Raw genomic sequence first — 56,343 nt, forward strand, 5'->3', positions numbered from 1 at the left:
CGCGCCGGCCGCCGATGAGGTTCAGCGGCAGCCAGGTCGCGCAGTAAGCGGGGTGCCCATCACGGCAGTTGTGACAGCCGCCGCAGGAGGTGAAGGACAGTACGACATGGTCGCCGGGTGCGACACCGGTGACTTCAGGGCCGACTGCCTCGACGACGCCCGCTCCCTCGTGACCGAGGACGCCGGGGAGCGGGAAGGGCAGACCGCCGCTCGCCACGCCGAGATCGGTGTGGCACAGGCCGGTTGCCACCATACGGACAAGGGCTTCGCCGGGACCGGGCTCGTCCAGCTCGACATCGGCGAGCGTGAAGGGCGCTCCCCCGGACTCGACCACGGCCGCGCGAGTGGTGGTGGACATGGGACGAACTCCTTTGTGCACGCGCTCAGTCGAGCGAGACGACGACGGACTTGACCTTGGTGTAGGCGGCGAGCGCCTCGGGCCCGTACTCCCGGCCGAAGCCGGAGTCCTTGACCCCGCCGAACGGGACCGCGGGGTCGAGCATCGCCCAGTCGTTGATCCATACGATGCCCGCCTGGAGCCGGTCGGCGACGCGGTGGGCGCGGGCGAGATCGGTGGTCTGGATACCCGAAGCCAGGCCGTACGGAGTGGAGTTGGCCAGCTCGACGGCCTCGTCCTCGGAGTCGAAGGGCTGCACCGTGAGGACCGGGCCGAAGATCTCCTCCTGGACGACACGGGAGTCGTTGGCGAGGCCCGCGACGACGGTGGGCTTGTAGTAGAAGCCGCCGTCCAGGTCGAGACGCTCGCCGCCGCAGACGATGCGGGCGCCCTCCTTGCGTGCCAGAGCGACGTACTCCTCGACCTTCTGGAGGTGCTTCTCCCCCGCCATGGGTCCGACGACGGTCTCGGGGTTCCGCGGGTCGCCGACCGGTACGCCGGGTACCGCGTCGGCGAGGATGCCGAGGACCGTGTCGTGCAGCGGGCGCGCGACCAGCAGCCGTGGGCCGCCCATGCAGAACTGCCCCGTGTTGAAGACGAAGCCCTTGATGACCGCGCCGATCGCCTTGTCCAGGTCGGCGTCCTCGAAGACGAGGTGTGCCGCGTTGCCGCCCAGCTCCATCGTGACGGGCTTGAGCGCCTCACCGGCGACACTCGCGGCGTACCGGCCGACGGCGGTGGACCCGGTGAAGGCGACCTTGTCGATCCCGGGGTTGCGCAGCAGCGCCTCGCCGGCGACGGGTCCGCTGCCGGTGACGACGTTCACGACGCCGTCCGGGACACCGGCCCGCTGGAGCAGGCGGGCCATGCACAGGGCGCTCAGCGGGGTCTCGTCGGCGGGCTTGTGCACCACGACGTTGCCGGCCGCGAGAGCCGGGGCGATCTTGGAGCTGGACAGGATCAGCGGGAAGTTGAAGGGCGTGATCGCCGCGACCACGCCGAGCGGGCCGCGGCGCGTGTAGGCGAAGGCGTTGAGCGGGGTGTCGCGGGTGGCGCCGTCCAGGGTCTGGGCGAGCGCGGCGCAGTACTCGTACTCGTCGGCTGCGGTGAGGACGTCGACGGGCCGGCACAGGGAGAGGGGCTTGCCGACGTCCAGGCTCTCCAGGGCCGCGAGCTCGTCGGCGTTCTCACGGATCAGCTCGGAGACGCGGTGCAGCACCCGGCCGCGCTCGCGACCGCTCAGGGCGGCCCAGGGCCCGTTGTCGAAGGCGTCCCGCGCCGCCCGTACGGCCGCGTCGACGTCGGCCGCGCCGGCCTCCGCGACGGTCGTGAACACCCCGCCCGTGGACGGATCGATCACGTCCGTACGCGCCCCGTCGGCCGCCTCGCGCCACTGGCCGCCGATGAACAGCAGCCCTGGCCCACTCTCGAAGGTGGTCGTCATTGCCCACTCCTCAGCCTTGATCGTCTCGGCGGCAGTCGCCCCAGCGCTGATCGCCAAGATTTCAACCAACAGGATTCCTGTTGGTTCACCGCCTGGTTCGCAGTCTCTTTACAGACAGGTTTCCTGTCAATGCCTTAGACTGAACCCATGGTCGTCACCCAGGCAACGAAGGCACCCCCGTCGCTGCTCTACATGGTCAAGCAGGTGGAGCTCGTCGTCCGCTCACACCTCGACGAGCTCGTGAAGCCGGCGGGGATCACGGCGTTGCAGTACACCTCGCTCACCGTCCTGGAGCGGCACGACGGGCTGTCGGCGGCGCAGCTCGCGCGGGACTCGTTCGTGACGGCCCAGTCCGTGGCCGATGTGGTGCGGTCGCTGGAGACCCGCGGGCTCGTGCGCCGCGAGCGGAACCCCGGCAACCGGCGCGAGCTCCTGATCCTGCTGACCGACCAGGGGCGCGACCTGCTCGCGCGGTACGCGGGACCCGTCCGGGAGCTGGAAGAACGCATGGTCCGGGACCTCACATCCCACCAGACCGACCAGTTCCGCCAGGCGCTGTCCAAGGCCTGGCACGCGCTGTCGTAACTCCGGCACCGCAAATTGGGGACCCCGGCACTCAACCGGTAGGGCGACGCGCCGCGCAAATCGAAGACATATGTCAATCGAACATGCTGAAATTCACTCCATCGAGGGTAACTTGCAGGGCAAGGAACGGTTTTGCAACCACCAGTACCCCGGTGTCGCGTCTAGGATCACGGGCGCCGTCACCCCGGCCCCTGGTGACTCCCGAACCTTCGACGAGGAGTGGTTCTGCAGCCGGTTGGAGGTGATGCCGTCGTGGTGTACGACCCCGAGCCACCCACCAGGCATCTGCATGTCCACCGGCACCGGGGCCACACGGTGCTGGAACTGCACGGGGAGATCGACATCCTCGCGGCGGTGGAGATCACCCCGCTCCTGGACTCCGCGACGAGCGGCCCGGCACCGCAGATCGTGATCGACCTGCGGCCGGTCGAGTTCTTCGACTGCTCCGGGCTGCGCCTGTTGTACCGGGCCAGGCGCCGCGTGCTGGCCCGGGACGGCCGACTGCACCTCGTCTGCACCCAGCCGCTGATCCTGCGGATCCTCAAGGTGACCGGCCTCGTGCACCTGCTGCCCCCGTCCGCGTCCCTGGACGAGGCACTCGGCCAGCCCGAGGCTACTTCCGGATCTTGGTGACCTGCCCGGCACCCACGGTCCTGCCGCCCTCACGGATGGCGAACTTGAGCCCCTCCTCCATGGCGATGGGCTGGATCAGCTGGACGTGCATGGTGGTGTTGTCGCCCGGCATGACCATCTCGTTGCCCTTGGGGAGCGTCACGACACCGGTCACGTCCGTCGTGCGGAAGTAGAACTGCGGGCGGTAGTTGTCGAAGAACGGTGTGTGCCTGCCACCCTCGTCCTTGGACAGGATGTACGCCCGTGCCTCGAAGTCCAGGTGCGGGGTCACCGATCCGGGCTTGATGACGACCTGCCCGCGCTCGACGTCCTCGCGCTTCACGCCTCGCAGCAGCAGCCCGACGTTCTCGCCGGCCCTGCCCTCGTCGAGCAGTTTGCGGAACATCTCGATGCCGGTGACGGTGGTCTTCGTCTTCTGCTCGTGGATGCCGATGATCTCGACCTCGTTGTTGACCTTGAGGATCCCGCGCTCGATGCGGCCGGTGACGACCGTGCCGCGACCGGTGATGGTGAAGACGTCCTCGATGGGCATCAGGAACGGCCGGTCGACATCCCGTACGGGCTCGGGCACGAACTCGTCGACGGCCGCGAGGAGTTCGAGGACCGACGCGCCCCACCGGGCGTCGCCCTCAAGCGCCTTGAGCGCGGAGACCCGTACGACCGGGACGTCGTCGCCGGGGAACTCGTACTCGGTGAGCAGTTCGCGCACTTCGAGCTCGACGAGTTCCAGGATCTCCTCGTCGTCCACCATGTCCGTCTTGTTGAGGGCGACGACGATGTACGGGACGCCGACCTGCCGGGCCAGCAGCACATGTTCCTTGGTCTGCGGCATCGGGCCGTCGGTCGCCGCGACGACCAGGATCGCGCCGTCCATCTGGGCGGCGCCGGTGATCATGTTCTTGATGTAGTCCGCGTGGCCGGGGCAGTCGACGTGGGCGTAGTGCCGGTGCTCGGTCTGGTACTCGACATGGGCGATCGAGATCGTGATCCCGCGCTGGCGTTCCTCGGGGGCCTTGTCGATCTGGTCGAAGGGTGTGTAGGGGTTCAGGTCGGGGAACTGGTCGTGCAACACCTTGGTCATGGCCGCCGTGAGCGTCGTCTTGCCATGGTCGATGTGACCGATGGTGCCGATGTTGACGTGCGGCTTGGTCCGCTCGAATTTCGCCTTCGCCACTGCAAGCCCTCCTGATCACCTGGGTGACGCCGAGCGTTGCTGCGCGCTGCTTCCCGACCGAGCGACGGCGGGAAGTCTCGCTCCTACTCCTGTCTATTCGTTCTCGGGCGTGTCGAACAGGGCGCTGACGGACTCACCGTTGTGAATGCGCCGCACGGCCTCGGCGAGCGCCGGAGCGATGGACAGGATCCGCAGCTTCTCGGTGTGCTCCTCCGCCGGGATCGGCACGGTGTTCGTGCAGACGATCTCCAGTACGTCGCTCTGGTCGCTGAGCCGCTTGAGCGCGCCCGCCGCGAACAGACCGTGGGTGCAGGCGACCCGGATGGAGCGCGGACCCAACTCCCGCAGCCGGTCCAGGAGTTCGAGGACGGTGCTGCCTTTGGCGATCTCGTCGTCCAGCACGATGACGTCCCGGCCGCTGACCTCACCGATGACGGAGCTGATGCTGACCCGGTCGTCGGCGAACCGCTGCTTGGCACCGGCGGCCACCTGGGCACCGATCAGCCGCGCGAAGTGGGCGGCCTCCTTGGCGTTGCCCAGGTCCGGCGAGACGACCGTCGTACGTGACAGGTCGTAGTCGCGGAAGTGCGCGGCCAGTTCCCGCAGCGCGTGCAGATGGTCGACCGGCACCGAGAAGAACCCGTGCACCTGCGGGGAGTGCAGCGTCATGGCCAGGACCCGGCTCGCCCCTGCGGCCACCAGCAGATCGGCGACCAGCCGGCCACCGAGTGAGATCCGCGGCATGTCCTTCTTGTCCGAGCGGGCGTACGAGTAGTGCGGCATGACCACGGTGATCCGCCCTGCGGACGCCCCGCGCGCCGCGTCGCACATCATCAGCAGCTCGACGAGATGCTCCTGCACCGGCTTGACCAGCGGCTGCACCAGGAAGACGTCGCGCTCGCGGCAGTTGGACTGGAGCTGCACTTCCAGACAGTCGTTCGCGAACCGGCTGGTCCGGCTCGGGCTGAGGGGCACACCGAGATGCGCACAGACCTCGGCGGCCAGTTCGGGATGGGCACTACCGCTGAACACGGCGATGTCACGCACGGACGCTCCTCGCATGATCGAACAGGATGCGCCGCCGGTCGGCATGATCGATCCGGGATGCGTGCCTCATGCTACTGGCCCGCGCCGCATGTCCCCACCGGTGGAAAACCGGTTGCGGAGGGTCACCGGGGACGCACCATGATGGCGGCGGCACCAACAGCTCTGCGAGTCCCCTCGAACACAGGAGAGACGGAATGCGCCGATTCCTCGGAACTTCTCAGCGCCCCTACCGGACGACTGTTCTCGAGGAATCGACCACGCATGCACACCCTGAACATCGGAATTCTGGCCCACGTCGACGCGGGTAAGACCAGCCTCACCGAGCGGCTGCTCTTCGACGGCGGCGCGATCGACCGGCTCGGCAGTGTGGACGCCGGTGACACCCGGACGGACGACGGGGAGATCGAGCGGCAGCGCGGGATCACCATCCGCTCGGCCGTCGCCGCGTTCACCGTCGGGGACGTACAGGTCAATCTGATCGACACCCCCGGGCACTCCGACTTCATCGCCGAGGTCGAGCGCGCCCTGGAGGTCCTGGACGGCGCCGTGCTGCTGCTCTCGGCCGTCGAGGGGGTCCAGGCGCAGACCCGGGTCCTGATGAGGACCCTGCGACGGCTGCGGCTGCCCACGCTCGTCTTCGTCAACAAGATCGACCGGTCGGGGGCGCGCGAGGAGGAGCTGCTCGCCGACATCCGGCGCCGCCTCACACCGTACGTCGTGCCCCTCACCGGCGTGCGGGACATCGGCACCGCCCGCGCCCGGGTAGTGCCGCGCCCGCTGGACGACACTGCGTCCGGCACGCTCGCCGAGGTCGACACGGGCGTGCTCGCCGCGGTCGTGGACGGGCCCGCGCCGACCGAGGACGAACTGCGCGCCGCACTCACCGACCGGACCGCCGACGGCTCCCTGCACCCCGTCTTCTTCGGCTCCGCGATGGGCGGGCAGGGAGTCGCCGAACTGGTCGAGGGTCTTGTCCGGCTGATTCCGCGACCGGTGTATCCCGGCGCCGGTGAACCGCGCGGCACGGTCTTCGCCGTACGGCCCGGACCCGGCGGCGAGCGCACGGCGTATCTCCGGTTGTACGAAGGCGAGGTGACGCGTCGTCAGCGGCTGACGTTTCTGCGCCGTGAGGCCGATGGGCGGACCGCCCAGGTGTCCGGACGGGCGCTGGGCCTGGAGGTGGTCGGTCGGCCCGGCGCGGTGCCGCTCACACCGGGCAACATCGCCGCGATCCGGGGCGTCGGAGGCATCCGCGTCGGCGACCGGCTCGGCGAAGTCACCGATCGTGCCCCGCAGTTCGCGGCCCCGACGCTGGAGACGACGGTGCGGGCGAGACACCCCGAACAGGCGGCCGCGTTGCGTTCCGCCCTCCTCGCCCTAGCCGATCAGGACCCGCTGACGCACGCGAGGCCTGCCGAGTCCGGCAGTACCGCGCTGCTGCTCTACGGCGAGGTGCAGAAGGAGGTGCTTTCGGCCACGCTCGCCCAGGACTTCGGCATCGAGGCCGAGTTCGAGCCGAGCCGGGTGCGGTTCCTGGAACGGCCGGCAGGCACCGGCGAGGCGTACGAGGAGATCCAGCGGCACGGCGACAACCGGTTCTGGGCGACGGTCGGGCTGCGCGTCGAGCCGGGACCGCACGGCTCCGGCGGCGTCTTCACGTACGAGACCGAACTCGGCGCCCTCCCCCGGGCCTTCCATCAGGCGATCGAGGACACGGTCCACGCGACCCTGCTCACCGGTCCGCGGGGCCGGCCGGTGACGGACTACCGGGTCACGCTGGTCCGTTCGGGATTCGCCGCGCCCATCAGCACGGCCGCCGACTTCCGCGGACTGACCCCCCTCGTACTGCGCCGTGCTCTGGAGCGGGCGGGGACCCGGGTGTACGAGCCCTACCACTCCTTCGAGGTGGAACTCCCGCTGGACGCGCTGGCCCCGGTGACAGCTCGACTGGCCGCACACGGAGCGGAGTTCAAGGAGACCACCGGCGGGCGTGCCGCCTGGCTGGTCACCGGTGAGCTGCCGGCCCGGCATGTGCGGGACATGGAGCTGCGGCTGCCGGGGCTGACGCGGGGCGAGGGCGTGTGGTGGTCGCGTGCTTCGGGGGACCGGGTGGCGCGCTGAGTCGAGGGCCGGTGGCGCGTGAGGGCGTCCAGGTGATCCGGTACGTGAGTAGACGCGTTGCGTCCTCGGTCTACGGCGAACCGCGGGACTGGCGGGGATGTCCCGTACCGGGGCACCTGGTCGTACCGGCCCGACGAGCCGGACCGTGATGCCGTGCTCCAGGGGCGCGCCGGGGTGCGGCCTGCCCGGGAATAGTCACCTGGCACAGGGCAAAGGGGCCGGTACGTGCCGCCCCTGACCATCCGGTTCCTGACGCGCCGGAGCGGACACCCCGCGCCGGACGGGCCGCGCACCCCCCTCGCCACCATCGGTCCGTCAACAGGTCGGCCTACCAAGGGATTTGAGGGGCATTCGGTTACCAGGGAAGGGAGGACCGTCGACATGACGACGTCCATCAAGCGCTTGCCCGGGTGGGCGAAAGTGCTCAGCGCCTTCGTGCTGGTGCTCGTGGTGCTGCTCGCCGGCCTGCGGCTCGCCGTACTGCCGGGGCTGCGCGATGTGTTCGGCACCGAGACCAACGACCGGACGGGCCCCGCGCTCCTCAAATCGATCCAGGACATGAGCCGCTACGACGCCGCGTCAGGCAACTTCCAGGTGGTGGTGGACCTGGAGAAGGACGCCAAATACCTGCCCGACGCGCTCCGCGGCACCCGCACGCTGTACGTGGGGGCGGGCACCGTCGACGCGTATGTCGACCTCGGCAAGCTCGCCGACAAGGACGTGACGGTCAACGAGGACCGCACAACGGCCACACTCCGGCTGCCGCACGCGGCGCTCGGCAAGCCCGCGCTCGATCCCGACCGTTCGTACGCCGTCTCCAAGCAACGTGGTCTGCTCGACCGGATCGGCGACATCTTCTCGGACAACCCGAACGGCGAGCAGGCCGTGCAGAAGCTCGCGGTCAAGCACATCAGCGACGCCGCGAAGGACAGCCGCCTCACCGCACGCGCCGAGGAGAACACCACCGGCATGCTCGAAGGCCTGCTGAACTCGCTCGGCTTCAAGGAGGTGAACGTCACGTACGGCACGTGAGCCGCGCCCTGGCGCAAAGCTCACCCGGCCGCCGTGCCGTTCCACATCGATTCCCCCAACACGGGTAGTCACCCTTATCCATCGGGAAGTTGAAAATTGGAGGACCGCATGCTCCGTACGGCGTTGCGCGCTCGTACCGCGAAGTCGGGTCGCAAGCCGTCGGCTCCGGCACAGGCACCGGAGAAGGGGCGGAAGCCCGGGCGGGAACGGAGGTCGCTCCCCCTTCCCGTGCGGCTGTTCTTCATGCTGCTGGCCCTCGGGGGCATGGTGGCCTTCGCAGTCGTACTGGCCCGGCTGACGCTGGAACCGTCCCCGGCCTCCGAGGCGCTGATCCACACCAATCTTCACCCCGGCCGTTCCCTGAAGGCGTACCTCAACCAGCCGGAAATGCGCGACGCCTTCAGGCAGATCGGCGGAAACATCCTGCTCGGGGTTCCGTTCGGCGTGCTGCTCCCCGTGCTGTGGCCGAGGGCACGGGGAGTTCTGCGGGTCCTCCTGCTGACCGCGGTGGTCATGCTGCTGGTCGAGCTGATCCAGGGAGCGGTCATCACCGGGCGAGCCTTCGACGTCGACGACGTCATCCTCAACACGAGCGGGGCGCTGCTGGGTTACCTGCTCCTCGGGCGCCGGCTCGGCAGGGCCGTGCACGGCGGTCGGCGCAAGCGAAACACTTCCACGAGCGACTGACGCGACACTGTGAATAATTGGTCCGGACCAGAACCTTGACACCCCCTTACCTCACTTCTTAAATCAAGAGGCAAAGCATGTACCCCCCACCTCAGTCGGCCCGCCCCTCTCCCCGGGTCGCAATACGGAAGGGAGAGTCGTGGCCTCCCCACGCCTGCTCCGAAGATGTCTCTTCGCCGCTCTGTCCTCCTTACTCGTCGCGTCCGCCGCCATCGCGCCGGCCCAGGCGGGTCCCGAAACGGCTGCCGCGGCCGACGACGTGTCCGCCGCGGCCGTGACCTTCCAGGACACGTTCGACGGCTCCGCCGGATGGGCCGTGGATCCCAACAAGTGGCAGATCGAGACCGGCGACAACGTCAACAACCACGAGCGGCAGATGTACACGTCCGGCGCCCAGAACGCCGCGCTGGACGGCCAGGGCCACCTGGTGATCACCGCTCGCAAGGAGAATCCGGCCAACTACCAGTGCTGGTACGGAACATGCCAGTACACCTCGGCCCGGCTGAACACCTCCGGCAAGTTCACCTCCCAGTACGGCCGCGTGGAGGCCACGCTGAAGGTTCCGCGCGGGCAGGGCATGTGGCCCGCGTTCTGGATGCTCGGCAACGACATCGGTTCGGTCGGCTGGCCCGCCTCGGGTGAGATCGACGTCATGGAGAACGTCGGCTACGAGCCGTCGACCATCCACGGCACGATCCACGGACCGGGTTACTCCGGCGCGACCGGCATCGGCGCCGGTTACACCCTGCCGAACGGGCAGCAGTTCGCGGACGGTTTCCACACCTTCGCGGTCGACTGGGCGCCCAACTCGATCAAGTGGTCGGTGGACGGCGTCGTCTACCAGACGCGCACGCCCGCCGATGTCGGCGGCAACGCGTGGGTGTTCAACAAGCCGTTCTTCCTGATCCTCAACCTCGCGGTCGGCGGCTACTGGCCCGGCGACCCGAACAGCTCCACGGTCTTCCCGCAGTACCTCGTCGTTGACGAGGTGAAGGTGACGACGAGCGACAGCTCGGGCACCGGGGTCCCGATCAGGGGCCTCGCGGGCAAGTGCGTGGACGTGGCCGGGGCGAGCTCGGCCAACGGCGCCGCCGTACAGCTCTACGACTGCAACGCGAGCGCCGCCCAGCAGTGGACGGTCGGCTCGGACGGCACGATCCGCGCGCTGGGCAAGTGCCTCGATGTCACGGGTGGCGGCACGGCGGACGGCACGACCGTCCAGCTCTACGACTGCAACGGGAGCGCCGCCCAGCAGTGGGCTCGCAGTGCGGCCAACGACATCGTGAACCCACAGGCCAACAAGTGCCTGGATGTCACGGGCAACAACTCGGCCAACGCCACACGTCTGCAGATCTGGACGTGCACCGGCGCAGCCAACCAGAAGTGGACGGTTGGCTGACAGACCGCCCCGGGCGGGCAGGCGGAGGGTCCGGCAGGGTTGTCCCTGCCGGACCTTCCGTGTTCATCCCTCGCTCAGCAGCTCATGGCCCATGTGTGCGAGTCGCCGCGGTCGTTGGCGACGCCGTTGTAGCCGACCTCCTCACCCGGGGTGAGGCAGATGGTCATGGCACCGCCCTGATAGGCGTCTTCGTAGACCTTGACGTGGTCCTTGACGCCCGGTCCCGAGACGCCGTGGTTGGCCCACGAGGAGTCGGTGTCGGCGATCCAGCTCTCCCACCAGCCGTCGTCCCCGGACCAGTTGGCTCGCTGACCGTCGAAGTTGGCGTTCTCCCAGGCGCAGAAGTTGCCGCTGGGACATTCCGCCGCGCCGGAGGGGGTGGCGAGGGCCAGTCCGCCCCCGAGGGCGAGGAGGGCGGCTGCTGCTGCGGTGGCGAGGCGCTTGGCGATCATGAAGAGGTGCTGCCTTTCTTTTCGGTTTCCCGGACGGTCCGCTCGGCGTACAGGGCCGCCGCGCGGTGCAGAGCGCGGGTGCGCAACTGCGTGTAGGTGGTCAACTGCTCGCGCCGTTCGGCGCGCACCTGGGCGAGAAGGGCCGGTTCCAGGCGGGCGCGGAGCCGGGCGAGGCCGCTCTGGCGGGCGCAGCGCGCGGAGACGGCGGGGTCGGGGCGTTCGGGCCGGGGCCCGTTCGCCGGGGTGACGCAGCGGGTCCAACGGGCCGACGCGGCACCGTAGTCGGGGTCGCGTTGCATACGCTGCTGGGCCTCGGCGCGCAGGTTGTTCACGACGACCCTGGTGCGGAACCAGCGGCGCTGGTCGCCGTACAGCTCGCGTTGCGCGGTGGCGAGGCAGCCGTCGGTGTGGGCGGTGACGGTGTAGCCGGTGGCGAGGGTGACGGAGAGTTCGGGGCGGCCGCGGCCGAAGAGGGCGCCCTGGAGTCGGCGGTCCTCCTCGTCGGAGGGGCGCTCGTGGGCCGAGGCGTGCCGTACGGACAGCCCTTGGCGGGCCAGACACTCGTCCACGAGCACCTGTTGGGCCGTGTCGATGAGGTCGTCCTGGGCGCGTTCGGTCGTGGGCAGCGCTGGCGTGCCTCGCTCGGCGGCCGGTGTGGCGCACCCGGCGAGCGCCAGTGTCGCGGCCACCGCGAGTGCGGTGGCGCGCAGCGCGCGATGCGGTCGCACGGGTCAGCCGACCTCGCAGTTCATGGTGGTGTCGGCGACGCCGTCGAGCCGGGTGCCCCAGGGCCAGCTGTCGGCCAGGTCGTGGGCGCGGATCAGCCGGTGGTAACAGGTGCCGCGGCCCCAGTCGATGGCGTACACGGCGGTATCGGCGTTGGAGCGGAAGGAGGCTGCCTTGCCTTCGGCCTGCGGAGCGCCGAGTGCTGGCGCGGCGACGGCACCGGCGGCTGTCGCGGGGGCGGCGACGCCCTGCAGAGCGGTGGTGGCGAGGGCGGCGGCCGCGGGCATGGCGAAGCCACGGAACATGAAGACTCCTGGTGGGAGGGAGCGACGCCGGGACGGGTCCTGGTCACCGGCAAGATCAACGTGCCCTCGCGAGAACGGGCCCATGCGCGGTTCCCACCGAATGATGATCTTTGGTGGAGTGCGGGGTCATTCGCCCCACTCGCAGCTCACACCGGCGCGAAACCCGCAGGTCCGCGCGCTCCCCGGACGCCTGCCCCAGCCGCCCCGGCCGGTGCTAGTGCGGCAGCCAGGTCAGCTTGTCGCCGCCCACCCAGCGCACCACGTCCGGGTCGTCGAGATCGTGGACCGTGATGCCGTAGGCCGCGGCCGTTGTCAGTACGTCGGTGAGCGCCTTCGCCTGGCCGACCACTTCGCCGTCGATCTCCATGATCCGGAACGGCGGCGTTCCCGGCTGTACCCCGAGCACCATGATCCGCGGGTTGGACAGGTGTGGGCTCGCGATTTCGGTCATGAGTCGAGCGTAGAACGGTTCCCCCCGGTCAGCGGCTGCGCGCGCGGTGCAGCGTCGTCCCGGTGGCCCCTGGCCCGGCGGGACGGCGGGGAGCCGGCGGTTCGACCAGCCGGGTGAGCGTTCCCGCTTCCCGCACGGCGTCGCCCATCCGCCGTGCGGGGCGGCGGCGGCTGGGCAAGGCTTGGGGGAGGGAGGTGCCCATGGATCCCGTCGAGGCGCTGGACCGGATCGCGTTCCTGCTGGAGCGGGACCAGGCCCCCACCTATCGCGTACGTGCCTTCCGTACCGCTGAGGCCGTGCTGGCCGCGCTGCCCGAGGGCGAAGTGGCGGAGCGGGCGGCCGCCGGGTCGCTGGAGTCGCTCAAGGGTGTCGGACCCAAGACGGCGCAGGTCGTGCGGGAGGCCCTGGCCGGTCAGGTGCCCGGCTATCTGGAGAAGCTGGAGCAGACGGCCGGGGCGCCGCTCGCCCAGGGGGGTGAGCGGCTGCGGGCGCTGCTGCGCGGCGACTGCCATCTGCACTCCGACTGGTCGGACGGCGGCAGCCCGATCGAGGAGATGGGCCGGACAGCGGCGCGGCTCGGGCACGACTGGGCGGTCCTCACGGACCACTCGCCGCGGCTGACCGTGGCGCGCGGGCTGTCGCCGGAGCGCCTGCGCCAGCAGCTGGCGGTGGTCGCGGAACTCAATGAGCGGTGGGCGCCGTTCCGGCTGCTCACCGGCATCGAGTGCGACATCCTCGACGACGGGTCGCTCGATCAGGAGCCGGAGTTGCTGGAGCGGCTCGATGTCGTGGTGGTGTCCGTGCACTCCAAGCTGCGCATGGACGCGAGGCCGATGACCCGCCGGATGGTCGCCGCCGTACGCAATCCGCTGGCGGACGTGCTCGGGCACTGCACGGGCCGGCTGCTCACCGGGCGCGGCCGGCCCGAGTCGGATTTCGACGCGGACGCGGTGTTCGCGGCCTGCGCGGAGTCCGGCACCGCCGTGGAGATCAACAGCCGCCCCGAACGGCTCGACCCACCGCGCCGGCTGCTGCGCCGGGCGGTCGACGCGGGCGTGCTGTTCTCCGTGGACACCGACGCGCACGCTCCCGGCCAGCTCGACTGGCAGATCCACGGCTGCGCACGGGCCGAGGAGTGCGGGGTGCCGGCGGAGCGAGTGATCACCACGTGGACGGCGGACGAGCTGCTGTCCTGGACCGGGGACCGGACGACGCCTGCCCGCGTGAGCGGTGCCTGACGTCCGCCACCGCACACCCCCTCCCCGCATGACCACTGTGTACGCCTCGTGACACACGTCACCGGGCCCGCCCCCGTCCCGGGGAACACCTGCCGGTAGTTCCCCGTTGAACAAACTGTGGGTGCGGATGGAACAGTGTCCCCGGGCCTAACCCTTCGCCCACAGGGAAGATCGTTCGGCTGAAGCCCTGTGGAGCCCCCGCCGAGAGGCGACCGCCGTCCGTGCCCACCACAGACGACCCCGACCGCGATTCCCCCGTCCGGTCGGGGTCTTTCCCATGTTCCCGCCCCGATGCGGGCGTCCGCTTGACTTCGAGTGCTCTCCAATTCGTAGCGTTCCGGACATGACCACTGCACAGCACAAGATCGGTTCCGGTTTCGGTGCCCGGAGCACCGCCGACGACGTCCTTCAGGGCATCGACCTCTCCGGAAAGCTCGCGCTCGTCACGGGCGGGTACTCGGGCCTCGGCCTGGAGACGACGCGCGCGCTCACCAAGGCGGGGGCCCGTGTCGTCGTTCCCGCGCGGCGCCCGGCCGCCGCCGCTACGGCGGTGGACGGCATCGAGGGTGTCGAGGTGGACGAGCTCGACCTCGGCGACCTCGACAGCGTCCGCGCCTTCGCCGAGCGGTTCCTCGCCTCGGGCCGCACCGTCGACATCGTCATCAACAACGCCGGGATCATGGCCTGCCCCGAGACCCGCGTCGGACCCGGCTGGGAAGCCCAGTTCGCCACCAACCACCTCGGCCACTACGCACTCGTCAACCGGCTCTGGCCGGCGATCGCACCCGGCGGGGCGCGCGTCGTCTCCGTGTCCTCGGGCGGCCACCACAACTCGGCGATGCGCTGGGACGACCCGCACTGGAGGACCGGCTACGACAAGTGGCAGGCGTACGGGCAGGCGAAGACGGCGAACGTGCTGTTCGCCGTGCAGCTCGACCGCCTCGGCCAGGAGTCCGGCGTACGGGCCTTCTCCCTGCATCCCGGCGGCATCCTCACGCCGCTCCAGCGTCACCTCGCCAAGGAGGAGATGGTGGAGCGCGGCTGGATCGACGAGGACGGCAAGCTGGTGAACCCCGACGCGTTCAAGACGCCGGAGCAGGGCGCGGCCACCCAGGTGTGGGCCGCGACCTCGTCTCAACTGGCCGGTATGGGCGGGGTGTACTGCGAGGACTGCGACATCGCCGAGCCCGCTCCGGCGGACGGCGAGCGGACCGGCGTACAGGCCTACGCGATCGACCCCGAGCAGGCCGCACGGCTGTGGGAGCTGTCGGCGGAGCTGACCGGGGTGAACGCGTTCGCCTGATGCCGTACGGCGTCAGGTGCGGGCCATGAACTCGCGCAGGTCCGCGGTCAGTTGCCCGGCGTGCGTGGCGAACAGGCCGTGGCCCGCGTTCTCGTAGACCTTGAGCGTGCTGTCGGGCAGCAGCTCCGCCGCCCGGCGGCCGGTCGCCTCCAGGGGCGCCGAGGTGTCGTGCGTGCCGTGCACGAGGAGGACGGGCAGTTCGAGCTTGGGCAGTTCGGAGGCCACGTCCAGAGTGGCCACCAGGTCGCCCAGGGCCGCGCAGGCGCGCGCGGTCGCTCCGAGGCAGCGGTCGACCATCGACCGCACGTACGCGGCGGAGAGTTCGTTGACGGGGAGGCCGAGGGCGAAGAAGGCGCGGGCGCCGTCCGCGAAGAAGGCGGCACGGTCGCGCCGGAAGGTCTCGTTGCCCGCGCTGATGAGGTCCGGGTCGACGCCGCCCGGGTGGTCCGCCGACCGGACGATCCCCGGCACCATGCCGGCGACCAGCGCCACCCCGGACACCCGCTCGACGCCGTGCCGGATCAGGCAGCGTACGACTTCGGCGGTGCCCAGCGAATGCCCGACCAGCGTCACATCGCGGAGGTCGAGGTGCCGGAGGAGCCCGTCGAGATCGTCGGCCAGGCTGTCGAGGCCGAAGCCGCTCCAGACGTCGTCGGACCGCCCGTGCCCCCGCCGGTCGAGCCCTACGCACCGGTACCCCGCCTCGGCGAGCGGCAGCATCTGGTACTCCCACATCTCCGTGCCGAAGTACGAGCTGTTGACGAACACGACCACCGGTCCCCCGGCCGGACCGTAGTCGACGAAGTGCAGCCGGGCGCCATCGACGGGGCTCTCGAAGTACGGCATGGGAAACCTCCCGGGATCCGGTGACGGGCGAGTCGAGCGGGTACGCCCTTCATGGTTCCGGGAGCTCGCGGCCGGGTCGATTACCTCACGGGTCATCCCGCCCGTGGGAGCTCCCCGTCGAGGTCGGCCCGAGGACTCACCGGGCTCGGGATCCTCGGGGTGGACGGTGTCCGAGCGCGGGGCGCCCTTTATGCCCGTGCCCGCCTCGTCCGTGCCCGCCTCGTCCGTGGCGGGCTCGCCCTCGCCGGGCCGTTGCCGACACGGCCCGCACCCACCGGCCGGGCCGTTTCCGGCCCGGCGCGAGTACCTCGGCGGTGTGTGGCGAAACTGTCCGCCGAGGATCAGTGCGGTGCCCGGTCCTCCAGTGCCGTGCGCCAGGCCGGAGAAGGGCCCTCGCCGACCGGTTCGGCCCGTCGGCCGCCTCGCGCGAAGAAGTCGGCGAGGGGCAGGATCGCGGCACCGACGGTGACCGCGTCCGGGCCCAGCTTGCCCAGGTCGATGGAGACGCGCTCGGCCGGGTAGCGCAGGGCGTACGCGGTCGCGTGCCGGCGTACGGCGGGCAGGAAGCGGGAGCCGAGCTGGAGGCCCGCCCAGCCGCCGATGAGAATGCGCTCGGGCTGGAAGAGGTTGATCAGGTCGGACAGGCCGGCGCCCAGGTACTCGGCGGTCTCCTCAAGGACGGCGAGCGCCACGGCGTCGGGCTCGGTGTGCCCGGCACCCTGGGCGTCCTCGGGCGGGTAGGCGGCCGCGAGCATCGCGGTCAGCGCCGTCTCCTCGTCGACGCCCTCGGGCGGGCGTCCGCCCTCCTCGCGCCAGCGTTCCAGGAGCGCCTCCGCTCCCGCGTAGGCCTCCAGGCAGCCGAGGGCGCCGCAACGGCAGCGACGTCCCCTGACCCGTACGGTCAGATGCCCCCATTCGACGGCACGGCCGTACTCCACGTCCTCCGTGACGAGGCACGCGCCGACGCCCGAGCCGAAGAGGACCACGACCGCGTTGCGGGCGCCGCGTCCGGCGCCGAACCACATCTCGGCCTGGCCGAGGGTGCGGGCACCGTTGTCGGCGAAGAACGGGACGGTGTCGGGAAGTTCGCAGGTCTGGCGGAGCAGGGATTCGAGCGGGACGGCGTCCCAGCCGATCGTCTGGCCGTGCACCACCGCGCCGAGCCCCGGGGTACGGGCCACTATGCCGGGGACGCCGATGCCGACGCCGAGGAGCTGTTCCGGGGTGATGTCCGTCTCCGCCAGGACCTCGGCGATGCCGTCGCGGATGTGGCCGACGATGACCTCGACGTCGTAGCCCTGCTGCTCCAACGGGCGTTCGGTGCGGGCGAGTTCGGTGAGTGTGAGGTCGAAGAGCTCGACGCGCACGCGGGTCTCACCGACGTCCACGCCGATCATGTGGCCGCTGGCGGGCGCGACGCGCAGCAGGGTGCGCGGGCGGCCGCCGTCGGAGTCGACGCTGCCGGCCTCCTCGACCAGCCCGTCGGCGACCAGTTCCGCGACCACATTGCTGATGGAACCGGAACTCAGCCCGGTGGCCGGACCCAGTTCGTAGCGGCTCATCGGCCCGTCGAAATACAACCGTTGCAGTACGGCGGTTCGATTGCCCCGCCGCAGGTCACGGACTGTCCGCCCGTTCCGCCCCGTCATGTGGCTCCCCTCCGGTTCGCCCGACTTGAAAGATACAGCTGTGCGATCCCTTGACGCGACTTTCTTCCGAGTCTTAACTCACATCCTAAATTAAGTCGTGAGGGGCGTTCGAGAAGTGAACACTCGCAAGGGACGTACGCGGGGTGCCTGTACATGCCGCGGACGCCGTCATGACTCTCCTTCGGAAAGGGACGCCTGAGCCATGCGCAGAATCCGAGCCGCGGCCGCCGGTGCGGTCACTGTCTCCATGCTGACCGCCGTGACCGCCTGTGGTGGCGGCTCGTCGACGGACGGCGGATCCAACGACTCGCCCAAGACCCTCACCTACTGGGCCTCCAACCAGGGCGCCAGCGTCGAGATCGACAAGAAGGTCCTCCAGCCCGAACTCGACAAGTTCGAGAAGTCCACCGGCATCAAGGTGGAACTGGAGGTCGTGCCCTGGTCGGATCTGCTCAACCGGATCCTCACCGCGACCACCTCTGGCCAGGGACCCGACGTCCTGAACATCGGAAACACCTGGAGCGCCTCCCTGCAGGCCACCGGGGCGCTGCTGCCCTGGGACGCGAAGAACTTCGACAAGATCGGCGGCAAGGACCGCTTCGTCGACTCGGCGCTCGGCTCCACCGGCGCGGCGGGCGAGGACCCGGCCGCGGTGCCGCTGTACTCGATGTCGTACGCGCTCTACTACAACAAGAAGATGTTCGCCGACGCCGGCATCGCGAAGCCGCCGACCACCTGGGACGAGTTCGTCGCCGACGGCAAGAAGCTTTCCAAGGGCGGCAAGTGGGGAACGGCCTTCGAAGGCTCGAACCCCGCGGAGAACATCCACCACGCCGTCGTCTTCGCCAAGCAGAACGGGGGCGACTTCTTCACCGCCGACGGCAAGGCGGACTTCACCAACGACGGCGCGGTCGCGGGGGTCAAGCAGTTCGTCGACCTGATGGCGACGGACAAGATCGTCGCGCCGGGCAACGCCGAGTACGCGCAGAACCAGTCGGTGAGCGACTTCGCCACGGGCAAGACGGGGATGCTGCTGTGGCAGTCCGCGTCCGCCAACCTCGAGTCGCAGGGCATGAGCGCGGACGACTTCGGGATCGCTCCGGTGCCCGTGAAGTCCGGCACCCCGGGGGCCGGCGAGAACGTCAACTCGATGGTCATGGGCATCAACATGTCCGTCTTCAAGAACAGCGACAACCTTGACGGCGCGACCGAGTTCGTGAAGTTCATGACCAGCGACGCCGAGCAGAAGATCCTCAACACGGCGTACAGCTCCATCCCGCCGGTCAAGGCCGCCCAGACGGACGCCGCCTTCAACACCCCGGCGACCGCCGTGCTGAAGGACACGCTCGCCAAGAGCGCCGTGGCGGCTCCGCAGGTCGCCGACGAGTCCCAGTTCGAGACGGCCGTCGGTACGGCGATCAAGAACCTGTTCGCCGACGCCGCGGCCGGAAAGCCGGTGACCACGGAGTCGGTGAAGGCCCAGCTCGAAAAGGCCCAGACGCAGATGCCGACGAAGTGAGCGCGAGCACAAACATGACCACCACGACCGCCTCCCAAGAGGCCGGCGATCGCACGGTGCGCAAGAACTCCCCCGGTGCGGCGCGTGGCCCGCGCCGCCCCGGGCGGATCAAACGCATCGGACTGCCCTACCTGCTGCTTCTGCCCGCCCTGCTTCTCGAACTCCTTGTGCACCTGGTGCCGATGGTGATCGGCATCGTGATGAGCTTCAAGGAGCTCACGCAGTTCTACATCCGCGACTGGGGCACCGCGCCCTGGTCCGGCCTGGACAACTACAAGGTGACGGTGGACTTCGCCGCACCCGTCGGCAAGGCGCTGCTCGACTCGTTCATCGCCACCGTCGGCTTCACCCTGCTGTCGGTCGGCCTGTGCTGGCTGATCGGCACGGCGGCCGCGATCTGCATGCAGGACGCCTTCCGCGGCCGCGGCCTGCTGCGCGCCCTGTTCCTGGTGCCGTACGCGCTGCCCGTCTACGCGGCCGTCATCACCTGGGTGTTCATGTTCCAGCACGACAACGGCCTGGTGAACCACGTCCTGCACGACCAGCTCGGCATCACCGACAAGCCGTCCTTCTGGCTCCTCGGCGACAACGCCTTCTACGCGCTGCTCACCGTGTCCGTGTGGAAGGGCTGGCCGTTCGCCTTCCTCATCGTCATGGCGGGCCTGCAGAACATCCCCAAGGACCTGTACGAGGCGGCCGCTCTCGACGGCGCCGGTGTGTGGCAGCAGATCCGCCGCATCACCCTGCCCTCGCTGCGGCCCGTCAACCAGGTACTGATCCTGGTCCTGTTCCTGTGGACGTTCAACGACTTCAACACGCCGTACGTCCTGTTCGGCAAGACCGCTCCACCGTCCGCGGACCTCATCTCGGTGCACATCTACCAGGCCTCGTTCGTCAACTGGAACTTCGGCTACGGCTCCGCCATGTCGGTCATGCTCCTGCTCTTCCTGCTCGCCGTGACGGGCGTCTACCTCCTGCTGACCTCCCGAGGAAGGAAGACGGCCGATGTCTAGTACCTCCACGAAGCTCCGCTCCCCGATGGCCCAGCCGCGGTCCTTCCTCTGGACCCGGCGGATCTTCCTCACCCTGCTCACCGGCTTCGTCCTGGTGCCCGTCTACGTCATGGTCTCCAGCTCGCTGAAGCCCCTGCAGGACGTCCAGACGAAGTTCCAGTGGGTGCCGAGCAGCCTGACCATCCGCCCGTACATCGACATCTGGACGACGATTCCGCTCGCCAGGTACTTCGTGAACTCGCTGATCGTGGCGGGCGCAGCGACGGCCTGCTCGGTGGTGATCGCGGTCTTCTCGGCATACGCCGTCAGCCGCTACAACTTCCGCGGCAAGCGGGTCTTCACGGTCACCGTGCTGTCCACCCAGATGTTCCCCGGCATCCTCTTCCTGCTGCCGCTGTTCCTTCTCTACGTCAACATCGGCAACGCCACCGGCATCGCCCTGTTCGGCTCGCGCGGCGGGCTGATCCTGACGTATCTCACCTTCTCCCTCCCGTTCTCGATCTGGATGCTGATCGGGTACTTCGACTCGGTGCCGCGCGACCTGGACGAGGCGGCACTGGTGGACGGCTGCGGGCCGCTCGGCGCGCTGTTCCGGGTCGTCGTGCCGGCCGCGATCCCCGGCATCATCGCGGTCGCCGTCTACGCCTTCATGACCGCCTGGGGCGAGGTGCTGTTCGCGTCGGTGATGACCAACGAGGAGACCCGCACACTCGCCGTCGGGCTCCAGGGCTACTCCACGCTCTACAACGTCTACTGGAACCAGATCATGGCCGCGTCGCTCGTCGTCAGCGTCCCCGTTGTCGCCGGCTTCCTGCTCCTCCAGCGCTTTCTGGTCACCGGGCTCACCGCGGGAGCCGTCAAGTGACCAACTCTCCTCCCCCCGAAAGGACTTCCGTGACCATCGACCTTGCCGCCCTCCCCGAGGACTTCCTGTGGGGCACGGCCACGTCGGCCTACCAGATCGAGGGCGCCGTCGCGGAGGACGGCCGCTCCCCCTCCATCTGGGACACCTTCTCGCACACCCCCGGCAAGATCGACAACGGCGACGACGGGGACCTCGCCTGCGATCACTACCACCGCTGGCGCGAGGACATCGGGGTCATGCGCCAACTGGGCACCAACGCCTACCGGTTGTCCATCGCCTGGCCACGCGTGATGCCGGGCGGCGACGGCCCGGTCAACGCCAAGGGTCTCGACTTCTACGACGGGCTGATCGACGCCCTCCTGGAGGCGGGCATCACGCCGTCCGTCACCCTCTACCACTGGGACCTGCCGCAGGTGCTCCAGGACCGGGGCGGCTGGCCCGTCCGCGACACGGCCCACCACTTCGCGTCGTACGCGGCGGTCGTCGCGGACCGCCTCGGTGACCGCGTCAAGCACTGGACCACGCTCAACGAGCCGCTGTGCTCGGCCTGGATCGGCCACCTGGAGGGCCTGATGGCCCCGGGCTGGACGGACCTCACGGCCGCTGTCCGGACGTCGTACCACCTCCTCCTCGGCCACGGCCTCGCCACCCAGGCGATCCGCGCGGCCGTCCCCGGCGCCCAGGTCGGCATCGTCAACAACCTCTCGTACATCGAGGCCGCCACCGACCGCCCCGAGGATGTGGCGGCGGCGCGGCGGCTCGACGGCCACACCAACCGCTGGTGGCTCGACCCGGTGCACGGCCGCGGCTTCCCGGCGGACATGCAGGAGGTCTACGGAGTCGAACTCCCGGAGCAGCCGGGCGACTTGGAGACCATCGCGGCGCCCCTCGACTGGCTGGGCCTCAACTACTACTTCCCGTCCACGGTCGCCGACGACCCCACCGGCCAGGCGCCCCGCGTCCGCACGGTCCGCCGTCTCGGCGTACCGCGCACCGCCATGGACTGGGAGGTCGACGCCGCCGGCATCGAGAACCTGCTGCTCCGCCTGACGAACGACTACGGCGCGCGCAAGATCTACGTCACCGAGAACGGCTCCGCCTATCCCGACATCGTGCGTCCCGACGGGACCGTCGACGACCCCGAGCGCACCGGGTACCTGGAGCAGCACCTCGCGGCCTGCGCCTCGGCGGCCCGCCAGGGCGTTCCGCTCGCCGGCTACTTCGCGTGGTCGCTGCTCGACAACTTCGAGTGGGCGTACGGCTACGACAAGCGCTTCGGGCTCGTGCACGTGGACTACAAGACGCAGCGGCGCACGGTGAAGGGCAGCGGGCACCGGTACGCGGACATCATCCGGGCACACGGGAGGAAGCGGCGGAACGCGGCCTGATTCCCAGCCGGTTCGGCTGCCGGTGGGCCCCCTGTCCCAGGTGGGCCCACCGGTCCGTACGGGCCTATCCGGCCGCGTACACGTCCTCGATGTAACGCCCGGACGCGATCAGGTCGTTCAGCCACCGCTCGGAGTCGCCGTCCGGGGTGCGGTCGGCGTGGAGCGTACGGAAGGCTTCGCGGACGCCGGGGGCCATCCGGGAGCCGTCTCCGCAGACGTGGACACGGGCTCCGGCGTTCAGCAGGTCCCAGATCTCGTCCGCCTCGGCGGCGATCCGGTGTTGTACGAAGGTGACTCCCCCGACGGGGGCCGCGCTGAAGGCCGGGCGCAGGGAGATCGCCCCGGCGGCCTCGGCGGCCCGGAGTTCATCGGCGTGGAGGAAGTCCGCGTCCGGGTCGTCGCAGCCGAAATAGCATATGGCTGGGGCGAGTTGCCCTCCGGCGTCGAGATCGGATCCGCTCGCGAGCCGCGCTCGGCGGTCCCCGATGGCTCCGCGGAAGGGGGCTAGTCCCGTGCCCGCCGCGACCATGATGACCGGAGCGGAGTCGTCGATCCGGAACGCCTCGCGGCAGGGCTGGATACGGGCAAGGACGGTCTCGCCGGGCTTGACCGTGTTCAGGTAGCGGGAGCCCACTCCCCTGTACGTCCCGTTGCCGGAGCGGGCCGGGGCCTCCAGGAGCGAGACCATCAGGTCGACGTGGTCCGGGTCGGTCGCCGGGGACGAGGAGACCGAGTAGTGACGCGGGCGCAGCGGTGTGAACAGGCCTTGGAGCAGGGTCGGCCAGTCGAGCGAGCCGCGCAGGGCCGGGTGCGCCTCGATGACTTCGACCAGGGTTCGCGGGTCGTCCGCGAGCGCCGCAAGTTCCCGGCGCTCGGGTGGGCACGGATTGGCCGCGGCGAGGACGGAGAGCTGGCCGGCTGTCGGACGCTCCTGCAATTCGACGTGGTGTGCCAGGAGTTGACGTACCGTCAGTGGCCGGTCGACCGCGATTCCGTCGCGGCGGGGACGTACCGCCCGGATGTCCAGAACCGTGTCCAGGTCGAGGCCGAGCGCGGTGGCGGTCCGCTCGACGAGGTCCGAGTCGTTGACGGGAAGCACTGTGAGGTGGTCGCCGGTGCGGTAGGTCGTGCCGTCCGGCAGGGCCAGGCGGAGGAAACGCTTGGTCCTCGGGTGGCCGGGCGCGGTGAGGTCGTAGGCCTCGGTGACGGTCAGGGGGACGAGGCCGTGCCGCTCGGCGAGCGCGTCGAGGGGACCTCCGGTCACCGTGCGGACCTCGTACGCGGCCGTCGGCTCCTCGGCGTGGTCCGTGGCGTCGGGGTCGCCGTACCGCTCGAGGAGAGCGGCGCGCAGTCGTGCCGTGAAGGCGCGGACCGTGCCGCCGAGGTCGCCCGAGGCGTCGGCCGCGGTGCGCTCCAGGAACCGCGTGCCGCCCAGTTCGGCGAGGCGCTCGTCGATGCGGGTCGGGAAGTGCTGGTAGGTGGCGGCCCAGTTGCGGTCGCCGACACCCAGGACGGCGTAGGTGAGGTCGTCGGTCCGCTCGGTCCCGTCGAGCCGGGCGGCGAAGGCGGTGGCGTCGTCCGTGGGTTGTCCGTTGTAGGAGGCGGCGGTGATGACGACGGGGCGGTCGGTGGGCACCCCGGCGGCGTAGGCGTCCAGGGGTGCCACTTCCGTCTCGCAGCCGATCGCCATGGCCTCGTCGGCGAGGGAGGCGGCGAACTCACGGCAGGTGCCGTAGTTGCTGCCGTGCAGGAAGAGGGCGCGGGTGCCGGGGCGTACCCGGGAGGGCAGGGCGGCCCGCGCGTCGGCCGGTGCCTCCGACGGGACCTGGACCGCGCCCGGCAGCGGGGCGTGGAGACGGTCGGCGGCCGTGCGCGGCGAGAGCGTGAGCGTGAACCCGTCGGGCTTGAGGGTGAGGGTCTCCTTGACCGTCAGCCGGTAGTCGGCGTGGTCGTGCAGCCGGTAGCGGTGGACGATCATCGCCAGGAGCATGGTCGCCTCGTGGAGCGCGAACTGCCGCCCGATGCAAGCACGTTCACCCGTCCCGAAGGGCTTGAAGGCGTGCGGTGAGCGCGCGGCCTCCGCCTCCGGCGTGAAGCGGGACGGGTCGAACAACTCGGGGTTGTCGCCCCAGACCGGCTGCCTGTGCAGCATCGGCCCGAGCACGGTGACCGTCTCCCCTGCGCGCAGCGGGATCCGGCCGCCGAGCACGGTGTCCTCGCGGGCGTGCCGGCTGAACGCGGCGGCCGTCGGATACAGCCGCAGCGCTTCGTTGAGCACCTGCCGGGTGTAGGTGAGCCGTCCGACCTCGTCGAACGTCGGCTCGGGGTCGGACGCACCGCCCCACAGCGCGTCGACCTCGCGCTGCACGAGCTGGAGTACGACGGGGTGCTTGGCCAGGTAGTACAGCGCGAACGACATCGCGCCGGACGTCGTTTCGTGGCCCGCGATCAGGAAGGTGATCACCTGGTTGCGAATGTTGGCGGTGTCCAGCGTGCTGCCGTCTGCGGGGTGCTCGGCGGTGAGCATGAGCCCGAGGAGGTCGTCGGCCTGGTCCTGTTCCTCGCCGACCCGGGCGGCGATCACGTCGTCGACGACCCGCACGAGATAGTCCGCGTCCGCCCGGAAGGCCGCGTCGGCCGCCGCGTGGTCGCTGCCGGGCGTGCGGGCGAGCCGCGTCATGCTCCACTCCAGGCAGCGGACCATGGCCTCGACGAAGGGATGTGGTTCGTCCCGCTCGAAGGAGCCGAAGTCGTAGCCGAATCCGGCGAGTCCGATGGTGTCGAGCGTCATCCGTGTCATGTCGTCGGGGACGTTGACGGGGTGCCCGTCGCGGGCGCCGCGGTCCCAGGACTCGATCAGCCGACGCGCGACGCGCAGCATCACGGGGTGGTACGTGCGCATAGAGCCCAGCGCGAACGCGGGCATCAGGATGTCGTGCGCCTTGGCCCAGTTGGGCTCGTCGTTGTACGCGGTGAACAGTCCGTCGGCGGCGAACTCACGGACGTTCTCCAGGGCGGGCCCGATCGCCTTCGCGAACCGGTTCTCGTCGGCCAGATCGGTGACCAGGTCCAAGTCGCCCACGAAGAGCGCGTCCCGGCCGTGCAACCGGCGTACGAGCGCGGGTCCGTGCTCGCGCATCAGTCCCATCACCTGCTGGAGCGGGGTGCGGCCGGGGCCGGTGGCGGAGATGTCGATCAGGGGGAGGCCGTGGGGGGTGTCCGAGGCTTGGGGGGTGCCTGCGGTCTGGGGGCGCGGCGCGGTGGGGGGCATGGCGCGACAACTGCCTTTCGCGGTACGGAAGTACTGCGATCCAGCTTGATCGCGGGGCGTCGGCCGCCCGCGCCGTGGCACTACATGATTGTGCAGTCGAAAGTGTCCGACAGGACTTGCGAACCGTCGTGGAGCTGCGGGGCCGCCCGTCAGGGAGCACGATCGAGTCGGCGGTACCGGCCGGGCAACAGGCAACACCGGCGGCGTCCCGGGCGGCCTGCACGGCGGCGACGAGGACGCGGAATCGGCCGCCCGATTCGGCCGCTTCAAGCTGTGCCGCGACGACCAGGGCTCGGCCTTCGGGCTGGATCAGCCGCCGAGCGGCCGGTGAGCCGCATCGCGATCTCGGTCGGGCGGTTTTGGCGGGTCTCCGGCGCCCGCACCCCGACACCGTGAATGACGCCCGTAGCGGAAGCGCCGCCGATACGCTGGAAGGCGGCCATGAACCGGGGGCGGGGCTGGGGGCGGGGGCATGGATCCGCGGATGCAGTTGTCGGTGGGCGGATACGTCTGCGAGCGCGAGCTCGGTCGGGGCGGGCAAGGTGTGGTGTGGCTCGCCCGGGACCGGACGGGGCACCAAGTAGTGGTGAAATTCCTGCTGCCGGGCAAGGAGTACGACGAGGTCGCGCTCGCCCGCGTACGCCGGGAGTTCGGCGCGGCGAGCCGGGTCGGTGAGCTGGCCACCGCACGGGTCCTCGACGCCGATCTGACCGGGCGACACCCGTACATCGTCAGCGAGTTCGTCCCGGGTCCCACGATCCAGCAGCATGTGGCCGACAACGGCCCGCTGTCCTCCGGGCGGCTCCAGTCCCTGGCGCTGGCCGTCGCGCACGCGTTGGCCCAGGTGCACCGGGCGGGTGTCGTACACCGGGACATCAAGCCGTCCAACATCCTGCTCTCCCCGGACGGACCGCGGATCATCGACTTCGGTATCGCCCGCGACGACCGGTTGCCCGAGTCGCCGCTCACCACACCGGGCAGTGTGCTCGGCTCGCCCGCGTACATGTCACCCGAGCAGGTCAAGTCGCTCCGGGTCACCAGCGCCTCCGATGTGTTCTCCCTCGGCAGCACGCTGTACTTCGCCGCCACCGGGCGGCATCCCTTTGACGCAGAGGCCGGTTACGAAGCGTTCGTCGCCGTCTGCGAGCGCGACGCGGATCTCACGGCAGTGCCGGAGCCGGTCCGTTCGGTCCTCGCCGACTGCCTGCACAAGGACCCGGCGGAACGCCCCACCGCTGCCCAGCTCGTCACTCGGCTCGCGGGGGTGGCGGAGGCAACTGCGAGCGCGCAGACGGAGTCGGGTACGCATCCGCAATCGCCGCCGCGCGGGAGCGGGGGCGGCGGCGCCGGCCACGGCATGGGCGCCAAGCAGCTGCGGCTGTGGGGGTTCGCGGCCGGCAGTGCCGCGGCGGCAGTGCTCCTTGCCATCGTGCTCAGCACCAACTCGGGGGGATCACCCACGGACGGCGACCCGCAGGCCAATGGCTCGACCTCCGCGCCGTCCGGGAGATCCACGAACCCCCAACCCCTCTCGTACACCGATGACTTGACCGACTCGGGCGACTGGTCGTACAAGGACCCGGCCCTGGGGAAGGTCACGCACGAGGGCGGGACGATGCTGGTGGATCCCAAAATCCAGCTGGAGGTGTGGCCGCAGGCACCCTTCGAGCCGTCCTCGTTCGCGGTACGGCTGAGCACCCAGACGACCTGGTACGGGGGCGACGGCGGGGTCGGGCTGTGGTGCAACGGCTCGGGGGACTACTGGAAGGGTTCCCGCTGGACGACCTACCTGACCACGGGTCAGGAAGCCCTGATCGTGCGCGAGTTCCGGTACAGGGGAACCTTCCAGCACGACCGGGTCGTCGAGGTCGACCTCGCGGACGTGGGCCTGAAGGTGGAGAGCCAGCAGGAGATCGACATGTCGATGACCTGTTCCTCGGCCGGCGAGGGCCGGATCAAGGTGGAGCTCGCCGTCGACGGCACCCGGGTGGCCTCGTACACCGGCGTCGCCTTCGCCGAGCGGGGCTGCGGTGTGGCCGCCTTCCACTACAACGCGACCGACCCGCAGGGCACGGCTTTCCACGCGGGTTTCGAGCGCTTCACGGCGTCCGAGCCGCTGGCAGGTTGACGACGCGAGCCGCTCGCCCAGGAAACAGCCGGACGCCGCCGGTCATCCCGGCTTGAGCACACCCCGGGCGATGACCGCCTCACGCAGACGCGCGGCCATTGGGGCCGCTTGCTCCGGCGACAGCGTCAGGACCCCGTTCTCGGTCATCAGAGCGTGGAACTGCTGCTCGGCATAGGGAACGCCAACCGGCAGGGCGGCGACGTGCCAGTGCAGATGCGCATTGCCCTGCTGGCTACCGAGCGAGTACAAGTACGTGCGCTCCGGCTCGCAGACGGCCTCGACGGCGAAGGCGATCTCCCGGACGAACAGCATGAGCCGGCTGTAGGCCGCCTCGTCCAGATCGCGCACGACGTGCTCGACGTGCACCTTCGGCGCGACCAGGACCTTGCCCGGCACCGTGGGCCACCTGTCCAGGAACGCCACGTGATCGGCATCCTCGAAAACCGTCGTATGCGGGTATTCCGGGTTCCCGGTCAGGAACGCACAGACAAAGCACGGGCCGATCCGGGTCCGCTCCACGTACACCTCGAGATCCATCGGCTGTCGATCCGTTGACACCTGCGAACCTCTCCGTAGGGGGTGCACCAGTCTGCCGCAGCCCTACGACCCGATCACGGCGAGGCAATGGCCATCGCCTCTTACGTCTCTGACGGACCCGGGCGGTTCCTCTACGCCGTTGCCAGGCTCGTCCTTGGCGACGCAGACACCGGCGCCGGCCTTCCAGTTCTGCCAGTTCTCAGGAAGTCCGCCCAGCGGAAGGAGCGCGTGTGCGACGGATGCGCCCTCCGACGAACCGTTGGAAACCTCCGCGACGAACGTACGGTAGCGCTCTGGTAGTTCGATGCCGTGAGCGGCTTCCCACTCCCGGACGCCTGCCCAGCCAAGGGGAGACCGTCGAACTTCTCCGGGGACAGCATTACTGAGGACGGCGATCGCACTTCTCAGGCGCTGCTGCTCTGAGCTACCTGTCATGTGCGTAGTGAACACCAGGCCGGACGATGAAGGTCAGGAAGCCCGGCCTCAGACTTCGCTGCCGATCGCCACCGACAGAGCCCAGGCTCGGAACGTGGTTCTCACGCGTCGGGGCCCGTGCCAACCATGTCATCGCCGAACGCGGCAGCGAGCGCCTTCGCGATCAGGTCGGGCAGTTCGGTCCGGCCGTCGTCCTCGGCCCAGCGCACCAGTGCCGTGTGCATGGCGGCGAGGCAGGCGCTGGCCGCCGCTTGGGCGTGGAACGCCGTGTCGGGATCGGTGGCATCGCCCTCGATGGCGCCGACGATCGCCTGCTGAAGGGCGTAGTTGTTGTCCAGGTGCCTGGCCCGCAAGGCCGGCGTCGAGATCATGAGCCGGAGGCGGGCAAGCAGGAACCGCTTGTTCGCCGTCAGGTCGTCTCCGTTGCCGCCACTGGTCAGCGTCGTGGCCGCGTCGATGAGCGCGCCGCTGATGCGGCGGACCAATGGCTGCGCGGTGGACGACGCGGCGATCCGCTCGGCGACGAGCGGACCGTTCTGGTCGACGAGCACGAGGTCTTCCTTCGTGGGGAAGTGCCGGTACACGGTCATGGGCGACACGCCCGCCGCTTCGGCGACGTCGGTCACGGTCGTGGCGTCGTATCCGCGCTCGGTGAACAGCCGCACCGCGTGCGCCTGAATCACGCGCTGCGTCTCGGATCGCCGTAGTGCTCGCAGTGTTGAGGGCTGGTCGGGCATGTGATAGACCCTACCGGAGTGGTAGTCACTACCAGATAGGTAGTCGCTAACAACTCGGGGTGGTGGACATGAGTGATCTGACCGGCAGGACGGCTCTCGTGACTGGAGCGTCGCGCGGCATCGGACAGGCGATCGCGGCCCGGCTGGCGGCGAAGGGGGCCATGGTCATCGTGCACTTCGGCACGGACGAGAAGGGTGCGAAGGCGACGGTCGACGAGATCGAACGTACCGGCGGTACCGCGCTCGCCGTCGGGGCGGAGCTGGGTGTGAACGACGATGTCGAGACACTCTTCGCGGGAGTCGAGGCCGGCCTGGCCGGGCGGCCGCTCGACATCCTCGTGAACAACGCGGCGGCTGCGCCGGCCGGCCCGCTCGGGGCCACGACGCGGGAGGAGTTCGACCACCTCTTCGCGGTGAACGTGCGGGCGCCGTACTTCATCATCCAGCGGGCGTTGCCACTGTTCCGCGACGGTGGCCGCATCATCACGATCTCGTCCGTGGCGACCCGGATGGCCAACCCCGCCCAGACGTCCTTCGCCATGACGAAGGGCGCGGTCGAGACGATGAGCATGACCTTGGCCAACGAGCTCGGGGTCCGGGGGATCACGGTGAACGCGGTTGCTCCCGGCGCCACCCGGACGGCGACCAACGGATCGTCCTTCGAAGCGCCGGGCCTGGCCGAATTCATCGCCGGATCGACGGCGCTCGACCGGCTGGGCGGGCCCGACGACATCGCCGACGTGGTCGCGTTCCTCGCCTCCGACGCGGCGCGCTGGATCACCGGCCAGGTCATCGACGCCAGTGGTGGCCTGTTCCTCGGTCCACGCGCCTGATCACCTCAAAGGGCCAGGCCACCCCGATCACCGTCAATACCACCGGGCACGTGGACAATGCCGAAAGCGCCGATCGACTGATCCCTCCTGGGAACGACCGACGGCAGGCCGGCCTGAGCCGATGCCGGTGAGGACGAGAGGTGGGACAAGAGGTGGACCTGACGCGGGCGGACGCCGTGGTGTGGCGCAACCGGGCCCTGCTGCTGTTCGACCGGATTCCGATGCCGGTCGCGGTGTGCGACGTGTACGGGGCGATCGTCCTGGCGAATCCGGCGATGGCGACGGAGTGGGGCGAGGCGCCCGGCAGGCTGCGGGGCCGGAACGTGCTGGACCTGTTCCGCCCGCAGGAGGCGACGCAGGTCGAGCGGATCGCGCAGGCGCTGCGGCTGCGGCACCGCTCCCGGTACCCGGTCTCGGTGCGCTGGGACGCGGCCGACGGCGTACGGCGCCACGGCGAGTTGACCGCTGACCCCGTCAGCGACAGCGCCGAGACATCCACGGCTCTGCTGGTCACGCTCCGGGTGCTCGGCGAATGCCCCGATCCCGACCCCGGACGCACCGAGCCGTCCGCCCCGCCCGCCGGCGCCACCGAGGCGCGCATTCTGGCGCTGCTCGCCGGGGGCGCGACCACGGCCCGGGCCGCGCGGGAGACGGGCCTGACCGCGGACGGCGTCAACTACCATCTGCGGCGCCTGTCCGAGCGCTGGGGCGCGGCCACCCGTACGGAACTGGTCGCCCGCGCCTACGCGCTGGGCGTACTGACTCCCGGGGTGTGGCCGCCCACGGCCGTACCCGCCGCGCCCGCCCCCTGAGGCGCACCGAAGCGTGCGAGGCATCGCCACACCTTCTTGAGGTCCTGCGCTTGGTGCCCGCCCGTGCGCGCGGCGTCCCCGATGATCCGTGGGTCGAGGTACCCGAACTCGGCGATCCGGACACCGAGTTCGACGAACTCCGGGCCGCGGAAGTCGTCGAGGGCGTCCCGGCCTGCGACGTGACGCACCGCCCGCCCCTGCGGTGTGCGGCCGTTCCGGAAATGCATTGGAATCTGTCCGGTGGGTCTATGTAGCTTAGCCAACAACCTAGTACCCCTAGGTTTCGTCTCGCCCGACCCCCAGGAGCACCCCCCATGAGATCACTCACCGAGCAGGACATCCGCAACTCATTCATCAACTGCTCCAAGGGCGAAGCCAAGCGCCTCCCGACACCTCGCGATCTCGCCGAACGCCCCTGGGACGACCTGGACTTCCTGGGCTGGCGGGATCCCGGAGCACCCGATCGCAGCTATCTGGTCACCGAGCGGTCCGGCGACGTCGTCGGCGTGACCCTGCGCTTCCCCTCCGCCCGGCGCGGGTTCCTGCACCGCAGCATGTGCTCACTGTGCTTGACGACCCACCCGGGCAACGGTGTCTCGCTGATGACGGCCCGCAAGACGGGGGCGGCCGGCCGCGAGGGCAATTCGGTCGGCATCTACATGTGCGCCGACCTCGCCTGCTCCCTGTACGTACGCGGCAAGAAGTCCCTCGAGTCCGGCAGCCGCTTCGAGGAGAGCCTCACGGTGGAGCAGCAGATCGCGCGGACGGTGGGCAACCTGTCGGCGTTCCTGGAGAGGCTCCGCGTCTGACACCGCCCTCGGGCGGACTTGTTAACGGCCGGGAAACCGGCGCACGGGTCCACGGGAAACATGAGTGCCGCATTTTTTCCTCTACGTACGTAGAAGAAAAACGTCGCGCCCTCACCCTGGAGATTCCATGAGCGCTCCGTCCCATCCGCTCGACCCGCTCACCCCCGCGGAGATCTCCGCCGCGCGCGAGATCCTCCTCGCGGCGGGCCTCGTGGCGGACACCACACGGTTCGCCTATCTCGGCCTCGACGAACCGTCCAAGCAGGAACTGCCCGGCCCTGCGCCGGACGCCTGGGCCGACCGCCGCGTGCGGGTCCTGCTGCAGGACACGGCCGGGGCAGCCGCCCATGACGTGGTCGTGTCGCTCTCCCGCGCGTCGGTGGACAGCGACCGCGTCCTGGACCCGGTCACCGATGGGCAACTCCCGGTCCTGGACGAGGAGTTCGGACTGGTCGAGGAGATCCTCGCCGGGGACGAGCGGTGGCTCGCCGCGCTCAAGGCCCGGGACCTGGACGTGGCCCGGGTGCGGGTCGCTCCGCTGTCCGCAGGGGTGTACGCGGAGGAGTACCCGCAGGAGTCCGGGCGCCGCATCCTGCGCGGGCTCGCCTTCGTCCAGGAACACGCCAAGGACCACGCCTGGGCCCACCCGGTAGACGGCCTCGTCGCCTACGTGGACGTCATCGGCCGCACCGTCGACCAGGTCATCGACCTCGGCCCTGTCGCCGTCCCCGCCGAATCCGGCAACTTCGACGACCCCGCCGTCACCGGGCCCTTCCGCACCACCCAGAAGCCCCTGGAGATCACCCAGCCCGAAGGCCCCAGCTTCACCCTGGACGGCAGTCTGCTGCGCTGGGAGAACTGGTCGCTGCGCATCGGCTTCGACGCCCGCGAGGGCCTGACCCTCCATCAGATCGCCTTCACCGACCGGGACAAGGGGCAGGAGCGCCCCCTCATCCACCGCGCGTCGATCGCCGAGATGGTCGTCCCGTACGCCGACCCCTCCCCCGTACGGTCCTGGCAGAACTACTTCGACACCGGCGAGTACTTGATCGGCCGCTACGCCAACTCCCTTGAACTGGGCTGCGACTGCCTCGGCGACATCACGTACGTGGACGCCGTCATCGCCGACGAGTCGGGTGCCCCGCAGACCCTCACCAACGCGATCTGCCTGCACGAGGAGGACTACGGCATCCTCTGGAAGCACACCGACCTGTGGGCAGGCTCCGCCGAGACGCGTCGCCAGCGCCGCATGGTGCTCTCGTTCTTCACCACCGTCGGCAACTACGACTACGGCTTCTACTGGTACCTCTACCTCGACGGCACCATCGAGTTCGAGGCCAAGGCCACCGGCGTCGTCTTCACCTCCGCCCACCCCGGCGGCGACCACCCCTACGCCACCGAGATCGCGCCGGGCCTCGGAGCGCCGTACCACCAGCACCTGTTCTGCGCGCGCCTTGACATGACGCTCGACGGGACCGCTAACCGCGTCGAGGAAGTGGACGCCGCCCGCGTGCCGATCGGCCCGGACAACCCGCGCGGCAACGCTTTCACCACCCGCCGCACCCCGCTGACCAGGGAGAGCGAGGCGCAGCGCACCGCGGACGCGTCCGTGGACCGGGTCTGGCACATCTCCAACCCCGACTCGCTCAACCGCCTTGGCCATCCGGTCGGTTACGCCCTGTTCCCCGAGGGCAAACCCGCCCTCCTCGCCGACCCGGCGTCCTCCATCGCCGCGCGCGCCGCCTTCGCGACCAAACACCTGTGGGTCACCCGATACGACCCCGCCGAGCGCTACCCGGCCGGTGACTTCGTCAACCAGCACCCGGGCGGCGCCGGGCTGCCCGCCTACACGGCCGCCGACCGTGACATCGACGGCCAGGACATCGTCGTCTGGCACACCTTCGGCCTCACCCACGCCCCGCGCCCGGAGGACTGGCCGATCATGCCGGTCGACTACACCGGGTTCAAGCTCAAGCCGGTCGGCTTCTTCGACCGCAACCCCACGCTCGACGTGCCGCCCAACGCCTCTGCCCACACCGCCTGTTCCACGGGAAGCTGCCATGACTGAGCAGACACGGCCGGCGCCCGCCGACGCCGCCGACATCGCTCCCCCGTCCGGTCTGCGCGGTTCGGTCGGGGTCGCCGGGATCGTCTTCCTCGTGGTCGCCGCGGCGGCCCCGCTCACCGCTATCGGCGGCGCGCTGCCGGTGATGTTCGCCATCGGCAACGGCCCCGGCGTGCCCGCCGCCTATCTGGTCGTCGCGGTCGTCCTGCTGCTGTTCAGTATCGGCTACGCGGCCATGAGCAGGCACGTCGTGGACACGGGGGCCTTCTACGCGTACGTCACCTCGGGCCTCGGCCGGATCACCGGTTCGGGCGCCGCGAGCCTGGCCCTGCTGACGTACACCGCGATCCAGGCCGGCATCTACGGGCTGGCCGGCGCCACCCTGAGCAGCCTGGTCACCGGCTACGGCGGGCCCGATGTGTCCTGGTGGCTCTGGAGCGGGCTGCTCCTGCTGCTCGTCGCGCTGCTCGGCTACCGCAACATCGACGTCGGCACGAAGGTGCTGGCGGTGCTGCTCGTCCTCGAAGTCGGCATCGTCGCCGTGGTCGTGGTGGCGATCCTGGCCCAGGGCGGCGCGGACGGCATCGACGTCACCTCCTTCACCCCGAGCGCCTTCACCTCGGGCTCCCCCGGCATCGGCGTGATGTTCGCCGTGGCCTCCTTCGTCGGCTTCGAGGCGACCGCCATCTACGGCGAGGAGGCCCGCGACCCGAAGCGCAGCGTGCCGCGCGCCACCTATCTCGCGGTCACCCTGATCGGCGTCTTCTACGCCCTCGCCAGTTGGGCGTTCGTGCTGGCCGTCGGCAGCGACAAGGTGCAGGAGGCGGCGGGCAAGGACCCGGCGGGGCTCGTCTTCGCGGTCGCGGACCAGTACGTCGGCGGTGCGGCCTCCGACCTGATGCAAATCCTGCTGGTGACCAGCCTGTTCGCGGCGCTGCTGGCCTTCCACAACGCCATCGCCCGCTATCTGCTCTCGCTGGGGCGGCAGAACAGCGCGCCCGCCGTGCTCGGACGCGTCCACGAACGGCACGGGTCGCCGCATGTGGGCTCGCTGGCACAGAGCGCCTCCGCCGTGGTGCTGGTCGCGGCCTTCGCCGTGGCCGGGGCCGACCCGGTTCTCGAGCTGTTCACGTGGATGAGCGGACTGGCCACACTCGGGGTGCTGGTCCTGATGATCCTGGTGGGCGTCGCCGTTGCGGCCTACTTCGCCCGTACCGGGGTCGACCGCCGGCTGTGGCACACCCGGGTCGCGCCGGTGCTCGGCACTGTCGGCCTGCTCGCCGTGCTGTGGCTGGTGCTGGACAACTTCACCACTCTGATCGGCGGTTCGGCCTGGCTGGCCCACGCCTTCGAGGCGCTGGTCGTGCTCGCCTTCGCGGCGGGCGCGGTGTCCGCGGTGCGCCGTCGTGCGTGAACTCCTGTGGGTGACCGGTCTGGCAGGCGCGGTGCTGTGCCTGGCCGGTCACCTGCCCGGCCCGGTACGGCGGTGGGGACCGCACGCGGTCGCGGCGGCCGCCATGACGGCGGCGGTCCCGGGTGCGGGTTCCCGGGAGCTGCTGCTCGCGTCGGCCGCCACCGCCGCGGCCTGCGCGTGGAACGCCCTCACCGGGTGCGCGAGGCGAAGCGCCGACCTCGCCGTGATGACCGTACTGACTGCGGCGATGGCGCCTTCCCACCTGCATGCCTCAGGTCCTTGGCTGCCCGTGTTCTTCCTGGCGTGCTGGGCCGTGGCCAGATCCGGAACCGCGCTGTTCAGACAGGTCTGGCTCAACTCCCCTGTGTCGCAAGGTCATTCGAGCACCCGGACCGTGCTGCTCGGCGAAACCGGCGGTCTGATGATGATCGCGGGTATGGCCGGGATGTTCGGCTGACTTCGGGCTTTGGCTAAGGTCGGTCTCGGCGGAGCACCAGCCCGTAGCGGCCGAGAACGAGGACAGGCATGCCGAAGATCGTCGACCATCAGGAGCGGCGTCGGCAGATCGTCGAAGCGGTGTGGGCCCTGATCGCGCGCCGTGGACTGGATGCCGTCACCATGCGGGACCTGGCCGCCGAGGCCGGGTACTCCAACGGCGCGCTCGCCCCCTACTTCCGCAACAAGGACGAGATCCTCCAGGCCGCGTTCACCTTCGCGTTCGAGAGCACCAACACCCGGGCCGAGGACGCCATCGCGGGCGCGAGCGGCCTGACGGCACTGCGCGGGCTCTGCCTGGAGATCATGCCGCTGGACGAGGTACGGGTCATGGAGGCCCGAGTGGTCATCGCCTTCTGGGACCGCGCGGTCCACGACGAGCGCATGACCGCCGTGCACGAGCACGCCATGGACCTGTGGCGCGAGCAGATGTACACCTACCTGCGGCAGGCTCGCGCGGCCGGCGAAGTCACCACCACGAACCCCGACGAACGCGTCGTCGACACCCTGCTCGCCGCCCTCATGGGTTTCCAGATCAACGCGCTGCTCGCACCGCACACCACCGGCGCCCAGCGCCAGGAAGCGGTCCTCGAAGGGCTCCTCGACTCGCTCCGGTGATCAGCTCTCCACCACCGCGAGCACGATCTTGCCCCGGTTGTCGCGCTGTTCCAGCCGCTCGTGCGCGGCGCGCGCCCGCTCCAGCGGGAACACGGTCTCCACGGGTACGCGGTACGTGCCCGCCGCGACCCGCTCGGCCAGCTCCCGCAGATCCGCGCGAGGGTCGTAGCCGTGGATCTGCAGGTTGGTGAGCTGGAAGCCGAGGACGGACGCGTTCTTCGGGTAGAAGTCGCGGGTGTCGACGGTGCTCGGCTCAAGCGCGACGTTGGCGAGGGCGACGACCCGCCCGCCGTGTCCGACCTCGCGCAGGCTCCGCCCGAAGGCACGGCCGCCGACGGTGTCCAGGACGACGTTCGCGCCCCGTCCGCCGGTCAGCCGCAGCACCTCGTCGACCTCCGCGTCATCGGGGTGCGCCGAGGTGTCGACGGTGGAACCGGCGCCGAACCCGGCCGCCCAGGCGGTCTTCTCCGGTGAACCGGCGATCGCGATGACGTGCGCGCCCGCCTCGGCCGCGATCTGTACGGCCGCGCTGCCGACCCCGCTCGCGGCGGCCTTCACCACCACGGTGTCGTCCTTGGTGACCCGGGCCAGCCGGCGCAGGCAGTACCAGGCGGAGAGCCAGGCGACGGGCAGGGTGGCGGCCTCCGTCAGCTCCACACCGTCCGGGAGAACGGTCACCCGCTCGGCGGGCACGACGGCCAACTCGGCGTAGAAGCCCGGCGAGTCCACGCCGTCCAGAGCCATGACCCGCTGACCGACGCCGATTCCGGTCACACCCTCCCCCACCGCGGCGACGGTTCCGGCCGCCTCCACGCCCGGGATCAGCGGTGGGCGCCCCGCCCGGTGGTAGACCCCGGCGCGGACGAGGGCGTCCACCCGGTTCACGCCCGCCGCGACGACCCGCACCAGTACCTGTCCGGGCCCGGCGACCGGGTCGGGCACCTCCACCGGCACCAGCACCTCGGGCCCGCCGAACTCGTCGATCCGCACCGCACGCATCCCAGTACCTGCTCTCTCGGGAGGACACACCGGAGCACCGCGGCGGCCTCGGGGCCGGCGCAGCGACACCGGTTGAACTGGTGTCACCTTGCGACACCCCATGAACCGGTGTCAAGCGATAGGCTCGGGCCATGCCCCGCGTACCTGCTCCCCCGCCGCCGGACACCACCGACCGCCCGCCGCACACCACCGACCCGGCGCCGGCGTTCCCCTTCATCGGCGGACGCCCCTGCCTGAACTTCGTGGCCACGCTCGGCAAACGGCACGGCGACACCCCCCTCGAACGGCTCCCCGACCCCTCCGCACTCGCCCGCTGGATCAGCGAGGCATGCCTGCACGCGGGGGACGACGACGAGCCGGTGCACGTCACCGCCGACGACCTCTCCCACGCCCGCGCCCTGCGCGAGGCCCTCTACCGGCTCGTACGCGCCTCGATGGACGGTCGGGCTCCGGACCCGGCCGATGTCGCACGGGTCAACGAGGCGGCCGCCCTCCCGGATCTCGCCCCTCAGCTCGCCGAGCCGCACGGCGGCTCCTTGCCGCCCCTGTACTGGAAGGCCGACCGCCCCGGACCCGCGGCCCTCGCGACCGTGGCCCGGGATGGCGTGCTGCTGGCCGGCGGACCCCTTCTGGCCAGAGTCAAGAAGTGCGAGAACCCCGACTGCTCCCTGCTGTTCCTGGACGACTCCCAGGCCCGCCGCCGCCGCTGGTGCTCCATGGACCGCTGTGGCAATCTCGCGAAGGTGGCCGGTTACCGGTCCCGCAGCAGGGCGGCCTCCACCCGCTGAAGATTCACCCCGTACGTTCGATGCACCTATGGAACGGGAAAGGCCCAAGGGTGCAAGAGGAACGCAGGGAGGACCGTGGTGAGTGGGCGACGTCCGTCGCCCAGCTCGTGAAGCGCCGACGAGAACCCGTCGTCGTCCAGGCGCTGCGGTCGGCGGCGGCCGCGACGATCGCGTACGTCATCGCCCTGCACCTCAGCCCCGAGCCCGCACCGCTCACCGCGCCCCTGACGGCCCTCCTCGTCGTGCAGGTCACCCTGTACTCCACGATCACCACCGGCATCCGGCGCGTGAACTCCGTGGTCGCCGGCGTCGTCATCGCCATCATTTTCAGCAGCCTGGTGGGCCTGACCTGGTGGAGCCTGGCCCTGCTGATCATCACCTCGCTGGCTGTGGGACACCTCGTACGGGTCAGCGAGTTCGTGCCCGAGGTCGCGATCAGCGCCATGCTGATCCTCGGGGTCACCAGGGTGGGCGACACGGCGTGGGCCCGGGTGCTGGAGACGCTGATCGGGGCGGTCGTGGGACTCGCCTGCAACCTCGTACTGGCGCCTCCGGTGTGGGTGGGCGTCGCCGGTGAGTCCATCGAGGATCTGGCGCGCCGGATGCGGCAGTTGATGCTGCGGATCGGCGAGGAGGCCGCGGGCCGCACCCCCGCCTCGCTGGCAGCGGAGCGGCTGCACGAGGCGCGCCGCCTCGACCACGACATCGTCGAGGTGGACGCGGCGCTGCGGCAGGCCGAGGACAGCCTGAAGCTCAATCCGCGCGTGCGCGAGGGGCTGCTGCACCGGGTCGTGCTGCGCACCGGCCTCGACACGCTGGAAATCTGCATGGTCGTCCTGCGCGTGCTCGCGCGCAGCCTGACCGATCTCGCCAAGGAGCGCGAGCCCGAGCCACTGTTCGAGCCGCAGGCGGGGGCCGCCCTTGAGCAGGTGCTGTCCGAGGTCGCCGACGCGATCGTCAGTTTCGCCGTCCTGGTGACCACGGATGTGAGCCACAGCGCGGAATCGGCGGAGGAACGGCTCGCCGCGGAGCTCAGCACCGCGGCCGTCACCCGGGACAAACTGGCACAGCTGTTCCTCGAAGGGGTCCAGCGCGATGCCCGTCAGTGGCAGCTGCACGGTGCGGTGCTGACCGAGGTCAACCGCATCATCGACGAGCTCGACACGGAGAACCGCTCCCGGCGGCTCCTGGAGGAGCTGGACCGCGGCACCCGCGAGCAGCGCGAACGCTGGCCGCGCCTCACGCGCCTGCGCTCATACCTGCGCATGCCGCGGGTGCCGCGCCGGAACCGGCGCCCCTCCTCCCGTCGTTCTACGTGACGAAGCTGCCCGAAGAAGAGCCGGACGAGAACGCTTCACCGGCATGCTGCACGAGGACGCTTCACAACGACGAGGGGAGCGGGCGGATGACCGACAGCACCGTGCGGATCGACGGGAACACGCTGCGACTTCCGGGCGAGGTGCGGGTGCGGTTCATCCGGACCCTGCGCCTGCCCGAGACGGGCACGCACGCGCTGCCTCCGGGGCTCGGCGAGTTCCCGGTACGCCGTGTCGAGGACTACGCGGACACGGTGCCCGCCGAATGGCGGGCGCGCGGCGGTGTGATGCTGCCGGTGTATCTGCGCGAGGCGATGTGGCTGAGTTTCGGGGGCACGGTGGAACCGGCCGCCCTGCAGGTCGGCGTGGGCAAGGTGTGCGCGGTCTCGGGCAAGCCGTGGAGTTCACGGCTCAGCCGTCACCCGCAGAACTACGTGGTGCTGCCGCGCCAGCCATGGCTCGACGGCATCAACTCCGGCAAGGGGACGGTCCGCCAGTTCGTGGCGGTGCCTCTCGGCCTGGGCGCCACCGTCGAGGGCCAGGTCACCGGCGAGGAGGTGTGGGGCGGCGTACAGCTGCAGTCGTTCCCGCTGCGCGACGAGGAGCTGGGCGCCTGGCGCGAGGCGGAGCGCCGCAGGGCCGCGGATCGCAGGGAGATGTCCGTCGGGGGCTATGGCGGCGCGTTCCCGATGGCCGCACAGGCCGCGCCGGCCCCCGCCGGTGCGCCCGGCGGTCGCGCGAGGAGAGCCCCGGCGATGGGGCTCGGCGTCGGCGGCTCGATGCGCCAGGAGGTCTACCGGGACGACCGGCCGATCAATGCCTGGGCCAAGGAGCCCGCCGGGCGCGTGTTCGTGCACCTGGTGACGCCTCCGGAGTGGCGCCGCATCACCGGTGAGGCGCCCCCGCCGTCCCCCGTGGACCGCGCGGCCTACACCAAGGCGGGTCTCCCGTGGTTCGACTACTACGACCAGGACGCCACGGACCTCGCCCCCACCGACACGCTGGGTTCGGTGCAGCCGGTCGGCGACTGGCTCGGCGACGACCACGAGCCCTGGCAGCAGCCCTCGCCCCACCAGGTGAAGCCGCTCGGTGACGCGCCGGGCAAGCCGGTCGAGGACGGTGACTGGTAACCGACGAAAGGTCGTTGCACCCTCCGCAACGCCCGTTGCCCGTCTTGCACTTCGCGGGTGTGGCACGCCAAGGTGGCTGTCACGGCTGAGGCAACCGACACCCGAGGTGCAGGCATGAGCAGTGGGGCAGATCCGGAGCGCGGCTCGGGCGACGGCTGGACCAGACGCCGTTTCGTCGGCACGCTGACGGGGGCTGCAGCGGTGACGACGGTCGCGGCACCGGCCGCTCCCAGGACGGTACCGCCGGCGGACCCCGTCAGAACGCCGGCGACCGGATCCTCCCCGTCGCCCACCGGCCGCGCCGACACCCGCTCGCTGTTCCTCGGGACGTACACCTCGGTCCAGGGCGGCGGAACGGGCATCGGCCTGGCCACGTACGACTCCACGACGGGCCACGTCACCGGTACGGGCGCCGCCATCACCGGCGTCGGCGACCCCTCGTACCTCGCACCGCATCCGGACGGCCGCACGCTGTACGCCGTGGACGAGCGGGAAGAGGGCGGGGTGACGGCCGTACGCCTCGCGGACAACGAGGTCCTGGGCACGCGCGGCACCGGTGGCTCGAGCCCGTGCCATGTGTCCGTGCATCCGAGCGGGCGCTGGCTGCTGAGTGCCAACTACGGGTCGGGCAGTGTGGCCGTGCATCCGATCGACGCCTCGGGCGCGCTCGGCGAGCACACCGACGTGGTCACGCACTCGAGTCCCGCGCCGGGCCCGGGCCAACAGGGGCCGCACGCCCACCAGTTCATCACCAGCCCCGACGGCGGCCATCTGCTCGCCGTCGACCTGGGCACCGACACCGTCTACACCTACCGCCTGGACGAGTCCAAGGGCACGCTCACCGAGGTCTCCCAGGCGCACACGCGTCCGGGCGCGGGGCCGCGCCATCTCACCTTCCACCCCGGCGGCCGTTTCGCGTATCTCGCCAACGAGGTCGACAACACGGTCGCGGTCTGCGCCTACGACCCGGGCACCGGGCGACTGACGCCGGGCGATCCGCAGTCCACGGGTACGGGTGAGGGCACGAGTTACCCGGCGCAGATCCTGGTGACGTCGGACGGCTCGTACGCCTATCTCGCCAACCGGGGCCACAACAGCCTGACGCGGTACGCGATCGAGGCGGCCGGCGCCCGTCTGAAGCTCCTGGACACCGTGCCGGTCGGCGGCGACTTCCCCCGCCACATCGCCTTCTCGCCGGACGGGAAGCTGCTGTTCGCGGCGAACCAGAGGTCGAGCACGGTCAGCGTCTTCCACGTCGACGGCGGGAGTGGTGAACTCCGGCTCGCGGGCGAGCCGTTCGCCTCACCCGTCGCCGTCTGTGCGGTGCCGCTGTAGCGCGCGGGGGCAGGACGCGGAGCTCGCCTGGTTGAGCAGGACGTGCATCCGCTCGGTGAGCTGCGCGACCGTGTCGGCGGGCTTGTGGAAGGGCAGGCGTACGTCGCCGTTGCCGCGCGCCCGCTCGATGCGCAGCGTGAGTCCGTGCCGGTCGACGGCGAGCGGCTGGACGCGCACCGCGCCGTGCAGGCTGTCCGGTTCGACGAGTCGGGTCAGCCGCTCGACCGCGTCCGGGTGGGCGTCGGCGAGGTGGGTGAGCAGGGCGGACTCGCCGATGGCGAGGGGGTCGGGCTCGGCTTCGGCCAGCTCGTCGAGATCGACCACGACCGTCCCCGACGGCTGGCGGAGTACCGCGCGCGTCGGGTGGAAGGCGAGATGTCCGTCCTCGGGGGCGAACCAGCCGGCGAGCCACAGCCGGGCGCGGATGCGGTTCCGTACGGGTACGGGCGCGACATCGGCGAACTCCAGGACCGCGGACGGCTCTCCGCGCGGCGCGCAGATAGCGGCCGTGAGCAGCGAGCTGTCCTCGGGCACGTGCAGGAGAACCCTGCCGTCCGCGGCCACGGTGTGCGCGCCGACGAACTCCTCGCGACCGCCCTCCGCGGTCACCGCGCAGGACCATGCCGCGGCGAGCACCGAGCGCGCTCGCTCCGCCGCGGCAGGCGCGGCCGTCCAGGTGTGACGGTCACCCATCAGACTCCTCCTTAGGTAAGGCTTGCCTAACCTATCGAAGATCCGGGTGTACGCCAACCACACTCGCCATCCTTTGAGAACCCTTTTTCACGCGAACAACGCTTTGACGCGCGGCGACCGAGCCCGCCTTCAGGGGGCGATCGCACCCAGCAGCGCCCGTGCGCACAGATCGCGCACCTGCTCCCGGGTCAGCTCCGAGCCCCTCAGCCACTCCAGACAGACAGCCGTGGTGAAGGCCAGCCAGCCGCGCACGGCCATCCTCAACTCCGGCTGATCCCCGGGCGCCCGGCCGATCTCCGGGTCGGCGGCGAGCGCCGCCAGGATCTGCCGCTCCTGCGCGGCCAGCGCCTGCCGGTAGACCTTCCGCACGGCCTGGTCGCCCGCCGCGTCGGCACGATGGAAGGCGCGGAAGCCGTGCGCGTGCCGCTCGACATAGCCGAGGAAGGTGTCGAGGCCGTCGCCGAGCTGCTCGCGCACCGGGATCCCGGGCACCGCCGCTGTCAACCGCAGCATCCGCACGCTCTCGCGCTCGACGACGGCCGCGAAGAAGTCCCGTTTGGTCGGGAAGTAGTGGTAGAGCAGCCCGCGTGAGACTCCCGCGATCTCGGCGACCTGCTCGATCCACACCTCGTCGTACGGGCTCTCCGAGAACAGGCACGCACCGACCGAGAGAAGCTGCTCCCGGCGCTCCTCGGTGCTGAGACGACGGCGTACCCGCTCGCCCTGGTTCCCGGCCATGCCCGCACTTTACTTGACGTCGGTTCAACAACGGGACCACACTGAATTCCGCTATTGAACTGGCGTACAACAGACTCAACCTGCCGCAGACACAAGGGAGATGGCGCCATGGCGGAGACGACGGCGACCGCGCTGCCGAAGGGGTTCCGCAGTGCGGAGCTGGGCTGGCCCGAGCTGCACCGCATTCCGCATCCGCCGCGCCGGATCCCGCTGATCGGTGACGCGATCGGCGCCAACGTCCGTACGCCCATCCAGGATTCGCTGCGGCTCGGGCGGCAGCTCGGGCCGATCTTCCGGCGCAAGGGGTTCGGCAAGGAGATCGTGTTCGTGTGGGGCGCGGATCTCGCGGCCGAGCTGGCGGACGAGTCGCGGTTCGCGAAGCATGTGGGCCTCGGGGTCGCCAACCTGCGGCCTGTTGCCGGGGACGGGCTGTTCACGGCGTACAACCACGAGCCGAACTGGCAGCTCGCGCACGACGTGCTGGCCCCGGGTTTCAGCCGTGAGGCCATGGAGGGCTACCACCCGATGATGCTCGCCGTGACCGAGCGGCTGATGGACCGCTGGGACGGGGAGCGGACGGCGGGGCGGGCGGTGGACGTGCCGGGCGACATGACGAAACTGACGCTGGAGACGATCGCGCGGACCGGCTTCGGCCACGACTTCGGCTCCTTCGAGCGGTCCCGGCCCCATCCCTTCGTGAACGCGATGGTGGGCACGCTGACCTACGCGCAGCGCCTCAACGCCGTGCCTGCGCCCCTGGCGCCGCTGCTGCTCCGCGGCCCCGCCCGCCGCAACGAGGCCGACATGGCGTATCTCAATCGCACGGTCGACGCTGTAGTGGCGGACCGTCAGTCCTCAAGCGGGGAAGGGGACTTGCTCGACCGCATGCTGGAGACCGCGCACCCGGAGACCGGGGAGCGGCTGGCGCCGGAGAACATCCGCCGCCAGGTCATCACCTTCCTGATCGCGGGCCACGAGACCACCTCGGGCGCCCTTTCCTTCGCCCTCCACTACCTCTCCCGGCACCCGGACGTCGCCGCCCGCGCCCGGGCCGAGGTCGACCGGGTGTGGGGCGACACCGCCCGGCCCGGCTACGACCAGGTCGCCAAACTCCGGTACGTGCGCAGGGTTCTCGACGAGTCGCTACGACTGTGGCCGACGGCGCCCGCCTTCGCGCGCGAGGCCCGGCAGGACACGGTGCTCGGCGGCGTCCATCCCATGCGGCAGGGCGCGTGGGCACTGGTCCTGACCGCGATGCTGCACCGGGATCCGGAGGTCTGGGGCGCGGACTCCGAGGAGTTCGACCCGGAGCGCTTCGAGGCGAAGGCCGTACGGTCCCGGCCCGCGCACACCTTCAAGCCGTTCGGTACCGGGGCGCGGGCGTGCATCGGCCGCCAGTTCGCGCTGCACGAGGCGACGCTGGTGCTGGGGCTGCTGCTGCGCCGCTACGAGCTGCGGCCCGACCCCGGCTATCAGCTCCGCGTGGCCGAGCGGCTGACGCTGATGCCGGAGGGGCTGCTGCTGCATCTTGAGGGTCGCGCGCCCGCACCGGGCTCAGTGCTGAGCCGTCCAGTGGCCCGGGCGGGTGAGTGACTCGGGGAGCTTCGTTCCGGCGCTGCCCCGGGCGGCGTTCAGCTGCGGCTGGGTCAGGAAGAAGGCGCCGGTCAGGTCGGCGTCCGTGAGGTCGGTGTCGCGCAGGTCGGCGCCGATCAGGTCCGCACCGCGCAGATCGGCGCCGGTCAGGTCGGCGGCGATGAGGTAGGCCCCGCGCAGGTTGGCACCCCGGAGGTCGGCTCCCTTGAGGCGGGCGCCCATCAGGTCGGCGCCCCGGCGGTCCTTCTTCTTTCCCCGGACGGCTCCCGCGCGCATGAGTTCACTGGTCCGCAGCAGCAGCGTGTTGACCTCCTGTCGGTGCGCGCCCACGTCCAACTCGCCCAGTTCATCGGGGGTCAGGCGGGTGAGCCGCTCGGTCTTGTCGAGCGCCCGGCGGAGGTCGGCGTGGAGGGGTTGGGCGGCCGGCAGCGTCAGGGCCTCCGCGAGATACCAGAGCAGTTCGTGGAGCTGGCGCACGACCGGGAACACCTCGAACATCTGCCGGGCCTGTTCACGGGTCCCCGAGCGCCAGTCCTGACCGCCGAAGGTGACCTGCGAGACCTTCTGCCCTGCGCCGAAGCAGTCGTACACCGTGCAGCCCGTGAAGCCCTTCTGCCGCAGTTCCGTGTGGATGCCGCATCGGGAGTCGGTCCGCAGGTTCGTACACGGCTTCCCGGCGTCCTTGTCGATCGCGAAGTCGGCCGAGCGGGCGAAGGGCAGCGCGACGCAGCAGAGCCCGAAGCACTCAGCGCAGTCGGCTCGCAGTTCAAGGCGCCGGTCCTGGACTGTCCCGCTGTTCTCTTGCATGGCCCCAGCCTACTGAGCTGCACAGAAGGGCAGCCTGGACCCTCATCGAACCGATCGGTACCATCTCACTCATGCCTGTACCCAGGGGGACGCCCCTCGACCCGGAGCGCACCCGCGCGACACTCCTGATGGCGGCGACCGAGATCCTCTACGAGCGCGGACTCGACGGGGTCGGGGTGGCCGAGCTGTGCCGTACGGTCGGCGCGTCCAAGGAGACGCTGTACCGCCATTTCGGCTCCAAGGACGGCCTCATCGAGGCGGTGCTCGACGCCCGCAGCGACCGCGTCGTGCACTGGCTGACCGACGCGGTCGAGGCCGCCGGCCCCGACCCGGCGGCCCAACTCACGGCACTCTTCGAGGCGTTGGGCGACTGGTACGCGGAGCCCGGTTTCCGGGGGTGCGCGATCGTCAACGCGGCCACCCAGCGGCACGTCCCGCCGGCCCGCACGGTCGCCGAACGCCATCTCGCCCGCTACCGGGAACTGCTCACCGGCATCGCCGAGCGCGCGGGCGCACCCGAACCGGCCCGGCTCGGACGGCAGTTGCTGATCCTCCTCGAAGGCGCCACGGTCGTCGCCAACCACCACGACCCGGACGGCCACGCGGCCCAGGACGCCCGGCTCGCGGCACTGGCCCTCCTCGACCGATCGACGCAGAGGTGAAGATGGACATCAAGGGCTTCACCGCACCCGGTTTCGAGGCGGTCGCAGAGGTCTTCGCCCGCAACTTCAAGGAGTACGAGGAGACTGGCGCCGCCTTCGCCGCGTACCGGGACGGGGAGCTCGTCGTCGACCTGTGGGGCGGTATCGCCGACCCGGACACCGGCCGTCCCTGGCGTGCCGACACGCTGCAACTGGTCTTCTCCGGCGCCAAGGGCCTGACCACCGCCTGTGTGCTCCTGCTGGTCGAGCGCGGGCTGCTCGACCTGGACGCCCCTGCCGCCCGCTACTGGCCGGAGTTCGCGGCGGCGGGCAAGGGCGGGATCACGGTCGCCGAGATCATGTCGCATCAGGCGCGGCTGCCCGGTGTCCAAGCCCCCTTCGGCAACGCGGAGTTCCTCGACCCCCGGCACATGGCCGGGCTGCTCGCCGCGCAGGCACCGGCCGACGACCCCCGCGCCGCGTTCATGTATCACGCGCTGACGTACGGCTGGCTGGCGGGCGAGTTGATACGCCGGGTCGACGGAAGGAGTGCCGGGGCCTTCTTCGCCGACGAGTTCGCGGGCCCGCTCGGACTGGACGTCTGGCTCGGGCTCCCGGACGAGGAACACCACCGGGTCGCCACCACGCTCGCGGGACCGGGCGTACTGCTGCCGCCGCCCGACGGCGACACACAGCCGACCGACGACCCCCTTCGCACACTGACCCGCAATCCACTCGCTGCGGCGGACGCGCCCGCCCTCTGGAACAGCGCTGCCTTCCGACGCGCCGAAGTCCCTGCCGTGGGCGCCCATGTGACTGCCCGTTCGATGGCCCGCTTCTACGCGTGCCTCGCCCGGGGCGGCGAACTGGACGGCATACGCGTGCTCGGCGAACGGACCGTGGCGTCCGCGAGGCGTCAACTGCGGTGCGGCACGGAGCCGTTGTGGGGCAGCCCGATGGCGTACGGAACGGGGTTCGAGCTGGGGACCGAGCTGGGTCTCCTCGGACCGGTGCCCGATGCGTTCGGGCATGCGGGGGCGTGGGGATCACGGCACGGTGCCTGGCCCTGCGCCCGTGTCGGCTTCTCGTACGCGATGAACCGGACGCGCGCCCAGTTGCCGGACCGGCGGCCGCTCGATCTGCTGGACGCTTTGCACGAGGCACTGCGTCATTGACCCCCCGCGTATCTATGGAGGTTTTCGCACGGACCCGGTATCGAGGCGGTCATGGACGACACACGCCTCCCCGGCCTTCCCGTTCCTCCCCCGCCGGGCGCGAGCGCACTGCCGCCAGGGACGTACGACGGTTCGCTCGTCCTGGTCACCGGCGGCGGCACCGGGCTCGGCAAGGCGATCGCGGCCGAGTTCGCACGGCTCGGTGCCGACCTGGTGATCGCCAGCCGCGGCGAGGAGCATCTGCGGTCCGCGCAGAAGGAGTTGGCGTCGCTGGGCAGGCGGGTGACGGCGACCGTGTGCGATGTGCGGGACCCGGAGCGCATCAGCGAGGTGTTCGACGCCTGTGGTCTGCCGGACGTTCTGGTCAACAACGCCGCCGCCAACTTCCCCGTGCCCGCCGAGGAGATGTCCCCGAACGCCTGGCGGGCGGTCGTCGACATCACGCTCACCGGAACGTTTCTGATGACCCGTGAGTTCGGCCGACGCCACCTGGCCGCGGGGACACCCGGTTCGATCATCAACGTCGGTGCGTCCTACGCCTGGACGGGCGGCCCCGGTTTCGCGCACAGCGCGGCGGCCAAGGCCGGCGTACGCAACCTGGTGGAGACGCTGGCCGTGGAGTGGGGGCCGTACGGCATCCAGGTCAACGGGCTGGTGCCCGGGCTGATGCCGCACGAGGACATGACCGCCGACATCCGCGGCAACCTGGACCGGGCCGACGCGCACGACACCCGGCAGCCCGCCCTCCGGGTCGGAGCGCCGCGCGAACTCGGCTGGGCCGCCACCTTCCTGGCCTCCCCCTACGCCCGTTTCATCACCGGCCACACGCTGGTGGTGGACGGCGCGAACTGGCAGCGCAGGGGGCTCGTCAGCCCGCAGGTGGTGCCGGTGAGGGAGCAGATGGGGCGGGGCCCCTTCACGGGCTGACCTTCTCGACGGCGCACCGCGCGGGACGGTGGGCCCTTCAGTCCCGGATCTCCGGGAGGTCGAGCCGCGCGAGCCGCTCGGGGTCGGCCAGGATGTGCATCGCGACGATCTTCCCGTCGGTGACGGTGAGCCCCATGACCGCCATCGGGCGGCCGTCGAGTGTCGCGACCAGGCCCACCGTGCCGTTGACGAGCACGAGCTGCGAGGACATCGAGAACTGCTGGAAGAGGAGGGCCTGTTGAGCCACGGCCGCCGCACCGCGCACCACCTTGGACGCGGCCGCGCCGCCGATCAGGGAGCCGGAGTCGGCGCGGAGCACGATCTCCGGGTCGAGGACCGAGACCAGTGCCTCGAAGTCGCCGCCGCGCGAGGCCGCGAGGAACGCGTCGACCACCTGTCGCTGGCGGCCGATGTCGGGATCGGGAACCGGGGCGGCCCCCTGCACCCGGCGGCGTGCCCGGCTGGCGAGCTGGCGGGTCGCGGCCGGGGAACGGCCCACGACGGTCGCGATGTCGTCGAAGGGCACTGCGAACATGTCGTGCAGGACGAACGCGAGCCGCTCGGCGGGCTCCAGCGTCTCCAGGACCACGAGGAGGGCGAGCCCCACCGAGTCGGCGAGCAGCACCTCCTGCTCGGGGTCGACCCGGTCCAGTGGGCTGATGACCGGGTCGGGGACGTAGTAGGCGTCCATGGGCTCCTCACGGCGCGAGGCGCGTGAGCGCAGCATGTCCAGGCACACCCGGCCGACCACCGTCGTGAGCCAGCCCGCGAGGTTCCTGATCTCGTCGGCGTCGCTGCGGCCGAGCTTCAGCCAGGTCTCCTGGACGGCGTCCTCCGCCTCGCTCAGCGAGCCGAGCATCCGGTAGGCCACGGCCCTCAAGTGGCCGCGGTTCTCCTCGAATCGGTCCGCGAGCAGTGCCTTTTCGGTCATCAGTCCCCCATACCTCCGACGTGTCGATCAGCGCTGATCAAAACACGTCGGTCACTTCCCCTCGAAGCGCGGCAGGCGCCGGGCTCCCTTGGCCGCGTACCCCTCGCGCGAGTCCTCGGACGTCAGGGTGAGCGCGGCCGACATCGCGGTGCGATCGAGGGCGGCGGCGAGGCCGGCGTCCGCGTAGGCGTCGATGTCACGCTTGATCCCCTGCACGGCGAGGGAGCCGTTCGCGGCGATCTCGGCGGCCACGCCACGGGCCGCTTTGTCCAACTCCTCTCGCTCGACCACCAGTTGGACCAGATGCAGCCGCTCCGCGGTGACCGCGTCAAGGCGTCGCCCGGTCAACGCGAGGAACTTCGCCCAGCCGGCGCCCGCCTCGCGCGCGATCCGCAGATCGCCACCCGCGTCGACCGCGACCCCGAGCTGCGCCTCCGGCAGCCCGAACACCGCGTCGGCGTCGGCGATCCTGACGTCCGCCATCAGCGCGAGCTCGAATCCGAAGCCGAGGCAGTAGCCCTGCACGGCCGCGACGACCGGCTGCGGCAGCCGGGCGAAGGCGGCGAACCGCTCGTGCGCCCAGCGCAGACCCTCGTAGTAGTTGCGGGTGCGCTCGGCACCGGAGCGGCCGGTGATCGCACTGCCGGGCGCGGTGACGTCGATACCCGCGCAGAACGCCCGGCCCTCGGCCCGCAGCAGGACCACCCGGATCGAGTCGTCGAAGCGGATCCGGTCGGCGAACAGGCCGAGTTGACGGGTTGCCTCCCAGCTCCACGCGTTGAGTTTCGCCGGGCGGCAGAGGGTGAGGACGCCGATACCGTCCTCGACGTCGAGGCGCAGCCGCTCCTCACCCTCCGGGATGTCCGTGGATGTGGTGTCGATCATCCGTACCCCCTCAGAATTCTGACGGTCCGTCAGAATCGTAAGGGAAATTCGGGACCTCAGGCCTCGCCGCGTGTGAGCGCCAACAGCCGGTCCAGGACACGCGGTCCGCCCGCCCGTACGCCGTCGTGCTCGAACTCGTCGGTCACCCAGGTGCGCAGTCCGCGGATGGCGCGTGCCGTGCGCAGGGAGTGCTGGGTGTCGACGTACATGTCGTCGTGGTAGATCGCAGCGGCGACCGGCACCTCGTTGGCGGCGAGGCGGGCGGTGTCGTACAGCGGCTCCCAGTCGGTGCGCGCGGCCAGTTCCTCGGCGGTGTCGCGCAGCGGACGCAGGGCAGGGTCGGTGTCGAACGTCCAGGGGTGCACGGATTCGCCGGTGAACAGCAGCGGTCGCTCGGCCGAGAGGGCCTTGGCGGCGTCGAACTGCGGGAACTCGGCGCGCACCCGTTCGGCGGACCAGGCGGTGGGCCGGTCGCCCTGGGCGTAGCAGGCCTCGTGGACGAGGGCGTACAGCGGGTGACCCGCGTACGAGAGCAGCCCCTGCACCTCCTCCTGGAAGGCGTCGGAGAGGGCCGGGCCCTGCGGGGTGCGGACGAAGGCCTGCTCCATGAGGTAGTGCAGCCGGTGGCTGCCCTCGCTGCCGCCGAGGAGGATGCCGAGCGACTGGAAGGCCTCGACGGTCAGGCGGTAGCCGCCGTGCAGGACCGGCTCGTGCTGGAGGAGGTACTCCGCGATCCGGCGGGCCCGCTCGACGTCCTGCGGGTAGCGCGCGTAGTGCGCGGCGACCTTGCGCTCGATACGCGGGTACGCGGCCCGGTAGACGTCGTCCGCGTGGGCGTCGAGGGACGGCAGCCCGCCGGTGAGCAGGGCGGCGTTCAGGCCCTCGGGCGCGGTGGACAGGTAGTGCACGGTGCAGAAGCCGCCGAAGCTCTGGCCGAGTACGGTCCAGGGGGCGCCGCCGGTGAGCCGGGGGCGGATGGCCTCGCAGTCGCGGACGATGGAGTCGGCGCGGAAGTGCGCGAGGTAGTCGGCCTGCTCGCGGGGGCCGCCGCGCAGGGGCAGGGTCTGCCGGTTGGCGGGGGTGGAGTTGCCGGTGCCGCGCTGGTCGAGGAGGAGTACCCGGAAGTCCTTCAGGGCTCGGCCGAGCCAGGCCTGCTTGCCGACGAAACGATTCGCCCCGAATCCGGGGCCACCCTGGAGATAGACCAGCCACGGCAGGTCCTGGTGTGCCTTGTCGCTCGCGACGACCTCGCGGGCGAACAGTTCGATACTCTCCCCCGCCGGGTCGGCGTGGTCGAGGGGCACGGTGAAGTGTCGGTCGGTGAGGACGACACCGGGCTGGCGGTAGCTGACGGTCAACAGGGCTCCCGAGACGTACGGATTCCAGGCTGCGTCCCAGTTGAGCACATGATCGGCGGGCTTTGGAGGCCGGGGATCAAGAAATCCTACTGAACAACGACTCAGGACAGCGGTCGGCCGAAACCGACCGGTCGCTCAGCGCGCGGACAGGCTGGAGCGGCGCACCACCAGCTCCGGCTGGAGCACGACACGCCGGTGCTCGTGCGGCGTGAGCGCGGTCTCCGCCTCGGTCTCCTCCAGGAGGAGTCCGGCGGCGAGGGCGCCCATGGTCACGGCCGGCTGGCGTACGGAGGTGAGCGGGACGGCCGCGGCGGCGGCGAACTCGATGTCGTCGTAGCCGACGATCGCGAGGTCGTCGGGGACACCGACGCCGGCCGCGTACATGGCCTGAAGTACACCGAGGGCGAGCAGGTCGTTGGCGCAGAAGACGGCGGTCGGGCGGTCGGCGAGGCCGAGGAGCCTGGCCCCGGCGTCGCGCCCGGCGGCCACGTCGAGTCGCTCGGTGGGCAACTCGCGCATGCACTCCGGGCCGAGCCCCGCCTCGGTCAGGGCGTTGAGTGCGCCCGTCCGGCGGTCCCTGACCTGGCTGAGGCCGGGCGGGCCGCTGACGTACGCGATGGACCGGTGACCGGCGTCCACCAGATGCCGCACGGCCAGCGCGCCGCCCGCCACGTCGTCGACCGAGACCGAGCACTCGGTGGTGCCGTCGGCGACCCGGTCGACGAGCACGAACGGGATGCCGTTGCGGCGGAACGCCTCGATGTTGCGCCCGCTCGCGTCGGAGGGCGTGAGCAGCACGCCGCGCACCCGCTGCTCGGCGAAGAGGGAGAGGTACTCGGCCTCCTCGCTGGAGCTCTGCGCACTGTTGCAGACCATCACGCCGAGCCCGGCGTCCCGCGCGGCGCGCTCGGCGCCGCGCGCCACCTCCACGAAGAACGGGTTGCCCATGTCGAGGACGAGCAGGCCCATGATCCGGCTGCGCCCGGCCCGCAGCTGGCGCGCGGACTCGCTGCGGACGTAGCCGAGCCGGTCGATCGCGGACAGCACGCGGGCGCGGGTCTCGGTGGCGACGGAGTCCGGGCGGTTGATGACGTTGGAGACCGTGCCGACGGAGACTCCGGCGGCACGGGCGACATCCTTGATACCCACCGACTGGGCCATCAGGCAGGGACCTCCAGGGGCACGAGAAGCGGCGGGCTGGTCTTCACATTACCTGCGGGTCCGCCGAAAACGGTGGTCACGTGGGCAGCCGGAAATCGACGACACGCAGCGGTGAGGGCGTCGTGCCGCTGGACTTCTCCTGGTACATGACCGACAGGATCCCATCCTGCGAGACACGCATCTCGTCGATCACGACCTCGCCGAACGCGTTCAGACCGCTGCCGTCGTACAGGAGCGCCCAGTCGGTGTACCCGGAGGCCTTCGAGGCGCCGGCGATCCGGCACCGCGGCAGGATCGCGTAGGCGTTGTCGTACTTGTCGAGGACCAGCCTGGTGCGCTGGCTGGAGTTCAGGGCGATGGGGATCTCGGTCTTCTGCCAGGTGCCGGAGGAGTTCTTGCGGACGTGGAAGGCGCGGCCGTTGGCCGTGCGGTCGGTGACGTAGTTGGTCGTGCACTGGCCGAAGCGGCCGGGGACATAGCTGATGATCGCGTGCGGCAGGCCGGTGGAGTCGGTGGCCTGGCTCTCCTGGTTCATCAGGGAGTGGTCGGGGTTGAGCGGGTCGACGACGAGTCCGCTGTCGGTGACGGCCACCTTGTCCGATCCCCCGGTGGTGCCGACGAGGGTGCCCGCGTTGTTGCGCCAGGTGCGGCCGCGGTCGTCGGAGTAGACGTAGCCGGTGTCGTGGTTGGTGATGCCGCCGCTGTTGCACATCACGGCGCCGTTCTGCTCGCGCCAGGTGAGGAAGGAGTGCAGCCGGCCGTTCTTGTCGTAGTCGATGCCGTGCAGGTACATGTTGCGGACGGTGCTGGAGCCGTGCTCGCTGGTGTACGTGCCGGTGGAGCTGGTCCACTCGCCGAGTGCCGTCCAGGTCGAACCGTTGTACTCGGCAAGGGCGTTACGGCCGTTGCCGGAGACCGCGACGCGGTAGCTCAGCTGGAGCCTGCCCTCGGGGGTGGAGATGAACTGCGGGTAGGTGAACTGGGTGGTGAGGGCGAGTCCGTCGAGGGTGGACTGGGGGCTGCCGAAGCGGCTCGCGGTCCAGGTCAGGCCGGACGGGTTGTCCATGAGGCCGGCGACCGACTTGACGTAGGTGAAGCCGTCGCTGTGGGAGTCCATGTTGAGGTGGAGGCGGCCGTCGGTCTTGGAGACGCCCATGGAGATGACGTTGTGGGAGTCGCTGGCCTTGAGGGTGTGACCGACCTTGACCGTCGACCAGGTGCTGCCGCCGAGCACACGGCGCCCGACGACGGCGTTCTTGTCGGCGGTGTACCAGACGGCGTACTGGTAGCCCTTGTAGGTCAACAACCCGTTCTTCTGGAAGGAGTTGTTGTTGACCAGGCCGTCGTAGGAGACGAAGAAGACTGCCTGGGAGTCGAGTGTGGTGGTGCCGGTCTGGGTGACCGAGGGGCCGGGGTCGGCCGCCCGTGCCGTACCGGCACCGAGGCCGGGTCCGGCCACGGCGCCGAGGACGGCCGTGGTGAGCAAAGTGCGTCGTCTCATGTCAGCGAACTCCGGCTCAGGCTAGGTGGAAGACTTCGGTGAGGGGCTTCATGGCTTCGTCGGGTCGGGCGCCGTCCAGCGACTCGAAGAACGGCGCCATCTCCGCCTGCCAGCGGGCGTTGACGTCGGTGGCTTCCATGCCGGCCTGGGCGGCGGCGAAATCCTCGGTCTCCAAGTAGCCGACCAGCAGGCCGTCTTCGCGCAGGAAGAGCGAGTAGTTGTGCCAGCCGGTGGCCGAGAGCGCTTGAAGCATCTCGGGCCACACGGCGGCGTGCCGCTCGCGGTACTCGTCGAGGCGGTCCGCCCGGACCTTCAGCAGAAAGCACACACGCTGCATCAACATCCCCCGGGGAATCAGAAGTCGAACTGGTCGATGTTCTTCACGTCGAAGACGGTCGGCTTGCCGAGGTTGATCACACCGTCCTTGCCGATGGTGAACTCGCCCATGTCACCGGCGGTGAAGGTCTCGCCCTCCTTGCCTGTGATCTGCCCGGACACCAGCGCCACGGCCGTACGCGCGGCCAGCTCGCCCAGCTTCGCCGGGTCCCACAGCTCGAAGCCCTCGACCGTGCCGTTCTTGACGTACTTGCGCATGTCGTTCGGGGTGCCGAGGCCGGTCAGCTTGACCTTGCCCTTGTACTTGGAACCCGACAGGTACTGGGCGGCGGCCTTGATGCCGACCGTGGTCGGGGAGATGATCCCCTTCAGGTTCGGGTACTCCTGGAGCAGGCCCTGGGTCTGCTGGAAGGACTGCTGGGCGTCGTCGTTGCCGTACGCGACCTTCACCAGCTTGATGTCCTTGTACTTGGCGTCCTTCAGCTCCTCCTTCATGAAGTCGATCCAGGTGTTCTGGTTCGTCGCGGTCTGCGCGGCGGACAGGATCGCGATCTCGCCCTTGTAGCCGATCTGTTCGGCGAGCAGCTGCACCTCGGTACGGCCGAGGTCCTCGGCGCTGGCCTGCGAGACGAAGGCGTTGCGGCAGTCGGCCTTGGTGTCGGAGTCGTAGGTGACGACCTTGATGTCGTTCTTCATGGCCTGCTTGAGCGCGGTGCACAGGGCGCCGGGGTCCTGCGCCGAGACGGCCATCGCGTCGACCTGCTGCTGGGTGAGCGTGTTGACGTAACTCACCTGGCCGCTGGTGTCGGTGGCGCTGCTCGGGCCGACCTCCTTGTAGCTGGAGCCCAGCTCCTTCAGGGCGTCCTCGCCGCCCTTGTCGGCGGAGGTGAAGTACGGGTTGTTGACCTGCTTGGGCAGGAAGCCGACGGTCAGACCCTTCTTGATGGCCGCGTTCGGATCGGCCTTGCCGGCGGAGGCGGCCGACCCGGTGCTCTCTTCCTTCACGTCCTCCTTGGTTGTGCCACCACAGGCGGTGGCGGCGAGGGCGAGGGAGGAGACGGCGGCGAGAGCCACACAGGCACGGCGGAGGGATGACTTGCGCATGACGGGTTCCTTTGAACGAAGGTGAGCGGACGCGCCCTTAAGGGGCGCGGGGAACTGCGCGACCAGCCACAACGGCCCCGCAGCTTTCGAACGGCGCTACTGCGTAAGCCTTTGCGCCCTGGCCACGGAGATCTGCCGGGCGACTCGGGGCCCAAGCACGGACAGCACAAGCAGCACACCGGTGACGACGATCTGCGACTGAGCGGAAACGTCCTGAAGGCTCATCACGTTCTGCAACGCCCCGAGCAGAAACACCCCGGCGATCGCACCGCCGAGCGTGCCCTTGCCCCCGTCGAAGTCGATCCCGCCGAGCAACACGGCGGCGACGACGGAGAGTTCGAGCCCCGTAGCGTTGTCATAGCGAGCGCTGGCGTAGTGCAGTGCCCAGAAGATGCCGGTGAGCGAGGCCATGAAGCCGGTGGCGACGAACAGCAGCAGCTTCTGCCGCTTGACGCGGATCCCCGCGAACCGCGCGGCCTCCTCGTTCGCGCCGACCG

At 70.4% G+C, this 56,343-nt stretch carries 53 protein-coding genes and 1 pseudogene (2 of these 54 only partly in view); 28 read left to right on the forward strand and 26 right to left on the reverse strand.

Features of this window, described 5'->3' with window-relative positions:
* Positions 1–358: the 5' portion of an NAD(P)-dependent alcohol dehydrogenase gene (locus tag OG219_RS46170; RefSeq protein ID WP_266837483.1), read on the reverse strand. The gene continues 749 nt to the left of window position 1, outside the view; the window shows 358 of its 1,107 coding nt (coding positions 1–358); it begins with the start codon at positions 356–358; its stop codon lies beyond the left edge, outside the window.
* A gap of 25 nt (positions 359–383) precedes the next feature.
* Positions 384–1,841 (reverse strand): aldehyde dehydrogenase, encoded by a 1,458-nt coding sequence (locus OG219_RS46175; protein ID WP_266837485.1) that lies wholly within the window; start codon positions 1,839–1,841, stop codon positions 384–386.
* A 147-nt stretch (positions 1,842–1,988) separates the two neighbouring features.
* Between OG219_RS46175 and OG219_RS46180 the strand changes: the two genes are divergently transcribed.
* Together OG219_RS46180 and OG219_RS46185 are read left to right on the forward strand one after the other, a co-directional pair.
* Positions 1,989–2,426, forward strand: coding sequence for a MarR family winged helix-turn-helix transcriptional regulator (locus OG219_RS46180; protein ID WP_266837487.1), 438 nt, complete (start codon positions 1,989–1,991; stop codon positions 2,424–2,426).
* Positions 2,427–2,678: 252 nt separating this feature from the next.
* Positions 2,679–3,059: an anti-sigma factor antagonist gene (locus OG219_RS46185; RefSeq protein WP_266837489.1), complete on the forward strand. Its 381-nt coding sequence runs from the start codon at positions 2,679–2,681 to the stop codon at positions 3,057–3,059.
* Here OG219_RS46185 and tuf read toward each other — a convergent pair.
* Both tuf and OG219_RS46195 read right to left on the reverse strand, forming a co-directional pair.
* Positions 3,040–4,233: an elongation factor Tu gene (tuf, locus tag OG219_RS46190; protein WP_266837491.1), complete on the reverse strand. Its 1,194-nt coding sequence runs from the start codon at positions 4,231–4,233 to the stop codon at positions 3,040–3,042. The two genes, OG219_RS46185 and tuf, sit on opposite strands and share 20 nt — an antisense overlap.
* A gap of 93 nt (positions 4,234–4,326) precedes the next feature.
* The gene (locus tag OG219_RS46195; protein WP_266837493.1) at positions 4,327–5,280 is read right to left on the reverse strand and encodes a ribose-phosphate pyrophosphokinase; all 954 of its coding nucleotides are present in this window, start codon (positions 5,278–5,280) and stop codon (positions 4,327–4,329) included.
* A gap of 261 nt (positions 5,281–5,541) precedes the next feature.
* Here OG219_RS46195 and otr(A) point away from each other — a divergent pair, with 261 nt between their 5' ends.
* The 4 genes from otr(A) (at position 5,542) to OG219_RS46215 (ending at position 10,519) form a co-directional block, all read left to right on the forward strand.
* Positions 5,542–7,401, forward strand: coding sequence for a tetracycline resistance ribosomal protection protein Otr(A) (gene otr(A), locus OG219_RS46200; protein ID WP_266837495.1), 1,860 nt, complete (start codon positions 5,542–5,544; stop codon positions 7,399–7,401).
* A gap of 381 nt (positions 7,402–7,782) precedes the next feature.
* The gene (locus OG219_RS46205) at positions 7,783–8,433 is read left to right on the forward strand and encodes a DUF4230 domain-containing protein (RefSeq protein ID WP_266837496.1); all 651 of its coding nucleotides are present in this window, start codon (positions 7,783–7,785) and stop codon (positions 8,431–8,433) included.
* A 108-nt stretch (positions 8,434–8,541) separates the two neighbouring features.
* A complete protein-coding gene (locus OG219_RS46210; RefSeq protein WP_266837498.1) occupies positions 8,542–9,120 on the forward strand; it encodes a VanZ family protein in 579 nt (192 codons plus the stop codon).
* A gap of 139 nt (positions 9,121–9,259) precedes the next feature.
* Positions 9,260–10,519: a family 16 glycosylhydrolase gene (locus tag OG219_RS46215; protein ID WP_266837500.1), complete on the forward strand. Its 1,260-nt coding sequence runs from the start codon at positions 9,260–9,262 to the stop codon at positions 10,517–10,519.
* Between the two features lie 74 nt (positions 10,520–10,593).
* Here the strand turns inward: OG219_RS46215 and OG219_RS46220 are convergent, their stop codons facing one another.
* The 4 genes from OG219_RS46220 to OG219_RS46235 form a co-directional block, all read right to left on the reverse strand.
* Complete coding sequence (locus tag OG219_RS46220) at positions 10,594–10,971, reverse strand: peptidase inhibitor family I36 protein (protein WP_266837502.1); 378 nt, start codon at positions 10,969–10,971, stop codon at positions 10,594–10,596.
* Positions 10,968–11,699: a hypothetical protein gene (locus OG219_RS46225; RefSeq protein ID WP_266837504.1), complete on the reverse strand. Its 732-nt coding sequence runs from the start codon at positions 11,697–11,699 to the stop codon at positions 10,968–10,970. Before OG219_RS46225 ends, OG219_RS46220 begins: the two co-directional genes overlap by 4 nt.
* 3 nt (positions 11,700–11,702) lie before the next feature.
* Entirely contained in the window at positions 11,703–12,002 is a 300-nt protein-coding gene (locus tag OG219_RS46230; protein WP_266837505.1) for a hypothetical protein, read from the reverse strand.
* Between the two features lie 214 nt (positions 12,003–12,216).
* Positions 12,217–12,453 (reverse strand): hypothetical protein, encoded by a 237-nt coding sequence (locus OG219_RS46235; RefSeq protein ID WP_266837507.1) that lies wholly within the window; start codon positions 12,451–12,453, stop codon positions 12,217–12,219.
* A gap of 200 nt (positions 12,454–12,653) precedes the next feature.
* Here OG219_RS46235 and OG219_RS46240 point away from each other — a divergent pair, with 200 nt between their 5' ends.
* Positions 12,654–13,691 carry a PHP domain-containing protein gene (locus tag OG219_RS46240; RefSeq protein WP_266837509.1) on the forward strand — a complete coding sequence of 346 codons (1,038 nt, stop codon included), beginning with the start codon at positions 12,654–12,656 and terminating at the stop codon, positions 13,689–13,691.
* A 343-nt stretch (positions 13,692–14,034) separates the two neighbouring features.
* Positions 14,035–14,994: an SDR family NAD(P)-dependent oxidoreductase gene (locus OG219_RS46245; protein WP_266837511.1), complete on the forward strand. Its 960-nt coding sequence runs from the start codon at positions 14,035–14,037 to the stop codon at positions 14,992–14,994.
* A gap of 12 nt (positions 14,995–15,006) precedes the next feature.
* Here OG219_RS46245 and OG219_RS46250 read toward each other — a convergent pair whose 3' ends face one another.
* Positions 15,007–15,840, reverse strand: coding sequence for an alpha/beta fold hydrolase (locus OG219_RS46250; protein ID WP_266837513.1), 834 nt, complete (start codon positions 15,838–15,840; stop codon positions 15,007–15,009).
* A 341-nt stretch (positions 15,841–16,181) separates the two neighbouring features.
* Complete coding sequence (locus OG219_RS46255) at positions 16,182–17,489, reverse strand: ROK family transcriptional regulator (protein ID WP_266837515.1); 1,308 nt, start codon at positions 17,487–17,489, stop codon at positions 16,182–16,184.
* Positions 17,490–17,691: 202 nt separating this feature from the next.
* Between OG219_RS46255 and OG219_RS46260 the strand changes: the two genes are divergently transcribed.
* Genes OG219_RS46260 through OG219_RS46275 form a run of 4 tightly spaced genes read left to right on the forward strand, consistent with a single transcriptional unit; the run spans position 17,692 to position 22,274 of the window.
* Complete coding sequence (locus OG219_RS46260; RefSeq protein ID WP_266837517.1) at positions 17,692–19,008, forward strand: sugar ABC transporter substrate-binding protein; 1,317 nt, start codon at positions 17,692–17,694, stop codon at positions 19,006–19,008.
* A gap of 14 nt (positions 19,009–19,022) precedes the next feature.
* Positions 19,023–20,021 carry a carbohydrate ABC transporter permease gene (locus OG219_RS46265; RefSeq protein ID WP_266837519.1) on the forward strand — a complete coding sequence of 333 codons (999 nt, stop codon included), beginning with the start codon at positions 19,023–19,025 and terminating at the stop codon, positions 20,019–20,021.
* A gap of 25 nt (positions 20,022–20,046) precedes the next feature.
* Positions 20,047–20,886: a carbohydrate ABC transporter permease gene (locus OG219_RS46270; RefSeq protein ID WP_266837990.1), complete on the forward strand. Its 840-nt coding sequence runs from the start codon at positions 20,047–20,049 to the stop codon at positions 20,884–20,886.
* Positions 20,887–20,915: 29 nt separating this feature from the next.
* A complete protein-coding gene (locus tag OG219_RS46275; protein WP_266837521.1) occupies positions 20,916–22,274 on the forward strand; it encodes a GH1 family beta-glucosidase in 1,359 nt (452 codons plus the stop codon).
* A gap of 64 nt (positions 22,275–22,338) precedes the next feature.
* Here the strand turns inward: OG219_RS46275 and OG219_RS46280 are convergent, their stop codons facing one another.
* Positions 22,339–25,545 carry a cytochrome P450 gene (locus OG219_RS46280; RefSeq protein WP_266837523.1) on the reverse strand — a complete coding sequence of 1,069 codons (3,207 nt, stop codon included), beginning with the start codon at positions 25,543–25,545 and terminating at the stop codon, positions 22,339–22,341.
* Between the two features lie 484 nt (positions 25,546–26,029).
* On the opposite strand from OG219_RS46280, the gene OG219_RS46285 reads away from it, so the two are divergent.
* Positions 26,030–27,673 (forward strand): serine/threonine-protein kinase, encoded by a 1,644-nt coding sequence (locus OG219_RS46285; RefSeq protein ID WP_266837525.1) that lies wholly within the window; start codon positions 26,030–26,032, stop codon positions 27,671–27,673.
* A 42-nt stretch (positions 27,674–27,715) separates the two neighbouring features.
* On the opposite strand, the gene OG219_RS46290 is transcribed toward OG219_RS46285, so the two are convergent.
* Complete coding sequence (locus OG219_RS46290) at positions 27,716–28,210, reverse strand: HIT family protein (RefSeq protein ID WP_266837527.1); 495 nt, start codon at positions 28,208–28,210, stop codon at positions 27,716–27,718.
* Positions 28,211–28,746: 536 nt separating this feature from the next.
* Positions 28,747–29,382, reverse strand: a complete 636-nt coding sequence (locus tag OG219_RS46295) for a TetR/AcrR family transcriptional regulator (protein WP_266837529.1) — start codon at positions 29,380–29,382, stop codon at positions 28,747–28,749.
* A 68-nt stretch (positions 29,383–29,450) separates the two neighbouring features.
* Between OG219_RS46295 and OG219_RS46300 the strand changes: the two genes are divergently transcribed.
* Together OG219_RS46300 and OG219_RS46305 are read left to right on the forward strand one after the other, a co-directional pair.
* Positions 29,451–30,215: an SDR family oxidoreductase gene (locus OG219_RS46300; protein ID WP_266837531.1), complete on the forward strand. Its 765-nt coding sequence runs from the start codon at positions 29,451–29,453 to the stop codon at positions 30,213–30,215.
* Positions 30,216–30,367: 152 nt separating this feature from the next.
* Positions 30,368–31,027, forward strand: a complete 660-nt coding sequence (locus OG219_RS46305) for a PAS domain-containing protein (RefSeq protein ID WP_266837992.1) — start codon at positions 30,368–30,370, stop codon at positions 31,025–31,027.
* Here the strand turns inward: OG219_RS46305 and OG219_RS46310 are convergent.
* Positions 30,958–31,182 (reverse strand): annotated as a pseudogene (locus tag OG219_RS46310) (DUF3626 domain-containing protein); the annotation flags it as partial. The gene OG219_RS46305 and the pseudogene OG219_RS46310 sit on opposite strands and share 70 nt — an antisense overlap.
* 159 nt (positions 31,183–31,341) lie before the next feature.
* Here OG219_RS46310 and OG219_RS46315 point away from each other — a divergent pair.
* The 5 genes from OG219_RS46315 (at position 31,342) to OG219_RS46335 (ending at position 36,428) form a co-directional block, all read left to right on the forward strand.
* Positions 31,342–31,836 (forward strand): FBP domain-containing protein, encoded by a 495-nt coding sequence (locus tag OG219_RS46315; protein ID WP_266837533.1) that lies wholly within the window; start codon positions 31,342–31,344, stop codon positions 31,834–31,836.
* A 127-nt stretch (positions 31,837–31,963) separates the two neighbouring features.
* Positions 31,964–33,904, forward strand: a complete 1,941-nt coding sequence (locus OG219_RS46320; protein WP_266837535.1) for a primary-amine oxidase — start codon at positions 31,964–31,966, stop codon at positions 33,902–33,904.
* A complete protein-coding gene (locus tag OG219_RS46325) occupies positions 33,897–35,315 on the forward strand; it encodes an APC family permease (protein WP_266837537.1) in 1,419 nt (472 codons plus the stop codon). The genes OG219_RS46320 and OG219_RS46325 overlap by 8 nt, the downstream gene beginning before the upstream one ends.
* Positions 35,308–35,772 (forward strand): hypothetical protein, encoded by a 465-nt coding sequence (locus tag OG219_RS46330; protein WP_266837539.1) that lies wholly within the window; start codon positions 35,308–35,310, stop codon positions 35,770–35,772. Before OG219_RS46325 ends, OG219_RS46330 begins: the two co-directional genes overlap by 8 nt.
* 68 nt (positions 35,773–35,840) lie before the next feature.
* Entirely contained in the window at positions 35,841–36,428 is a 588-nt protein-coding gene (locus OG219_RS46335; protein ID WP_266837541.1) for a TetR/AcrR family transcriptional regulator, read from the forward strand.
* Here the strand turns inward: OG219_RS46335 and OG219_RS46340 are convergent, their stop codons facing one another.
* Positions 36,429–37,427 (reverse strand): zinc-binding alcohol dehydrogenase family protein, encoded by a 999-nt coding sequence (locus tag OG219_RS46340; RefSeq protein ID WP_266837543.1) that lies wholly within the window; start codon positions 37,425–37,427, stop codon positions 36,429–36,431. It abuts the gene before it with no gap.
* A gap of 131 nt (positions 37,428–37,558) precedes the next feature.
* Here OG219_RS46340 and OG219_RS46345 point away from each other — a divergent pair, with 131 nt between their 5' ends.
* The 4 genes from OG219_RS46345 to OG219_RS46360 all read left to right on the forward strand — a co-directional run bounded on the left by OG219_RS46345 (position 37,559) and on the right by OG219_RS46360 (position 41,996).
* Positions 37,559–38,215, forward strand: coding sequence for an ABATE domain-containing protein (locus OG219_RS46345; RefSeq protein ID WP_266837545.1), 657 nt, complete (start codon positions 37,559–37,561; stop codon positions 38,213–38,215).
* A 50-nt stretch (positions 38,216–38,265) separates the two neighbouring features.
* On the forward strand, positions 38,266–39,534 hold the full coding sequence (locus OG219_RS46350) for an aromatic acid exporter family protein (RefSeq protein WP_266837547.1): 1,269 nt from the start codon (positions 38,266–38,268) through the stop codon (positions 39,532–39,534).
* A gap of 86 nt (positions 39,535–39,620) precedes the next feature.
* Positions 39,621–40,661 carry a hypothetical protein gene (locus OG219_RS46355; RefSeq protein WP_266837549.1) on the forward strand — a complete coding sequence of 347 codons (1,041 nt, stop codon included), beginning with the start codon at positions 39,621–39,623 and terminating at the stop codon, positions 40,659–40,661.
* A gap of 114 nt (positions 40,662–40,775) precedes the next feature.
* Positions 40,776–41,996, forward strand: coding sequence for a lactonase family protein (locus OG219_RS46360; protein WP_266837551.1), 1,221 nt, complete (start codon positions 40,776–40,778; stop codon positions 41,994–41,996).
* Here OG219_RS46360 and OG219_RS46365 read toward each other — a convergent pair.
* Both OG219_RS46365 and OG219_RS46370 read right to left on the reverse strand, forming a co-directional pair.
* Positions 41,964–42,689, reverse strand: coding sequence for a DUF2470 domain-containing protein (locus OG219_RS46365; RefSeq protein WP_266837553.1), 726 nt, complete (start codon positions 42,687–42,689; stop codon positions 41,964–41,966). The genes OG219_RS46360 and OG219_RS46365 overlap by 33 nt on opposite strands.
* A 129-nt stretch (positions 42,690–42,818) precedes the next feature.
* Entirely contained in the window at positions 42,819–43,427 is a 609-nt protein-coding gene (locus tag OG219_RS46370; protein ID WP_266837555.1) for a TetR/AcrR family transcriptional regulator, read from the reverse strand.
* Between the two features lie 108 nt (positions 43,428–43,535).
* Here OG219_RS46370 and OG219_RS46375 point away from each other — a divergent pair, with 108 nt between their 5' ends.
* A complete protein-coding gene (locus OG219_RS46375) occupies positions 43,536–45,020 on the forward strand; it encodes a cytochrome P450 (RefSeq protein WP_266837557.1) in 1,485 nt (494 codons plus the stop codon).
* Here the strand turns inward: OG219_RS46375 and OG219_RS46380 are convergent.
* Positions 44,982–45,827, reverse strand: coding sequence for a pentapeptide repeat-containing protein (locus OG219_RS46380; protein WP_266837559.1), 846 nt, complete (start codon positions 45,825–45,827; stop codon positions 44,982–44,984). The genes OG219_RS46375 and OG219_RS46380 overlap by 39 nt on opposite strands.
* A gap of 71 nt (positions 45,828–45,898) precedes the next feature.
* Between OG219_RS46380 and OG219_RS46385 the strand changes: the two genes are divergently transcribed.
* From OG219_RS46385 to OG219_RS46395, 3 genes are read left to right on the forward strand one after another with little or no spacing between them, the layout of a single operon-like run.
* On the forward strand, positions 45,899–46,489 hold the full coding sequence (locus tag OG219_RS46385; protein ID WP_266837561.1) for a TetR/AcrR family transcriptional regulator: 591 nt from the start codon (positions 45,899–45,901) through the stop codon (positions 46,487–46,489).
* A gap of 2 nt (positions 46,490–46,491) precedes the next feature.
* Complete coding sequence (locus OG219_RS46390; RefSeq protein ID WP_266837563.1) at positions 46,492–47,643, forward strand: serine hydrolase; 1,152 nt, start codon at positions 46,492–46,494, stop codon at positions 47,641–47,643.
* Between the two features lie 51 nt (positions 47,644–47,694).
* Positions 47,695–48,570 (forward strand): SDR family oxidoreductase, encoded by an 876-nt coding sequence (locus OG219_RS46395; RefSeq protein WP_266837565.1) that lies wholly within the window; start codon positions 47,695–47,697, stop codon positions 48,568–48,570.
* Positions 48,571–48,607: 37 nt separating this feature from the next.
* Here the strand turns inward: OG219_RS46395 and sigJ are convergent, their stop codons facing one another.
* From sigJ to OG219_RS46435, 8 genes are all read right to left on the reverse strand, one after another.
* Positions 48,608–49,501, reverse strand: a complete 894-nt coding sequence (gene sigJ / locus OG219_RS46400; protein ID WP_266837567.1) for an RNA polymerase sigma factor SigJ — start codon at positions 49,499–49,501, stop codon at positions 48,608–48,610.
* Between the two features lie 51 nt (positions 49,502–49,552).
* Positions 49,553–50,386, reverse strand: a complete 834-nt coding sequence (locus tag OG219_RS46405) for an enoyl-CoA hydratase/isomerase family protein (protein ID WP_266837569.1) — start codon at positions 50,384–50,386, stop codon at positions 49,553–49,555.
* Between the two features lie 56 nt (positions 50,387–50,442).
* Positions 50,443–51,744, reverse strand: a complete 1,302-nt coding sequence (locus OG219_RS46410) for an alpha/beta fold hydrolase (RefSeq protein ID WP_266837571.1) — start codon at positions 51,742–51,744, stop codon at positions 50,443–50,445.
* Between the two features lie 135 nt (positions 51,745–51,879).
* Entirely contained in the window at positions 51,880–52,905 is a 1,026-nt protein-coding gene (locus OG219_RS46415) for a LacI family DNA-binding transcriptional regulator (RefSeq protein ID WP_266837573.1), read from the reverse strand.
* 76 nt (positions 52,906–52,981) lie between these two features.
* Positions 52,982–54,406: a BNR repeat-containing protein gene (locus tag OG219_RS46420; RefSeq protein WP_266837575.1), complete on the reverse strand. Its 1,425-nt coding sequence runs from the start codon at positions 54,404–54,406 to the stop codon at positions 52,982–52,984.
* 16 nt (positions 54,407–54,422) lie between these two features.
* Entirely contained in the window at positions 54,423–54,743 is a 321-nt protein-coding gene (locus tag OG219_RS46425) for an L-rhamnose mutarotase (protein WP_037671256.1), read from the reverse strand.
* A 17-nt stretch (positions 54,744–54,760) separates the two neighbouring features.
* A complete protein-coding gene (gene rhaS, locus OG219_RS46430; RefSeq protein ID WP_266837578.1) occupies positions 54,761–55,846 on the reverse strand; it encodes a rhamnose ABC transporter substrate-binding protein in 1,086 nt (361 codons plus the stop codon).
* Between the two features lie 96 nt (positions 55,847–55,942).
* Positions 55,943–56,343: the 3' end of an ABC transporter permease gene (locus OG219_RS46435; RefSeq protein ID WP_266837580.1), read on the reverse strand. 595 nt of this gene lie beyond the right edge of the window; the window shows 401 of its 996 coding nt (coding positions 596–996); its start codon lies off the right edge, out of view — the gene reads right to left on this strand; the stop codon is at positions 55,943–55,945.

The organism is Streptomyces sp. NBC_00038 (genome assembly GCF_026343635.1).
Lineage (GTDB): Bacteria > Actinomycetota > Actinomycetes > Streptomycetales > Streptomycetaceae > Streptomyces.

Excerpts from the sequence above, each read along its gene's own strand:
- OG219_RS46205 (WP_266837496.1), top strand. The coding sequence starts at position 7,783 with ATGACGACGTCCATCAAGCGCTTGCCCGGGTGGGCGAAAGTGCTCAGC.
- OG219_RS46175 (WP_266837485.1), bottom strand. The coding sequence starts at position 1,841 with ATGACGACCACCTTCGAGAGTGGGCCAGGGCTGCTGTTCATCGGCGGC.
- OG219_RS46260 (WP_266837517.1), top strand. The coding sequence starts at position 17,692 with ATGCGCAGAATCCGAGCCGCGGCCGCCGGTGCGGTCACTGTCTCCATG.
- OG219_RS46415 (WP_266837573.1), bottom strand. The coding sequence starts at position 52,905 with ATGGCCCAGTCGGTGGGTATCAAGGATGTCGCCCGTGCCGCCGGAGTC.
- OG219_RS46425 (WP_037671256.1), bottom strand. The coding sequence starts at position 54,743 with ATGCAGCGTGTGTGCTTTCTGCTGAAGGTCCGGGCGGACCGCCTCGAC.
- OG219_RS46235 (WP_266837507.1), bottom strand. The coding sequence starts at position 12,453 with ATGACCGAAATCGCGAGCCCACACCTGTCCAACCCGCGGATCATGGTG.
- OG219_RS46270 (WP_266837990.1), top strand. The coding sequence starts at position 20,047 with ATGGCCCAGCCGCGGTCCTTCCTCTGGACCCGGCGGATCTTCCTCACC.
- OG219_RS46290 (WP_266837527.1), bottom strand. The coding sequence starts at position 28,210 with ATGGATCTCGAGGTGTACGTGGAGCGGACCCGGATCGGCCCGTGCTTT.
- OG219_RS46390 (WP_266837563.1), top strand. The coding sequence starts at position 46,492 with ATGGACATCAAGGGCTTCACCGCACCCGGTTTCGAGGCGGTCGCAGAG.
- OG219_RS46325 (WP_266837537.1), top strand. The coding sequence starts at position 33,897 with ATGACTGAGCAGACACGGCCGGCGCCCGCCGACGCCGCCGACATCGCT.
- OG219_RS46255 (WP_266837515.1), bottom strand. The coding sequence starts at position 17,489 with ATGACGGGGCGGAACGGGCGGACAGTCCGTGACCTGCGGCGGGGCAAT.
- OG219_RS46300 (WP_266837531.1), top strand. The coding sequence starts at position 29,451 with ATGAGTGATCTGACCGGCAGGACGGCTCTCGTGACTGGAGCGTCGCGC.
- OG219_RS46385 (WP_266837561.1), top strand. The coding sequence starts at position 45,899 with ATGCCTGTACCCAGGGGGACGCCCCTCGACCCGGAGCGCACCCGCGCG.
- OG219_RS46345 (WP_266837545.1), top strand. The coding sequence starts at position 37,559 with ATGCCCCGCGTACCTGCTCCCCCGCCGCCGGACACCACCGACCGCCCG.
- OG219_RS46265 (WP_266837519.1), top strand. The coding sequence starts at position 19,023 with ATGACCACCACGACCGCCTCCCAAGAGGCCGGCGATCGCACGGTGCGC.
- OG219_RS46335 (WP_266837541.1), top strand. The coding sequence starts at position 35,841 with ATGCCGAAGATCGTCGACCATCAGGAGCGGCGTCGGCAGATCGTCGAA.
- OG219_RS46285 (WP_266837525.1), top strand. The coding sequence starts at position 26,030 with ATGCAGTTGTCGGTGGGCGGATACGTCTGCGAGCGCGAGCTCGGTCGG.
- OG219_RS46280 (WP_266837523.1), bottom strand. The coding sequence starts at position 25,545 with ATGCCCCCCACCGCGCCGCGCCCCCAGACCGCAGGCACCCCCCAAGCC.
- OG219_RS46340 (WP_266837543.1), bottom strand. The coding sequence starts at position 37,427 with ATGCGTGCGGTGCGGATCGACGAGTTCGGCGGGCCCGAGGTGCTGGTG.
- sigJ (WP_266837567.1), bottom strand. The coding sequence starts at position 49,501 with ATGACCGAAAAGGCACTGCTCGCGGACCGATTCGAGGAGAACCGCGGC.
- OG219_RS46375 (WP_266837557.1), top strand. The coding sequence starts at position 43,536 with ATGGCGGAGACGACGGCGACCGCGCTGCCGAAGGGGTTCCGCAGTGCG.
- OG219_RS46355 (WP_266837549.1), top strand. The coding sequence starts at position 39,621 with ATGACCGACAGCACCGTGCGGATCGACGGGAACACGCTGCGACTTCCG.
- OG219_RS46180 (WP_266837487.1), top strand. The coding sequence starts at position 1,989 with ATGGTCGTCACCCAGGCAACGAAGGCACCCCCGTCGCTGCTCTACATG.
- rhaS (WP_266837578.1), bottom strand. The coding sequence starts at position 55,846 with ATGCGCAAGTCATCCCTCCGCCGTGCCTGTGTGGCTCTCGCCGCCGTC.
- OG219_RS46240 (WP_266837509.1), top strand. The coding sequence starts at position 12,654 with ATGGATCCCGTCGAGGCGCTGGACCGGATCGCGTTCCTGCTGGAGCGG.
- OG219_RS46315 (WP_266837533.1), top strand. The coding sequence starts at position 31,342 with ATGAGATCACTCACCGAGCAGGACATCCGCAACTCATTCATCAACTGC.
- OG219_RS46395 (WP_266837565.1), top strand. The coding sequence starts at position 47,695 with ATGGACGACACACGCCTCCCCGGCCTTCCCGTTCCTCCCCCGCCGGGC.
- OG219_RS46295 (WP_266837529.1), bottom strand. The coding sequence starts at position 29,382 with ATGCCCGACCAGCCCTCAACACTGCGAGCACTACGGCGATCCGAGACG.
- OG219_RS46230 (WP_266837505.1), bottom strand. The coding sequence starts at position 12,002 with ATGTTCCGTGGCTTCGCCATGCCCGCGGCCGCCGCCCTCGCCACCACC.
- OG219_RS46420 (WP_266837575.1), bottom strand. The coding sequence starts at position 54,406 with ATGAGACGACGCACTTTGCTCACCACGGCCGTCCTCGGCGCCGTGGCC.
- OG219_RS46405 (WP_266837569.1), bottom strand. The coding sequence starts at position 50,386 with ATGATCGACACCACATCCACGGACATCCCGGAGGGTGAGGAGCGGCTG.
- OG219_RS46380 (WP_266837559.1), bottom strand. The coding sequence starts at position 45,827 with ATGCAAGAGAACAGCGGGACAGTCCAGGACCGGCGCCTTGAACTGCGA.
- OG219_RS46245 (WP_266837511.1), top strand. The coding sequence starts at position 14,035 with ATGACCACTGCACAGCACAAGATCGGTTCCGGTTTCGGTGCCCGGAGC.
- OG219_RS46370 (WP_266837555.1), bottom strand. The coding sequence starts at position 43,427 with ATGGCCGGGAACCAGGGCGAGCGGGTACGCCGTCGTCTCAGCACCGAG.
- OG219_RS46220 (WP_266837502.1), bottom strand. The coding sequence starts at position 10,971 with ATGATCGCCAAGCGCCTCGCCACCGCAGCAGCAGCCGCCCTCCTCGCC.
- OG219_RS46320 (WP_266837535.1), top strand. The coding sequence starts at position 31,964 with ATGAGCGCTCCGTCCCATCCGCTCGACCCGCTCACCCCCGCGGAGATC.
- OG219_RS46250 (WP_266837513.1), bottom strand. The coding sequence starts at position 15,840 with ATGCCGTACTTCGAGAGCCCCGTCGATGGCGCCCGGCTGCACTTCGTC.
- OG219_RS46365 (WP_266837553.1), bottom strand. The coding sequence starts at position 42,689 with ATGGGTGACCGTCACACCTGGACGGCCGCGCCTGCCGCGGCGGAGCGA.
- OG219_RS46360 (WP_266837551.1), top strand. The coding sequence starts at position 40,776 with ATGAGCAGTGGGGCAGATCCGGAGCGCGGCTCGGGCGACGGCTGGACC.
- OG219_RS46210 (WP_266837498.1), top strand. The coding sequence starts at position 8,542 with ATGCTCCGTACGGCGTTGCGCGCTCGTACCGCGAAGTCGGGTCGCAAG.